General features: G+C 63.8%; 36 protein-coding genes. 29 read left to right on the top strand and 7 right to left on the bottom strand.

Annotated elements, in window-relative coordinates; translation table 11 throughout:
- Nucleotides 1–556 (top strand): hypothetical protein (locus VHE12_09685; protein HVZ81048.1); only part of this gene is annotated, 556 nt, incomplete at its 5' end.
- A gap of 149 nt (nucleotides 557–705) precedes the next feature.
- On the opposite strand, the gene VHE12_09680 is transcribed toward VHE12_09685, so the two are convergent.
- Both VHE12_09680 and VHE12_09675 read right to left on the bottom strand, forming a co-directional pair.
- Nucleotides 706–3,096, bottom strand: coding sequence for a discoidin domain-containing protein (locus VHE12_09680; protein ID HVZ81047.1), 2,391 nt, complete (start codon nucleotides 3,094–3,096; stop codon nucleotides 706–708).
- A gap of 408 nt (nucleotides 3,097–3,504) precedes the next feature.
- Nucleotides 3,505–4,125 carry a porin family protein gene (locus tag VHE12_09675; GenBank protein ID HVZ81046.1) on the bottom strand — a complete coding sequence of 207 codons (621 nt, stop codon included), beginning with the start codon at nucleotides 4,123–4,125 and terminating at the stop codon, nucleotides 3,505–3,507.
- A 173-nt stretch (nucleotides 4,126–4,298) separates the two neighbouring features.
- Between VHE12_09675 and VHE12_09670 the strand changes: the two genes are divergently transcribed.
- Nucleotides 4,299–4,880, top strand: a complete 582-nt coding sequence (locus VHE12_09670) for a hypothetical protein (protein ID HVZ81045.1) — start codon at nucleotides 4,299–4,301, stop codon at nucleotides 4,878–4,880.
- A gap of 202 nt (nucleotides 4,881–5,082) precedes the next feature.
- Nucleotides 5,083–6,981, top strand: coding sequence for an ATP-binding protein (locus VHE12_09665; GenBank protein HVZ81044.1), 1,899 nt, complete (start codon nucleotides 5,083–5,085; stop codon nucleotides 6,979–6,981).
- Between the two features lie 7 nt (nucleotides 6,982–6,988).
- Here the strand turns inward: VHE12_09665 and VHE12_09660 are convergent, their stop codons facing one another.
- Nucleotides 6,989–7,525 (bottom strand): LiaF domain-containing protein, encoded by a 537-nt coding sequence (locus VHE12_09660; GenBank protein ID HVZ81043.1) that lies wholly within the window; start codon nucleotides 7,523–7,525, stop codon nucleotides 6,989–6,991.
- Nucleotides 7,526–7,713: 188 nt separating this feature from the next.
- Here VHE12_09660 and VHE12_09655 point away from each other — a divergent pair, with 188 nt between their 5' ends.
- The 14 genes from VHE12_09655 (at nucleotide 7,714) to VHE12_09590 (ending at nucleotide 25,917) form a co-directional block, all read left to right on the top strand.
- On the top strand, nucleotides 7,714–7,971 hold the full coding sequence (locus VHE12_09655; protein HVZ81042.1) for a hypothetical protein: 258 nt from the start codon (nucleotides 7,714–7,716) through the stop codon (nucleotides 7,969–7,971).
- Nucleotides 7,972–8,188: 217 nt separating this feature from the next.
- Nucleotides 8,189–10,840 (top strand): hypothetical protein, encoded by a 2,652-nt coding sequence (locus tag VHE12_09650; protein HVZ81041.1) that lies wholly within the window; start codon nucleotides 8,189–8,191, stop codon nucleotides 10,838–10,840.
- 145 nt (nucleotides 10,841–10,985) lie between these two features.
- A complete protein-coding gene (locus tag VHE12_09645; protein ID HVZ81040.1) occupies nucleotides 10,986–12,104 on the top strand; it encodes a hypothetical protein in 1,119 nt (372 codons plus the stop codon).
- 279 nt (nucleotides 12,105–12,383) lie between these two features.
- Nucleotides 12,384–12,884, top strand: a complete 501-nt coding sequence (locus VHE12_09640; protein HVZ81039.1) for a Rieske (2Fe-2S) protein — start codon at nucleotides 12,384–12,386, stop codon at nucleotides 12,882–12,884.
- Complete coding sequence (locus VHE12_09635) at nucleotides 12,856–13,992, top strand: cytochrome bc complex cytochrome b subunit (protein HVZ81038.1); 1,137 nt, start codon at nucleotides 12,856–12,858, stop codon at nucleotides 13,990–13,992. Before VHE12_09640 ends, VHE12_09635 begins: the two co-directional genes overlap by 29 nt.
- 9 nt (nucleotides 13,993–14,001) lie before the next feature.
- On the top strand, nucleotides 14,002–15,366 hold the full coding sequence (locus tag VHE12_09630) for a cytochrome ubiquinol oxidase subunit I (protein ID HVZ81037.1): 1,365 nt from the start codon (nucleotides 14,002–14,004) through the stop codon (nucleotides 15,364–15,366).
- Nucleotides 15,367–15,535: 169 nt separating this feature from the next.
- Complete coding sequence (locus VHE12_09625; GenBank protein ID HVZ81036.1) at nucleotides 15,536–15,994, top strand: hypothetical protein; 459 nt, start codon at nucleotides 15,536–15,538, stop codon at nucleotides 15,992–15,994.
- A gap of 561 nt (nucleotides 15,995–16,555) precedes the next feature.
- Entirely contained in the window at nucleotides 16,556–17,971 is a 1,416-nt protein-coding gene (locus VHE12_09620) for a methyltransferase domain-containing protein (protein HVZ81035.1), read from the top strand.
- Entirely contained in the window at nucleotides 17,964–20,660 is a 2,697-nt protein-coding gene (locus VHE12_09615) for an ATP-binding protein (protein ID HVZ81034.1), read from the top strand. Before VHE12_09620 ends, VHE12_09615 begins: the two co-directional genes overlap by 8 nt.
- Before the next feature lie 23 nt (nucleotides 20,661–20,683).
- Complete coding sequence (locus VHE12_09610) at nucleotides 20,684–21,946, top strand: response regulator (GenBank protein ID HVZ81033.1); 1,263 nt, start codon at nucleotides 20,684–20,686, stop codon at nucleotides 21,944–21,946.
- A 7-nt stretch (nucleotides 21,947–21,953) separates the two neighbouring features.
- Nucleotides 21,954–23,285 (top strand): sigma-54 dependent transcriptional regulator, encoded by a 1,332-nt coding sequence (locus VHE12_09605; protein ID HVZ81032.1) that lies wholly within the window; start codon nucleotides 21,954–21,956, stop codon nucleotides 23,283–23,285.
- Nucleotides 23,282–23,995, top strand: a complete 714-nt coding sequence (locus VHE12_09600) for a HAMP domain-containing sensor histidine kinase (protein HVZ81031.1) — start codon at nucleotides 23,282–23,284, stop codon at nucleotides 23,993–23,995. Before VHE12_09605 ends, VHE12_09600 begins: the two co-directional genes overlap by 4 nt.
- 64 nt (nucleotides 23,996–24,059) lie before the next feature.
- Complete coding sequence (locus tag VHE12_09595; protein HVZ81030.1) at nucleotides 24,060–24,644, top strand: hypothetical protein; 585 nt, start codon at nucleotides 24,060–24,062, stop codon at nucleotides 24,642–24,644.
- 181 nt (nucleotides 24,645–24,825) lie between these two features.
- The gene (locus VHE12_09590; GenBank protein HVZ81029.1) at nucleotides 24,826–25,917 is read left to right on the top strand and encodes a hypothetical protein; all 1,092 of its coding nucleotides are present in this window, start codon (nucleotides 24,826–24,828) and stop codon (nucleotides 25,915–25,917) included.
- 9 nt (nucleotides 25,918–25,926) lie between these two features.
- On the opposite strand, the gene VHE12_09585 is transcribed toward VHE12_09590, so the two are convergent.
- The gene (locus VHE12_09585; GenBank protein HVZ81028.1) at nucleotides 25,927–26,679 is read right to left on the bottom strand and encodes a hypothetical protein; all 753 of its coding nucleotides are present in this window, start codon (nucleotides 26,677–26,679) and stop codon (nucleotides 25,927–25,929) included.
- 141 nt (nucleotides 26,680–26,820) lie between these two features.
- Between VHE12_09585 and VHE12_09580 the strand changes: the two genes are divergently transcribed.
- Nucleotides 26,821–27,699: a substrate-binding domain-containing protein gene (locus VHE12_09580; protein HVZ81027.1), complete on the top strand. Its 879-nt coding sequence runs from the start codon at nucleotides 26,821–26,823 to the stop codon at nucleotides 27,697–27,699.
- Between the two features lie 49 nt (nucleotides 27,700–27,748).
- Here the strand turns inward: VHE12_09580 and VHE12_09575 are convergent, their stop codons facing one another.
- Together VHE12_09575 and VHE12_09570 are read right to left on the bottom strand one after the other, a co-directional pair.
- A complete protein-coding gene (locus tag VHE12_09575) occupies nucleotides 27,749–28,438 on the bottom strand; it encodes an NrsF family protein (protein HVZ81026.1) in 690 nt (229 codons plus the stop codon).
- Nucleotides 28,435–28,995, bottom strand: a complete 561-nt coding sequence (locus VHE12_09570; GenBank protein HVZ81025.1) for a sigma-70 family RNA polymerase sigma factor — start codon at nucleotides 28,993–28,995, stop codon at nucleotides 28,435–28,437. The genes VHE12_09575 and VHE12_09570 overlap by 4 nt, the downstream gene beginning before the upstream one ends.
- A 168-nt stretch (nucleotides 28,996–29,163) precedes the next feature.
- Here VHE12_09570 and VHE12_09565 point away from each other — a divergent pair, with 168 nt between their 5' ends.
- Nucleotides 29,164–30,522: a hypothetical protein gene (locus VHE12_09565; protein ID HVZ81024.1), complete on the top strand. Its 1,359-nt coding sequence runs from the start codon at nucleotides 29,164–29,166 to the stop codon at nucleotides 30,520–30,522.
- Here VHE12_09565 and VHE12_09560 read toward each other — a convergent pair.
- Nucleotides 30,519–31,184 (bottom strand): peroxiredoxin, encoded by a 666-nt coding sequence (locus VHE12_09560; protein HVZ81023.1) that lies wholly within the window; start codon nucleotides 31,182–31,184, stop codon nucleotides 30,519–30,521. The two genes, VHE12_09565 and VHE12_09560, sit on opposite strands and share 4 nt — an antisense overlap.
- Before the next feature lie 281 nt (nucleotides 31,185–31,465).
- Here VHE12_09560 and VHE12_09555 point away from each other — a divergent pair, with 281 nt between their 5' ends.
- The 10 genes from VHE12_09555 to VHE12_09510 form a co-directional block, all read left to right on the top strand.
- A complete protein-coding gene (locus tag VHE12_09555) occupies nucleotides 31,466–31,921 on the top strand; it encodes a response regulator (protein ID HVZ81022.1) in 456 nt (151 codons plus the stop codon).
- A gap of 304 nt (nucleotides 31,922–32,225) precedes the next feature.
- Entirely contained in the window at nucleotides 32,226–33,104 is an 879-nt protein-coding gene (locus VHE12_09550) for an STAS domain-containing protein (protein ID HVZ81021.1), read from the top strand.
- Nucleotides 33,105–33,110: 6 nt separating this feature from the next.
- Nucleotides 33,111–33,473, top strand: a complete 363-nt coding sequence (locus VHE12_09545; protein HVZ81020.1) for an STAS domain-containing protein — start codon at nucleotides 33,111–33,113, stop codon at nucleotides 33,471–33,473.
- A 2-nt stretch (nucleotides 33,474–33,475) separates the two neighbouring features.
- A complete protein-coding gene (locus VHE12_09540) occupies nucleotides 33,476–33,880 on the top strand; it encodes an anti-sigma regulatory factor (GenBank protein HVZ81019.1) in 405 nt (134 codons plus the stop codon).
- Entirely contained in the window at nucleotides 33,865–34,503 is a 639-nt protein-coding gene (locus VHE12_09535; GenBank protein HVZ81018.1) for a SpoIIE family protein phosphatase, read from the top strand. The genes VHE12_09540 and VHE12_09535 overlap by 16 nt, the downstream gene beginning before the upstream one ends.
- On the top strand, nucleotides 34,503–35,597 hold the full coding sequence (locus VHE12_09530) for an ATP-binding protein (protein ID HVZ81017.1): 1,095 nt from the start codon (nucleotides 34,503–34,505) through the stop codon (nucleotides 35,595–35,597). The genes VHE12_09535 and VHE12_09530 overlap by 1 nt, the downstream gene beginning before the upstream one ends.
- Nucleotides 35,594–36,028, top strand: a complete 435-nt coding sequence (locus VHE12_09525; protein HVZ81016.1) for a response regulator — start codon at nucleotides 35,594–35,596, stop codon at nucleotides 36,026–36,028. Before VHE12_09530 ends, VHE12_09525 begins: the two co-directional genes overlap by 4 nt.
- Before the next feature lie 141 nt (nucleotides 36,029–36,169).
- On the top strand, nucleotides 36,170–37,966 hold the full coding sequence (locus VHE12_09520) for an endo-1,4-beta-xylanase (protein HVZ81015.1): 1,797 nt from the start codon (nucleotides 36,170–36,172) through the stop codon (nucleotides 37,964–37,966).
- A 24-nt stretch (nucleotides 37,967–37,990) separates the two neighbouring features.
- Entirely contained in the window at nucleotides 37,991–38,350 is a 360-nt protein-coding gene (locus VHE12_09515) for a PilZ domain-containing protein (protein ID HVZ81014.1), read from the top strand.
- Nucleotides 38,351–38,532: 182 nt separating this feature from the next.
- Nucleotides 38,533–40,830, top strand: a 2,298-nt coding sequence (locus VHE12_09510) for a tetratricopeptide repeat protein (GenBank protein HVZ81013.1), incomplete at its 3' end; no start/stop codon positions are given.

Raw genomic sequence — 40,830 nt, 5'->3', positions numbered from 1 at the left:
GCCGCCGACGGCCACGCCCACCCGCACCTCCACGCCGACGGACACCTTCACGGCCACGAACACCTTCACCGTGACCGATACCTTCACGCCGACGAGGACCCATACACCGGTGCCCCCGACGGCCACCCCGACCATGAGCTTCACGCCCATCCCGATCCCGACGGTCAGCATCTCGCAGACGGCGTCGTCCCTGACCTGCGCCTTGAACGGGGCGGTCACCTTCACCGTCCATGTCGCGGTGTCGGCTTGCGCGGGCGCCAACGCCAAGGTCCAGGACGTGCTCCCGGCGGGCTTGAGCTACGTCCAGGGCACGGCGACCACGCTCGCCGGCGGGACCTTCACCTGCACGGGGAAGACCCTGACCTGGGCGGCCGATTCGGTGGGGCCCTGCGATTGCACGATGACCTACGTGGCCAAGGTGGACAACGTCCTGGGCCTGGTGGGCTCGACCCTCACGAACACGGCGGTCATGACCTGCGACAACATGGCGGGATCGGCCTCGGGTTCGGTGGGGATCCAGGTCCTGGGGTCCATCCTGGGAGGTTTGGGGCTCTGATCGCGGCCTGATAGGCCACCCCTTCGTGGAAGGGGACCCCCGAATGGGGGGAGCCGGACCCTTGGATAGGGTCCGGCTTTTTTTTGCCTGGCGGCGGCCTTTGGAGGGAGGCGGGCATCCCATCCGACCGGAAGGCCCATGGCGAGCCCCTAGCGCAAGACCAGCCATTTCAACGTGGAGAGGCCGCGGGACGTTTCGACCGTCACGTAATAGAGCCCGTTGGCCAAAGGGACCCCCTGGCCGTTCTTGACGGGCAAGGGGACGTCCTGACCGGCGGGGACGGAGGCGTAGGCCAGGTCCAGCACCTTGCGCAAGCTGGTCGTGTAGACCCGCACCCGGACATCGGCGGGGGCGTCGAGCCCCAGGTGGACCGTGGCGGGGACGGACAGGGTGACGGGGTTGGGGTAGAGGATGACGGGACCGTTGGGCGGATGGGTGTCGGCGGGGGAAGCGGTGGGGGTGGAGGTCGGGGTGGCGGTCGCGGGGAGCGCCGTGGGTGTGGGGGTCGGGTAGCCCGCCTCGGTGAAGTGGAGGACCGTGAGGGAATAGGGCGCGAAGGTCACGGCCAGGGAACCGCCGGAGGCGGTCAGGGTGACGGGGCTGGGGGGAAGATCGGGGTTGGCGTGGTAGGGGACGCCGGAGGTATCCCAGGCGTAATGGGAAGGGTCATAGGTCAGGCCCTGGACCGAAGGGTCGGGCGTGAAGCCCGTGATGGAAAGGGCGGTGCTGTAGGCGTTGGAAGGGTCCTTATTGACGACCATCAGCGACAGCACGTGGTCGGGGCGGTCGGCGGCGTAGGCGGTGAGCAGGGGCCGGGAGCTATTGACCATCACCAGGGGATTGGGGACGGTGTCGGCGCTCCGGGCCCAGCCGGTGGCCGCCATTCGGTAAGCCCAGTAGGTCCCCCTTTCCTGGTACTGGTAGGGACCGCTTTCCACCTGCAAATAGCCCAGGTCGCCCCGGGTGCTGTCGGTGGTGTCGTTGTCCCCCGCGATGATCCCGAAAAAGTTGGACAATCCCCGGGGCCCGAAGGAAAGGGTGAACTGGCCCAGGCTGTCGGCCAGGAAGAGGCCGTTGGCCCATTGGTCGAGGAAGGGAATGCCCCCGGTCCCGCTGTTGTACTCGCTCATGAGGACCGGGACCTGGGGATCGACCGCCGTTCCCGCGAAATAGCCGGCGTAGGTCGAGGCGATGCCCTGGATCTGGGCGGGAAGGGACAGCACCGAAGCCGCGGGCTCGGATTGGAACGTGGGGTACCAATGGAAATCCAGCGCGTCCACGTAGGAGGCCTTGCCTTGGGCGTTGAGGATGGAAATGAAATCCTGCACCGCGGTCTTCCCGTCGTAAAGGTCCGAGGAACTGTAAGGGTTGCCGGCCACCGGCCCCGTCAGGACGATGGAAGGATCCACGGCCTTCATGGCCTCGTAATATTCGGCGTAGCGCCTGGCGTAATCCCTCGTATTGAGGGGCCCGCCCCATTCCCATTCGCCCTCGATCTCGTTGCCGACCTGCCAGTACTTGATGCCGTAACCCTGGACGATGTTGGCGTAATGCACCCAGGCGGCGGCCTCCTGGGGCGTTCCGGTGCCCAGGTTGACGGAAAGCACCGGCGGCACATAAGGGGAAAAGGACCGGGCGAAGGCCATGAAGGACTCGAAATCGAGATCCCCGGCCCAGCCATAACCGGAGGCCGGGTCCATGCTGGAAACGTAACCCTTGGTTTGGACCGAGTTGCCGGCGTTGTTCACGCTCACCTGGGTGGGACCCTGGTAAACACGGACCTCGGCGACGGCGTAGGCCGGGCCGGTCACGGTCACGCTCCCCAGGTCGGCGGTGACCGTCCCCGAAGCGGCGGTCAATAGGACCCGCAGGTACTGGCTCGTCACGGCGGTAAAAGCGACCCCCTGGGTGCCGCCCGTGCCCGCGACGCCCGCGGCCGTGGTGTCCAGCCAGTGGCTGGCCGTGTCCAAGTAGGGCGCCCATTGATCGCCCGCGGTGGGGTCCCAATATTGGACGGTGAATTGGGCGGCGTAGGGATCGCCCCAGAGGATGGTGACGGCGTCCATGGTCCGGCTCGCCCCAAGGTCCAGGTAGAACCACTGGGCATTGGGCAGGTCGGTGTCCACGTTGGACAGCCAGGTCGTGGAGCCGTTCCCGTCGGTCAGGTGGGAGGCGACGCTGAAGGCGTTGGTCGTCCCCACGTGGGGGAAGGAGGATTGGAACCCGGGCAGGTAGGCGGTGTCGTCCGGCACCCAATAGCCGTTGGCGTTGAAGCTTCCTTTCCCGTTCCAATGGGTGTCGTCCGCCGAACCGCCGGGCCAGCGCAGGAGGAAGTTCCCCGCCGCCTGGACCTTGGCCTGGGCGCCGGTGTTTTCCGCCTTCGTCCGCCAGGAGGCCACGTTGATCCCGAAGACGCTCACGGGAACGAAGGACGTGAGGGTGGCGCCCGCGTTGACCGTGAGGGTGGCCGGGACCTGGGCCCGGAGGCCCGCGGCCAGGAGGAAGATCGCGGCGATGAGGCGGCCCCGGAATAGGCCCACGGAAGCCCTCCTTGCTGGAATGGCGGTCTGGCCCTGATTGGACGCCGGGATCCTGGAAAGTGTCGGGGGCCGTCCGAACGGATGGGTTTCACGGAACGAAAGCCCGGAAGGGGCCGCCGGATGCGGGTGGAAGGGGGAGGTCCCGGGGCCCGAGCCGACCATTCCGAGGCTGATCTGGGATCGGGGCCGGCTTGGGGAGCGACACCCGGGTGAAAAAGGGCTTTTGCCTGACGGGTGCCGACGGGATCGACGCCTCACTTTCGAAAGAGCGGCCTCGGACGGTCATTCGGCCGGCCGCTTCCCCCTCTTCAGCATCCGGATCGGCCGCGGAAAGGGGGCCCATGGGGGCATAAAAAAACCCCCGGGGAAGGGTCCCGCGGGGGTCTGGAACGTCGACCGGGAGGGGGCTTAGATGAAGGAGTAACCCACCATCAAGCTGAAGCTCTCGTTCTGGAAACTGTTGGGGTCATAGTCGGCGGTGGTCACGGGGCTGAGGCCCATTTGGTAACGGCCGCTCACGGAGAATTTGTCGAAGTCGATCCCCGCGCCCACGATGAGGCTTTCCTCGGTGCCGCTGACGTAGTTCGAGGCCCATTTGGACGGGGCGCCGCCGTCGTCGGGATTGTTCTGGGCCAGCAGGTTGAAGCCGACCGATCCGCCGACGAACAGGTTCGGCTTGACCGCGATCCCGGGGAAGTAATATTTGAGCAGGAGGGGGACCTCCAGATAATCGAACTCCGCGGTGAAGGTCCCGTCGTGGGTACCCTCCTGGACGTAGAGCAATTCGGGTTGGAGGGCGAAGCTGGAGCTCAGGTTCACCTGCAGGAACGCTCCGCCGATCACGCCGGGGTGAAGGTCGTTGAAATTGACATTGACCTTGCTGGGGTCGTACCGAAGGTCCGACAGGCTGCCGCCGACCTCAAGGCCGAACCGCAGGGACGGGATGTCCTGGGCCTGGATGGGACCGGACGCGGCCAAAAATAGACCTCCCAGGAAAAGAATACCTTGCATCCATTTCGTCATTCTCATAAATCCTCCTTGGAAAAATAGGTTACGGCCCTAGGAATCTATCACCCCGGCCTCCTGCCCACAACCTGAACCGGCGAGGCCTGTCGAAAGGGCCTTCTTGGAACGGCCGCGCCGGACCTCCGCCCGCCCCCGGCCCGGCTAGAATGGGCCCCAATCCCGATGGAGCGATGCCGATGGAACCGACGACCACCGAAACCCTGGGCGAGACCAAGCTCTCGCCCATCAGCCTGGCCCTGGACGATTACGAGGACCTCTTCTCGGACTTCGACAACCGCCCCTACGCCGAACGCCTGCTCTCCGACGACCTTCTTTTCGAGCTCAAGCGCGCCAGCTTGGACCGGCTGGAGGAGGGCCTGGAGGTCCTTTTCACGATCCCCAAGGACCGGCGCAACGCCAACCTGGAAAAGACCATCAAAGAGCGCATGAAGGCCCACTTCCGCCGCCACCGGCGCCGGCTGGAGGACAAGCTCAAGCGCGACCGCCGGACGGGGACCTGGATGCTCCTGGCCGGGGTGGCGATCATGTTCCTGGCCACCGCCATCCTCTTCTATACCCCGAAGAATTTCCTCACGAGCTTCATCGTGGTGTTGTTGGAGCCGGCGGGTTGGTTCACCTTCTGGGAGGGGCTGGACTTCATCGTGTTCCGGTCCCGGGAGAGCACACCGGACCTTCGCTTCTACCGCAAGATGACCGGGGCCAAGGTGCTCTTCCAGAACCTCCCCGAGCCTCCCGCGCCGCCCCGTCCCAAGGCCTGAGGGCCCCTCGACCGGACAGAAGAAGGGCAGAAATACCGTAAAAGCCCCGCTTCTTTTCCGTTCGAGCCCGTTCCTTGATCTTCGCGGGTCCCGCCCCGCGCCGCCGCGATATACTGAAAGGGATTCACATTCGTGAACCCCCGACAGGCCCCCTGCCAGCGGCCTTTCCCAGGGACAAGATCCTGTCCTCCGAAAGGCCCCGTTGGAATCCCTCGATCAAATATTGGGCGCCGACAGCGTTTTCCACCTCATCGCCGACCACATCAAGGACTTCGCCCTTTTCCTCCTGGACCCGGAAGGGAAGGTCGCCACCTGGAACGAGACCGCCCAGCAGTTCCTCGGCTACATGGCCCCGGAGGTCATGGGGAAACCCCTATCGCTTTTTTTCATCCCCGAGGACGTAACAGCGGGGGTCGTGGCCCGGATGCTGGAGGAGGCCCGCCGCAACGGCCGCTCCGAGTTCAACGGTTGGCACCTGAGGCGGGACGGGTCCCGTTGCTGGGTGCAGTCCTTCCTGAGCCCCCTGACGAACGGCCAGGGCAAGACCCTGGGGTTCGTGAAGTTGGTGCGGGACACGACCGATCAGAAGGTCCTGAGCGAGCACCTGGTGGACGCCCAGGCCCGGTTCGAGGCCGTTTTCGAGAAGGGGCCGGACGCGGTTGTGGTGATCGAGGACGACGGGACCATCCTGGAGGGGAACCCGGCCTTCGGCGTCCTGTTGGGCCTGGATCGGGAAGGTTTCCTGGGCCGCAAGCTGCAGGATTTCTACGAGGCCACCTTTGACCTGCCGGAAGTGCGCAGGAAGGTCTGGGAGAAGGGTTCCTTCCGGGGCCTGGCCCGCCTGAGGGGGACGGGGGGAAGGACCCCGGAGGTGGAGATCGACGTGAAGGGCCAGATCCTGGAGGGCCAGAGCCTGGTGGTACTGCGGGACGTGACCGAAAGGGCCCAACTGCAGAAGCAGGCCGCCCTCAACGACAAACTGGTGACCGTGGGCACCCTGGCCGCGGGCGTGGCCCATGAGATCAACAACCCCCTGGCCTATATCCTGGGGAACCTGGAGACGGTCCGGGACCTTTTGGAGGCGCCGGACGCGGCCCTCATGAGCTGGAAGGACCTCTCGGACGCCCGGGGCCTGGTGCGGGACTGCCTCAAGGGCAGCCAGAGGATCCGCGACATCGTGCGGGGCCTGAAGAGCTTCTCCCGGAGCGGCGGGGAGGAGATGAGCGAGGTCCAACTGGCCGAACTGCTGGATTCGGCCATCAGCATGACCCTCCATGAGATCCGCTACAAGGCGAAGGTCGAACGGCACTACGAGCCGGGGCTTCCGCCGCTGGTGGCCAACGTCACCCGGCTCCAGCAGGTCTTCGTGAACCTGCTCCTCAACTCCGCCCACGCCATCGCCCCGGGGAACGTGGAGGGGAACCGCATCCAGGTCTCCTTGGCGCGGGAAGGGGACCAAGTGGCCGTCCGCGTCGCCGACAGCGGCAAGGGCATCCCGCCGGAGGTCCTGCCCCGCATCTTCGATCCCTTCTTCACCACCAAACCGGTGGGCCAGGGCACGGGGCTGGGCCTTTCCATCTCCCGCGACATCATCCGGGGATACGGCGGCGAAATCTCGGTGGAGAGCGAACCCGGGAAGGGGACCGTCTTCACCATCCGCCTGCCCATCGCCACCGATCGATCCCCCAACGCCCGTTCGATGGGCGAGAAGACCCCCGACCTTTCGGGGTTGAAGGTGCTGGTCGTGGACGATGAGGCGGCCAACGTCGCGCTCTTCACGCGCATGTTGCGCCGCCACCGACATGAGGTGGTCTCCACCACCTCGGCCCTGGAGGCGCTGGGGATATTGCGCAAAGGATTGACCCGCTTCGACGCGGTGGTCAGCGACCTGAACATGCCCGACATGAGCGGGGTGGAGTTCTACAAGCAGGTGGGACGGCTGGACGAGGCCCTGACGGCGCGGATCGTCTTCGTCAGCGGCGGGGTCTTCGACCGGGAGATGGAGGCCTTCCTGGACCGCCTGCCCAACCCCCGGCTGGAGAAGCCCTTCAAGATCGAGGACCTATTGCGGGCCATCGCCCACGTCCAAGGCCCGAAATAGGCCCCGCCTATTCCTCCACGACCAGCAGCGTTTCCCCGAAGACGGCGTTCACTTCCAGCGACAGGTGGGGTTTTCCTTCTTTATAGGAAGCCGTCTTGTAATAGAGGGTCCCGAAGGCCGTGCTGTCGCCCCCGGGGAGCTTGGCGTTGCCGAAGGCCGAGCTGGCCTTGATAAGGGCGGGGGTCCCGGCCTTTACCTTGACGGTGGAGGACCCGAAGATCGTGTTGGCCTTCAGTTCCAGGTCCTGGTCCTTCACCTCGACCCCGGTCAGGTCGATGGTCCCCTGGCCGAAGATCACGTTGTACTCCCGGTCCTTGCCCGCCTCGACCCGGCCCCCGGTGACCACCGTGCTCCCGAAGGGCGGCTTGGGGGCGGTGCAGGGCCCCCAGATCACCTTGGCCCCCAGGTAGATGAGGAAGAGCCCGAAGAGCACCCGGATGATGGGGATGTCGATCCCGAAGAAAGCCTTAAGAAGCACCGCCAGTCCGCAAAGCACCAGCACCACGCCCCAGAACATCCCCGTCGATAGGAATCCCATTTTCATGTCCTCCTCCCGTGGCCCCGGGGCCCGGCGGACCCAGCGGAAAGCCTATGGGAACAAGGATAGGTCCCGGGAAAAGGGGGAGGTATGACGGCGCTCAGGATGGCCATGTTAAATCTTCGCCCCCGTAACATTGGGCCCACGGCCGGGGAGTAAGATGGTCCTTTTCCAAGCCGGGCCAGGAGGCCGTCATGTCCAAAGCCATCAAGCGCGCTTACAAGAAATCCCAGAAGAAACTGAAGAAGGCCCAAAAGAAGCTGGCCAAGGCCCAGCAGAAGGTGAAGCAGGCCGAGGCCGAGTTCAAGAAGGCGGAGGCGGCCCTGAAAAAGTCCGCGGCCAAGAAGGCGCCCGCGAAGAAGGCCCCGGCCAAACCGAAGCCGGTGCCGAAACCGACGGATGTGGCGGTCGAACCCGATCCGATCCACGAGGGCAAACCCCTGACGCCTTGAGGGCGATCCCTGAAGAAGCACCTTTCTTGTCCCGCCCCGGGGAGGGAAGGGCAACCCTTTAACCTGGAACTCGCCGGGTTTTTCGCCTCCCCTCGAACCGGCCATTTAATTTGCGCTTTACCGTGGATTGGAAGGGGAGTTCCACTATACTTCCCGCCAACTTCATATTTCCCTCGCCTTCCGACTCCGCCCAGCGGGATGGTCTTTTCCGATGCCCTTGACCGGTCCAAACCGAATCGCCCGATCCCTTTTCCTTGGCGCCTGCGCCCTCGTCCTCCTGGCGGGCTGTTCGAGCAACTCGGGCGGTCCCGTCGCCCCCAACCAACCGACCATCTTGACCGTTTCCTCCTCCGTCAAGGACGGGGTCTCGGGGAACCTGCTGGGCGCCGCCGCCAACGAGATCTATTACCGCCTGGATGACCCCCTCCGGGCACCCGTGAAGGGGACCTTCGGGCCCTTCTCCACCGCCGGTTCCGGCGGGACCAAGAGCTTCGCCGTCACCCTCCAGGGGCGGACTTCTTTTTTATTGAGCCTCCAGCTCAATGACGCCGCCACCCACCAACCCCTCGCCCTGGGCGCCGCGCAGATCGACCTGGCCCATCTGTCGACCGCCCCGGTCATCGACCTGGGGTCCTTGATCCGTACCTGTTCCCGGGTGGACGGCGCGGCCTTGGGAACGGGCTATAGCTACGGCTTCTGGGACGGGAACCTGGCTTTGGGGGTCACGACCGCTACGGGGTTCGACATCGCCTTGGCCTCTTCCGGCGGGTTCCACCTCCAGGACGCTTCGCCCGGCGGCGCCTCACCCCGGGTCGCCTATCTGGGGAACGGCGACCTGGTGGACTTCGACCATGTTCCCGCCGCTTCGGCATTCTCGGTCTCCTCCGCGCCCCTTACCCTGGGGGACATCTATTGCGTTCAATTGGCCACCCGATCGGGCGCCCATGCCTGGCTCCAGGTGACCGATCCGGGGACCTTCCCGTCCCAAGGGCCTTCCTTCCGTTTCCGGGTGAACTCGAGCCTTCCTTATTACGCCTATGACCGCACGGCGGTGGACCTGGGCGGACTTTGCGGCGTGACGGCCACCCCCACCTCCAGCCCCACGGATAGCCCGACCTTCACGGTTACCCCGACGGCGACCGATACGGTCCCTGCCACCCCGACGAACACGGCTTCCTCGACGCCTTCGAACACGGCGACGGCTTCGACTACGGCGACTCCTACGTCATCGCCTACGCTCACCGCTACGGCCACGCCTACGCCGACAGCCGTGAATACGGCGACTTCCACCGCGACGAATACCACCACCTCGTCGGCGACGGATACAGCAACGGCCACGGCGACGAACACGGCTTCTTCGACGCCTTCGAGAACGGGGACCGCGACCCCCACGGATACGGCCGTGAACACGGCGACTTCCACCGCGACAAATACCACCACCTCGTCGGCGACGGATACTGCAACGGCCACAGCGACGAACACGGCTTCTTCAACGGCCTCAAGTACCGCCACTTCGACGGCAACGGCCACAGCGACGAATACCACCACCTCGACGGCCACGAATAGCCCGACATCGACGGCTACACTCACCGCTACGTCCACGCCTACGCCGACAGCCACGAATACGGCTTCTTCCACGGCCACGAATACCGCCACCTCGACGGCAACAGCCACAGCGACGAATACCACCACCTCGACGGCCACGAATAGCCCGACATCGACGGCTACACTTACCGCTTCGTCTACGCCTACGCCGACGGCCACAAATACCACCACCTCGACAGCGACGAATAGCGCCACTTCGACGGTCTCGAATACCGCAACGGCTACACCTTCGCCAACGGTCACCCAGACACCTACCCGGACCTGGACCCCGACCTGGACGCCGACCCCGACGCCTCTTTTCAGCCTGGCCTCGGCGGCCAACGCCTTCGGCAAGATCGGTGACGCGTCGGGCGTGATCTTCACGACGCCCAAGCAGATGCTCCTCATCGGTGGATGGGATGGCGGGACGGGGTTGTCCAACTCCATCTACAGCAGCCAGGACGGGAAGGCCTGGGCCTTCCTGGGTACGGGGAACTTCTCGGCCCGTTACGGTCATACCAGCCTGAACTTCCTGCTGGGCGGGGATACGGGAACCGACCGGGCCTGGATCTTCGCGGGCAAGACCTCCACGGGGTTGGTGAACGACATCTGGTCGGCGACCGACGGCAAGGCCTGGAGCCGAGTCGATACGGGAGGAACTTTCCCAGTGCGCTTCTTGCACTCCAGTGTGGTCTTCGATCCCGACGCGAAGGGGAAACGTATGTGGGTCATCGGCGGGATCGACGCCAAGCCCGAGGGCCTGGCGGACGTCTGGTCCTCGACCACGGGCACCACCTGGAACGAGGAGACGCCCAACGGGTTCCCGGCCCGGGGCGGCGCCTCGGCGGTCACCTTCAAGGACCCGGGAAGCGGCTCTCCGGCCATCTTCCTCATCGCGGGTGTGGAACCCTCGGGCGGCACGCTCTACAACGACGTGTGGGATTCGACCGACGGGGCCACCTGGAAGCAGATCACGCCGGCACTGGACCCCGCCTTCAAACCCCGGTTCAATGCCATGGCTTTCGTGGTGCAGAACGGAGCGCCCGAGATCTGGATCACGGGCGGGACCGACGGAACCAAGGTCTACAACGACACCTGGTTCACCAAGGACGGCCTGAACTGGAACCAAGTGACCGACTTCGCCACCAATCCGCCCCGGTTCAGTTCGGTCCCTTATTACTTCAATGGGGCCTTGTGGCTGGAAGGCGGATTCGAGAAGGCGCCATCGGGCTTCTATAACCCCTTGAACCCGGACGACGAAGCGCAGTCCTATATCTATCCCTAAGTCGTTCCGCCCCTTGCAAAATAAAAAAAGACGGGCTTAGCATGACCACTGGCCAATATGACCGGGGTCATACACTCCTTTCCGGTCTTGGCCAAAATATCCGTGCCGGTTCCTTGAAGGGTCGATCGAACGGAAAGGCCTGTCCTTGCAAGACCAATTCCCCCATCTGGATCCCATCCCGCTCCCCGCGCCCGTCTGGCTTTTCAAGGCGCTCCACCACCTGACCCTCTCCCTCCACTTCAGCTTCCTGGCCATGCTCCTGGGCGGGCTGGTGCTGGGCATCCTCTGGAACCTCATCGGCCAGGCCACCCGCAAGAAGGCCCCGCTCTTCGCCTCCGGCCTGGTGGCCAACCGCCTTCCCATCATCACGACCTACGTCATCAACCTCGGCGTCCCTCCCCTGCTCTTCGTGCAGGTCCTTTACGGCCGGGCCATCTACACCAGCACCATCCTCATTGGGGTCTACTGGATCAGCGTGGTCTTTGCTGTGATGGGGGCCTATTGGGTCCTCTACCGCATGGCCTCCCGGGCCGAGGCGGGGAAATCCTGGTGGCTCCTGGGGATCGGGGCCTTGGTACTGCTGGCCTACGTGGGCCGGGTCTATTCGATGGCCTCCACCTTGATGCTCAAACCCGAGGTCTGGCCGGGCATGTACGACGCGTCGCCCTCGGGCGTGAACCTGCCGCCCCACGATCCGACCCTTTTACCCCGCCTCTTGATGGTGCTGGTGGGGTCGCTGGGGTTCGGCTCCCTGGGCACCACCCTCTATACCGCCAAAGGCAATCTGAGCGAAGAAGTGAAGCTCTATATCCGCCAAGGGGCCGCCCAGGTGGCCTTGGCGGCTTTGTTGGTCCTTCTGGTCATCGGAACTTGGGCCTTCCGGAGCCAGCCCGATTTCGTCCAGGCCGGCCTGCGGGCCTCGGCCTTCTACGGGCCCTTCCTTTATCTCTGGCCCGCCTGCGTGGCCTTGAGCCTGCTGGCCGCCCTTTGGCTGCTGGTCTCGCCCAAGGGATGGAACTGGGGCCGCATCCTGGCCGTGACCCTTCCGCCCTTCCTCTCCATCGCCAGCTTCGAGATCCTGCGCGACGGGGTGCGGGACCTGACCCTGGCCCAGGCGGGTTTCGACGTCTGGGCGAGCCCGGTGAACACCAACTGGCTGGTGGTGGGTCTTTTCCTGGGCCTCTTGGTGATCGGCGTGGGCTTCATGGTCTGGGTGCTGGCGGTGATGCGCCGGGCCCTGCCCCGGGAAGAGCACTACGCGTAAAGGCGGACAGCTTTTCACCACGGAGATACGGAGAGCACGGAGAAAGACCGGATCGGGGGACGGAACGGCAAAGACCCAGCCCATGGAGCCACAGATGCATGGGATGCAGCCGGATGGGAAAGGCGGACGGCGGTTCACCACGGAGATACGGAGAGCACGGAGAAAGACCGGATCGGGGGACGGAACGGCAAAGACCCGGGCCTTTTTCGCGGTCTTCGCGTCTTCGCGGTGAAAAGGAAGTTCGGGTCGTTGGTACATGTTTTGGATAAGGGGTAGGGAATGGCATCCAAAAAAGGAATGGACGGCAAGGGGCCTCAGAACCCGATCGACGACGCCTTCGGGCCGACCGAGCGGCGGACCTTCCTGAAAGGCGCCATCGGCACCCTGGGCGTGATCTATGCCGGGGCGGTGGGCTATCCCATCTACCGCTACCTGGCTTCGCCGGTGGAGGAGTCCATGATGGCGGGCGCGGTCAATGAAGTGACCCTCGACAACGCGATCTCCCTGCCCAAGAACGCCGCCATGTTCTTCAAGTTCGGGAGCAGGCCGGCCATGCTCATCCACCACGACGACGACACCTGGACGGCCTTGAGCGCCGTCTGCACCCACCTGGGCTGTACGCCGTCCTACGAACCCGCCCAGAAGATCATCCTCTGCCCCTGCCATGGGGGTGTCTACAACGCCCGAACGGGCGCCAATATCTCCGGTCCGCCGCCCAAGCCGCTGACCGAGTTCAAGGTGGCCATCGCCAATGGAAAGATCACCGTCAGCCGCGCCTAAGGCCCCCAAGGGCCCGCAAGGGGCGAAGGCCCCCGGCCGCCTTTACGGGTGGTTGGACGAGCGTTTGGGCCTCACCGAACTCAAGGCCTTGGCCTTGAAGAAGCGGGTGCCCGAGCACGCCCATTCCTTCTGGTACTACTGGGGCGGCATCACCCTGTTCCTCTTCCTGGTCATGTGCGTCTCGGGGGTGCTGCTGCTCATCTATTACCGCCCGGGGGACGAGGCCTACGACTCGGTGCGCAAGATCACCTACGACATCAAGTTCGGCTGGCTCATCCGTTCCGCCCATTCCTGGGCGGCCAACCTGATGATCGCCTCGGCCTTCGTGCACATGTTCAGCGCCTATTTCATGAAGGCCTACCGGGCCCCCCGGGAATTGACCTGGTGGAGCGGCTTCGTCCTGCTCCTTTTGGCCATGGTCTTCGGCTTCTCCGGCTACCTCCTGCCCATGGACCTGTTGTCCTTTTTCGCCACCAAGGTGGGCCTTTCCATCCCGGCGGTCGTCCCGGGGGTGGGCCCTTGGATCGCCGACCTCATCCGGGGCGGGGTGGAGATCAGCTCCTACACCGTGAACCGCTTCTTCGCCCTGCACGTGGTGATCCTGCCCGCCCTCTTCGTGCCCATCCTGCTCTTCCACCTGGCGCTGGTGCAGAAGCAGGGCATGTCCATCCCCGAGAGCGAACAGGCCAAGCCCGAGAAGGACCGCAAGAGCGTGCCTTTCTTCCCGAACTTCGCCATGAAGGACCTGGGCATGTGGCTGGTGGCCCTGAACGTGCTGGGGTTCCTGGCCGCGGTCTTCCCCTGGGGCCTGGGGGAGCAGGCCGACCCCTTGAAGCCCGCCCCGATGGACATCCACCCCGAGTGGTATTTCATGAGCTCCTTCCAGGTGCTGAAGCTCTTCGGAAAATGGTTCCCCGGCGAGTTCGGGGAGTTCTTCGGCCTGGCCGTCTTCACCCTGGGGTTGGTGCTCTGGGCGGTGGTGCCCCTCTATGACACGGGCCGGGAGGCGGGGAAGAGGGCCCGCAACGCCACCTATTTCGGTCTCCTCGCCCTCGCCATCCTGGTGGTGACCACCCTCTGGGGCTACGCGGCCCTGGCGACCCTTTAAGGAGCTTCCATGAACTATCCCGTCTGGTACGTGCCCTTGATCGGGAGCGGCTGGGTCATCGGCATCATCGCCATCACCCACGTCTATATCTCCCACTTCGCGGTGGGGGGCGGGCTCTTCCTGGCCATCACCGAGCATAAGGCCCTCCGGGAGGGCCGCCACGATTGGATCACGGCCCTGAAGGGTTATTCCAAGTTCTTCCTCGTGATGACGGGCGTCTTCGGGGCCCTCACCGGGGTGGGGATCTGGTTCGCCATCGGCCTGGCCTCCCCCGAGGGCACCAGCACCCTCATCCACAACTTCGTCTTCGGATGGGCCATGGAATGGGTGGTCTTCATGGTGGAACTGACCCTCGCCGCCGTCTATTACGTCACCTGGGACCGCATCCCGGAGCGCCTGCACCTCCAGATCGGCTATGCCTACGCCATCTCCTCCTTCCTGACCCTGGTGATCATCAACGGCATCCTGACCTTCATGCTCACCCCCGGCGACGGCTGGATGTCGGTGGCGGGGACGGGGAACGAGGCGTCCAAGTTCTTCGACGCCTTCTTCAACCCCACCTATTGGCCCAGCCTGGTCCTGCGCAGCTTGGTCTGCCTGTCCCTGGCGGGGATCTACGCCCTGGTCTTCTTCAGCCGCCTGGACGGCGACCGGGAGGGGGCCCTCAAGGCCGGCATGGTCCGGTGGGCGGCCAAGTGGATCATCCCCGCCTACCTGCTCATGCCCTTCTTCTTCGCCTGGTACCTCTGGAGGGTGCCGGAGGCCCAAAGGGAACTGCTCTCCTTCGGCATCTCGACCATCGGCACGGGCGCCTTCACCCAGGTGACCCGCATGGTCCTCATCACCACCCTGACCACCGCCACCGTGGCCGGGGTCGTCTATTTCCTGGCCTTCCTCAACCCCAAGGAGTTCCGCCTGGGCTACGCCCTTTCCATCTTCTTCCTGGGCTTCATGGCCATGGGTTCCACCGAGAGCGCCCGGGAGATGCTGCGCAAGCCCTATGTGGTGGGAAGGTTCATGTATTCCAACGGCATCCGGAAATACCAGGTGGAGGGTTTCAACCAGGAAGGTTTCATGACGCGCTCGATCTGGGCGCCCGCCGGGATGCCCGGGACCGGGGAAGACCCGATGAAGCTGGGCCAGCGGATGTTCCTGGGCCAGTGCCTGCCCTGCCACACGGTGAGCGGCTACCGGGGAATGACCCGTCTTTTGGCCGGACGCGACGAGAGGTCCATCGGCAACATCCTGGAGATGCTCCACGACCACAAACCCGATTCGCCCTATGTGAAATACATGCCGCCCCTGACCGGGACCCCCCAGGAGATCGCGGCCCTCCGGACCTTCCTTTTCCACATGGTCTCGCCAAAAGAATAGTGGAGCGACGGAGCGGACCTGACCTGCTCCCAGGGCCTTCTTCCCTCGAGGGATAAGGAAAAAAACGGGATCCGCTGGGTCCATGGTCCGGAAAAAATGCCCCGCCCCGTGTAACATTCCCTTCCGCAGCCCCCTACTCAAAGACATCAAAGCTTTGAGGGGGTCCTCCATGAAGAAAGCGTCCTTGGTCGTGATGTTGTTCCTGGCCCTGGTGGCCGGATGGTCCTGTAGCGGTTCGACGGGGACCGGTCCCTACGGCGGTGGTGGGGGTGGGGGCATGACCCCGACGCCGGGAACCACGCCCGGGCCCGTGGCCTATACCCTTTCGGTGGTCAATAGCGGTTCCTACCAATATGCCATCGGTGCGACCCCCTTGAGCGCTCCCCTGACGATCGCCCAGGGACAATCGGTGGTCTGGGACAGTTCCAACGCCGGCATCCATCCCTTGAACATCGACGACGGCGCCGCTTCCTCCTGCATGGTCAGCGGGAACACCAGCTTCCCCGTGACGGTGACCTTCAACAACACGGGGACCTTCAAGTTCCATTGCGGGAACCACTCCAGTTGCGGGAACGGCTCCTGCACCAGCGCCTGCACCGGGATGCAGGGGACTTTGCAGGTGAATTGAGCCCCCGGGCCTTCCATAGGCCGGTCCTGCGGCCCGCCCCTTCCCGGGGGCGGGCCTTTTCTTTTGGGGCGGGCGGGTCCGGGGTCCCGCTCCACATTTCACTTCGAATTAACGGCCGAATGCAAAACCGGACGGAATTAGGGCGGTTTTCGGCCGATCGTGAAAAAAGCCGAAATCCGCAATTTAATCCGTTTTCCTGACCGCTTAAAATGCCAGCAATGATGTTGGCGACCCTCGAGCCGCGCATGGAGTGCCCTGAATCTTTCTTTCGGCGACCTGGCGCCCGGAAGGTATCCAAAAGGACCTTTCGAAGCGCTTTTCCGAACCTTCAAGACCTTCCATCCATGGCCTCCGAACGATCGGGCGTCGCGATCTTCCCTATCCCCAAATGTATCGTTCTTGAACGGCCCCATCGGCCGGTTTAACGCTTCGGGTCCGCCGGGCCCGAAGAGGAATTCGTTTTCCGGGCAAATGGCCCTTTTTTAGTCTGTTGGAGAAATGGTGGCCCGGGCCGGCGGGTGGCCGGTATTTTGGTGCCGGAACAAAGTTACGGAGCAGCCCATGGCGGTCGTGTTCGGGAAAGACACCTTCATCGTATGCCGCAACAGCCAAGGCACCGAGATCCGTGCCACCTCCTTGCGCCTCACCCGTTACCTGGTGGTCTTCGAGGTCTACAACCCCTACAGCATCCTGCAGTTGTCCGAGGTCCTCACCGAGTTCCGCATCTTCATGAACGAGAAGCCCGTTTATTCGGGACGGGCGGTGGTCTCCAACCTGGTCAACACCGGCATCTTCCTGGTCTGCGAGGCCAGCCTGGAGGACGCCTGGCTGGACGTGGATCTCTTCTCGCCCGTGCAGAAGGCCGAGAGCCTGGAGAGCGAGTTCGGCAAGTTCCTCAAGGAATGGGAGAAGGTCCAGGTCGTCACGCCGGACTTCAAGGTGGCCATCGCCGACATGCAGACCCTCCTGGTGGACCTGCGCCATTGGCTGGAACAGGTGGAGTTCGGCATCCGCTCCGAGCCCACGGGGGACCGCCTGCAGCGGGAGCGGGAGGTGGTCGAGCGGTTGAAGGAGCCCTTCTTCATGCGGGTGGCCGAGCTGGGCGAGCGCTTCGAGGCCATCGCCAACACCATCCCCGAGGACCTGCAACCCACCCACCGGGCCTATGGCCGCCGCCAGATCCACCCGCTCATCCTCTGCGCGCCCTTCCTCTACCGCACCTTCCAGAAGCCCCTGGGCTACGCCGGGGACTATGAGATGGTGCGCATGATCCTGCGGGACCCCCTGGAGGGGACCTCCCTTTTCGCCAAGATGATCAACTTCTATTTCTGGAACATCGCCCCGGCGGAGGCCCACCGCAACCGCATCAAGTACCTCACCGAGCGCCTGCGGGAGGAGACCCGGCGGGGGGCGGCCCTGGGCCGGAGCACCCGCATCTTCAACCTGGGCTGCGGGCCCGCCCAGGAGGTGCTGAACTTCCTCACCCAGGACGACGTGTGCGAAAGGGCGAACCTGACCCTGCTGGACTTCAACGACGAGACCCTTTCGGCCACCCAGCAGAGCATCGAGAGCGTACGGTCCCGCTTCAACCGCCGCACCCCGGTGAACCTGGTGAAGAAGTCGGTGAACCAGATCCTCAAGGAGACCATGAGGCCCGAGGAAAGGACCATGGGGAGCAACTTCGACATGATCTATTGCGCCGGGCTCTTCGATTATTTCTCCGACAAGATCTGCAAGCGCCTCATGAACCAGTTCTACGAGATGCTTGCGCCCGGCGGCCTGCTGGTGGCCACCAACGTGGATTCCTCCAACCCGGCCCGGCAGCAGATGGAATATTTCATGGAATGGCACCTGGTCTACCGCAACGCGGCCCAACTGGGCGCCCTGGCCCCGGAGAAGGCGGTCGACCACCAGGTCAAGGCCGACTCCACCGGCGTGAACATCTTCATCGAGGTCAGGAGGCCCGAGAATGGCTGAGACCTCCACCGACCTCACGCTCGACCCGGAGATCCTCGAGAACTACAAGGTCTACGACCGCCGGGTGCGCATCGACACCATCAAGCTCTTCTGCTGGCTGATCTTCACCCTCATGCCGGCGGGCTTCACCCTGGACTATTTCGTCTATCCGGACCACCTCTGGGCCTTCCTCAAGATGCGGCTGGTCTGCTCGGCCATCGTGGCGGTCCTCTGGGTGATGGTGCAGACCTCCTTCGGGCTCAAGTACTACCGGGCCCTGGGGTTCATCCTGCCCCTTTTGCCCTGTTTCTTCATCTCGCTGATGATCTGGGAGACCAACGGCGTCTCCTCCACCTATTACGCGGGCCTCAACCTGGTCATCCTGGCCATCGGCATGGTCTGCCCCTGGACCTACCAGGAGAACCTCTGGGAAGGCATGGTCATCATGGCCATGTACGTGCTGGCCTGCCTGCTCCACCCCGAGCCCATGCCCAGCTTCGGGGTGCTGTTCAACAACCTCTATTTCATCATCCTCACCCAGATCATCGTGGGGGCCTCCAGCTGGTCCCAGGGGAAGCTGCGCCTGCGGGAGTTCGCCCTGCGCTTCGAGGTGGACCGCAGCAGCCGCATGCTCAAGGAGACCAACGAGAAGCTGGTGGAGATGGACCGCATGAAGAGCCAGTTCTTCGCCAATATCAGCCATGAGCTCCGGACGCCCCTGACCCTCATGCTGGCGCCCCTGGAGGAACTGCAACGCCAGGTGCCGCCCGACCCCCAGGTGACGGAGACCCTGCGCCTGATGCGCACCAACGGGATGCGGCTCCTCAAGCTCATCAACGACCTGCTGGACCTGGTGAAGCTGGAATCGGGCCGGGTCGAGGTCAAACGGGAGCCGGTGTCCATCCCCGAGATGATCCGGGGCCTGGCCCAGTCGGTCCAGCCCGCCGCCCGGGGCCGCAAGGTCCGGCTCTCCGCCTCGGTGCCCGACGGCCTGGGCGTGGCCCTCCTGGACCGCGACAAGATGGAGAAGATCGTCCTCAACCTCCTCTTCAATTCGGTCAAGTTCACCTCCGCCGGCGGGGAAGTGGCCGTGGAGGCCACGGAGGAGGAAGGCGAACTGGTGATCCGGGTCCGGGACACGGGTGTGGGCATCTCGGAAAAGGACCTGCCCTTCATCTTCGACCGCTTCTGGCAGGCCGACGCCACGGCCCAGCGCAAGTACCAGGGGACGGGGATCGGCCTGGCCCTGGTGCGCGAATTGACCGAGGCCCAGGGCGGCAAGGTGTCGGTGGAAAGCCAAGTGGGGAAGGGGACCGTGATGACGGTGCGGGTGCCCCTGGAGCGGACGACCGAGGCCCCGGCTGAGCCCTCGGAAGGCGAGGGGGCGGGCGTCCCGGGGAGCGGGTCGGACCAATGGCTCGCCAAGCTCTATCGCCGGGCCGAGCTTTTCCCGGCCATGACCGAGGCCGCCGAGAAACCCCAGGGCTGGGAGGGGGGGTCCTCCAAGCGTCCCCGGTTGGTGCTGGCCGACGACGAGCCGGACATGCTGCGCTTCGTCAAGTCCCAGTTGGGACGGGATTACGAGATCCTGGAGGCGGTGAACGGGACGGAGGCGGTGGAGAAGACCCGCCAATACCTGCCCGAGGTGGTGGTGCTGGACATGATGATGCCCGAGAAGGACGGCATCGAGGCCTGCCGGGAGATCAAGGCCGAACCGGCGACCCGTACCATCCCGGTGCTGCTGCTGACGGCCTGGGCGGAGGAGAAGACCAAGCTGGCGGCCCTGCAGGCCGGCGCCAGCGATTTCCTCACCAAGCCCTTCTCCACCACTGAACTGCACGTGCGGGTGAAGAACCTGATCGCCTCCCACCGGACCCAATCCGAGCTCTCGCGCCAGAACCTGCGGCTGGAGTCCGCCCTGGAGCAGTTGAAGGAGACCGAGTCCTCGCTGGTGCAGAGCGAGAAGATGTCCTCCCTGGGGCGCATGAGCGCGGGCATGATCCACGAGATCAACAACCCGCTCAACTACGCCCTCTCGGCCCTGAACGTGCTCAAGGGCCTGCGGGCCAAGTGGCCCGAGGGGGAGAGGGCCAAGCTGGACGACCTGATGGCCGACATGCAGGAGGGGATGACCCGGGTCCAGCGCATCGTCAGCGACCTAAGGGATTTCACCCATCCCCACGGCCGCGCCCTGGGGCCCGTCGACCTGGAGGAGGCGCTGGCCACGGCCCTGCGGTTCCTCGGCCACGAGACCGAAAAGAACGCCCGGATCGTCCTGACAGTGCCAAAAAATCAACAAGTTTTCGCGGAGAAGAACAATTTAACCCATGTCTTTGTGAATCTGTTCCAAAATGCGCTGGACGCGATGAAGGCCAAGGACCACGGGGACGAGAAGCCGACGCTGGCCATCACGGTCGAGGAAAAGAACGGGCGGGTCCTGATCCGGGTCCGGGACAACGGGACGGGCATCGCCCCCCGGCACCTGGACAAGATCTTCGACCCCTTCTTCACCACCAAGGACGTGGGCCAGGGCATGGGGCTGGGCTTGAGCATCTGCTACCGGATCGTGAAGGACATGGGCGGCGAAATATCGGCCGCGAGCGAAGAAGGCAAGTTCACCGAGTTCACGCTGGACCTGCCGGCGCAGGCGCCATCCACGAAGGGGGCCGAGGAGGCCTCCCGGGACCTCGCCGGCCGGCAGCCATCTTGAGAGGGGCAACTTAAGGAGCGGGTATGGAGAATTTCTACGACTACAAGAAATACAAGATCCTCTACGTGGACGACGAGGAGAAATCCCTCAAGTATTTCCGGGAGATCTTCGGGGAGAAGTTCACGATCCTCACGGCCCCCAGCCCCCAGGAGGGCCTCAAGCTCCTGAACGAGAACCTGGATTCGATCGGCCTCTTCATGACCGACCAGCGCATGCCCGGCGAGAAGGGGGTCCAACTGCTGGAAAAGGCCCGCCAATCCAATCCCCGCATCATGCGGGTGCTGGTCACGGCCTATTCGGACCTGGAGACCGCCATCGACGCGGTCAATACGGGCGCCATCTACAAGTACGTGACCAAGCCCTGGGACATCCCCCAACTGGAAGTGACCTTGCGGCGCGGCCTGGAGTTCTTCATGGTCCAGTCCGAAAGGGACCAGCTGATGCGCGAGAAGATCTCCGCCCTTCATTCCATCATGATGACCGACCGCATCCTGAGCCTGGGGGTGCTGGCGGCGGGCCTGGGGCACCATATCCGTAATTCCATGGTGGCGGTGAAGACCTTCCTGGACCTGACCCCCAAGCGCATGGAGGAGGAACAGATCGACCTGAACCGCCTGCGCAATCCGGATTTCTGGAAGGATTACTACCAGAAGGTCCAGGGCCAGATGGACAAGGTCGTCTCCCTCCTGGGGGACCTGTGGGAGACCTCCAACCGGCCCCTGCCCAGCTACAACGACAAGGTCCGCCTGGACCAGGTGCTGGCGGACGCCCTCCAGGCCGCCCAGGGGGACCTGACGGCCCGGAAGGTGCAGGTGGAGAACCAAGTCCCCGGGGGGCTCCCGGAGTTGACCGTGGACAAGGCGAAGTTCCAGCGCCTCTTCGAGATGCTCCTCAAGGACGAGGCGGTGTCGCTCCCCGCGGGGTCCAAGGTCAAGATCAAGGCCTCGGTGGTCGGCCCCAAGGAAGGGCCCGCCGAGGTCCTGGTGGAACTGGAGGACAACGGACCCGGGATCCCGGAGGACGGGCTGCGGTCCCTGTTCGACCCCTTCTTCACCCGCAGCGGCAGCCCCCAGGAGTTCGGCATCTACCTGATGTCCTGTTTCTTCATCGTCTACCACCACGGCGGGCGGATCACCGTTAAGAACCGGGCGGAGGGCGGGACCCACTTCGGCCTGGCCTTCCCGGTCGCCCCGCCGACCGCGGCCGCCTTGAACGAGGAAAGGGACCTGATGGCCAAGATCCTGGTCAACGAATCGCTCTGGGAAAAGCTCCTGGCGGGGAATTGAGGGCATCATGCGCGCACACCTATTGATCGTGGACGATGAGGAGGGGGTCCGGGAATCCTTCCGGATGGCCCTCCAGGACCAATATGCCCTGACCTTCGCCGCCGACGCCCGTTCCGCCTTGAAGGAACTGAAACGCAGCGGTTTCGACCTCTGTCTTTTGGACATCATGCTCCCCGACGGGTCCGGGTTGGACCTGCTCGAACAGGTCAAACGGCGGGACCCGGACATCGAGGTCATCATGGTGACGGCGCTCCAGGGCGTCGAAACGGCCCGGACGGCCATGAAGGGCAAGGCGCGGGATTACATCACCAAGCCTTTCCGGGTGGACGACCTGTTGGAACTGATCCCCCAGGTGCTGGCACGGCGCAAGGGGACGGGGGACGCACAGACCGAGGGTCTCCTGCGGGCGGAGTGGAGGGGCGGCCTGGGCGCCGACCTGTCCGGGACGGCCCGGTCCGGCAAGGCGGTCTGGATCGTCGGTGAGCCCGGGACGGGGATCGAGGAAGCGGCCCGGGAGGTCCATCGATCCGGTCCCGGGGCCAGGGGGCCTTTCGTCCGTTTGGAATGCGGTTCGATCGGGGAAGGGGCCCTGGAGAGGGAACTGTTCGGGGTCGAGAAGAAGGGGAAGGCGTCCCAGGTCGGCAAGGTGGAGTTCGCCCAGGGCGGGTCCTTGTTCCTGGTGGACGCGGACAAGCTGCCCGAAGAACTGCAGACCCGCCTGGCCCGGGCCCTGTCCCCGCAGGCCCTGGGCCGGCCCGACGTCCGGCTGATCGCCTCGGGGCCCCAAGGACCGAAGGCCCGCACGGAAAATGGGGGGATCATCGAGGAGTTCGGCGCCCTTTTCGGCGATCCGGTGACCCTGGCCCCTTTACGGAAAAGGGCGGCCGAGGTCCCCGCCATGGTGCAGCGTTACCTGGAACGGTCCGGTTCCAAGGTCCGGGAGGCCGGGAAGGATGTGCTGGATTTCCTGGCCCGTTATCCCTGGCCCGGGAACCTGACGGAACTGGAAGGATGCCTGGAGACCATGGTCCGTTTCGCGGCCGACGGGACCTTGACCCTGGAGGACGTGCCTTTGGACATGCTGCTTAGGCAGGCGGAACTGGACCCGGCCAAGGGACCGGTCCGGCACATCCTCAAGAAGGTGAGCCGCCAGTTCGAGCGCAAATATATCCGGCGGGTCCTGGAGCGCACCCGGGGGAACCAGACCCAGGCGGCCAAGACCCTGGGGCTCCACCGCAATACCCTGATCCTCAAGCTCAAGGAACTGAAACTGGAAGCGGACTACCAGAGGATCGTGCGGACCCGCCGTGAATCCCGCGCCGGTTTCCGGCAACCGTGAGGCCCAAGGCCCGGGCCCAGAAAAGGCCCTCCCCGGAGGCCCTGGCCTTCCAGGACGCCGCCCGACTGCATGAGATCCGCAATCATTTGACGGCCTTGAGCGTTTCGGCCCAGATGTTCCCCCGCAAGAAGGACGATCCGGTCTTCCTGGGAAGTTTCGAGAAGCTCCTGACCCGGGAAACGGACCGATTGCTGGAATTGGTCCGGTGCTTCATGGATCGCACCCGTCCCGAACTGGAACCGAAGGTCCCGGTGGATTGGGGATGCCTGATGGAGCGGGTCCTGGGGCTGATGGCCCCGGTCTTCCAGGAAAAAGGAACGAAGCTCGAGACGGGCCCCCTCCCGGCGCTCAGGATCAAGGGGCGGGAATGTCAGTTGGAGAGCCTGGCCCTCAACCTGGTGCGCAATGCCCTGGAGTCGGCGGGCCGGGGCGGGACGGTCCGGATCTCGAACCGGCGGGAGGGACGGTCCCTGGAGTTCCAGGTCTGGAACGACGGGCCGTCCATTCCCCGGGAACTTTGGGAGGAGATCTTCAAGCCCTATTTCTCGACCAAGCGGGATGGGACGGGCATGGGACTGGCCATTTGCCGCTGGGTGGTGCGGAACCACGGGGGGGACCTGCGGGTCGAATCCTCCGCCGCGGGGACATCCTTCCGGGCCCGGCTTCCCCTGGGTGTGGGCCGGAAACCCAAAGGAAAGGGCCGAAAGTAAGGCCCCTTTGTAGCCATTTTTTTGGTATTTTATTCCCATCTCCTTGAGGGGGTCGTTCACGACCATGTCTCGCCGGAACTTTCCCATCCTGATCATGGCGGAGCACGGGGCTTTCCGTGAACGGTTGCGCTCGGTGGCCTGCGAACTGGGGAAGGTCTGGGAAGCGGGCGACGTCTTGTCGGCCCTGGAGACCCTGACGGTCCAACCTTTCCGGCTCCTGCTGTTGGATTGGCGGCTGATGAAGAACGAACTTCCCGCCTTTGAAAAGCTCATCGATACCCTGCAACCCGACGCCGTGCGCCTGGCCCTCTTCCAGGTCCCCCAATTGCCCCAGGTCCTGGCGGCCATGAAGTGGGGGATGATGGACGTCCTTTGGGCGGCCCAGGAGGTCCCCGATCTCCGCCGGACGATCCTGGAGGCCATGGCCCGCGAAAAAAAGGACGGGACGGCCCATCAAACCGTCACCTACCTGGCCGAGACCCTGGCGGATCACGCGGTCGGCCACCGGACCACCCTTTTCCGGGCCCGCAGGGATTTTTCCCGGGCCTTCCTCTCCCAGATCCTCAACCGCCAGGGAGTGGAACGCAACCGTCTGGCCGACGTGATGAAGGTCAGTTCCCGGACCCTCCAGCGTTATCTCGCCAACTGAACGTTCTTCCGGCCTGCCGATCCTCCTGCCAAGCCACTTTCGCCCTTTTGCCGGTTTCTTTGTGCTTTTTCCACGGCCTTTTCACGTAAAAGGCGGCCGTTCGGTAACATCGGCCCCTGCCTCCCGCTACCCAAGATCAGGGACGTCCCGTGGCGGCCCAAAACCCTTTCAGGAGACCCGCATGAGATCGAAAGCCATGGTCTTGGGAGCGATGTTGTTCGTTGGGGGGAAGGTCGGGGCTGAACCTTATTTGGCCGCTTGGAAAGGGGTCAACTGCAACGCCTGCCACGTGAACCAGACCGGCGGCTGGCTGCGGAACGATTTCGGGAAGAACTACGGGAGTTCCCTGGCCACTTTCGATTGGGAGGGGATGGAGGACGCCGTCCATGGCGCCCAAAAGGCGGTGCCGGCCCCCCTCATCGTGGGGCTCGACATCCATGAGGGTTATCAGGCGACCTTCTATCCTTCGCCGGTCACCAACCTGCACGGATTCCAGAGCGGACGCCAAGCCCTGGAGATCGGGGTTCGCGCCGACCGGGACCTGACCGGGGTGGTGGCCTATCGTTTCGACGACAACCAGACCCGCGAGCTCTACGGGCTCCTGTCCAACCTTCCCGAAGGCGGCTACGTGAAGTTCGGGAAATTCACCACGCCTTACGGGCTGGAACTGGCCGACGACAACAGCCTGGTGCGATCGGGCATCGGCCTGACCTTCGACAACCTTCCTTCCGAGGGGATCGAGGCGGGCATCTATCCCGGCCCGGGCTTCGCCAATCTCTCGGTCTTCAACGGCAACAACCTGGCGCAGTCCGAGCACGGCTTCTCGGGCAAGGCGGGCCTATGCGGCCGGGGTTACGCTTTGGGCGCCTCGTTCTGGGGTCAGGACCTGGACATGGCCCAGAAGCTGATGCGTTACGGCGCCTTCGGTTGGGGGAGCCTGGGACCCTTGGCGCTCCTGGCCGAATATGACCAGGGCTATACGGGGACGGGCGTGGGGAGCCAGGACGACTTCAAGGCCTACCATGTGAGCCTGGAGGGGGACCTGGGATTCGACTGTTATCTTCGGTTCGCGACCGAATGGCTGGATGGCAAGGCCTCCACCTTCGCCCAGGCGGGGTACCGGCATGTGGTCAGTTTCCGCTGTTACCCCGTGCATGACATGAAGTTCCAGTTGGACCTGACCCGCTTGGCCCCCGATCCCTCCGGCACCCAATACGCGAACTACGGGGCCGTGGAGGACATGGCCCTGGCCGACGCTTTCTTTTTCTATTGAGGGGGAAGGTCAGAAGGCCCGGGCCACCAGGACCTGGGTCTCTCCCGCCGGATGGTCGTTGAAGGATTCCCCGAACTCGACGAGCCACTCGCCCTCCTGGAAGGCCACCTGGGGCGTGAAGGTCCAGGACGAGTCCTGGAAAGGCGCGGTGACCGCGTAAAGGTCGGCTTCCATCTGGATGGTAAAGGGGCCGCCCAGGGAAAGGCCGCAGGCGTTATCGGCCTGCCACACGGACAGGGATTGGGGGTCGATCCCGCCCTGATAGGCGTAATTGCCCTGCACGAAGAATTTCCCCCAACGATAGCCCCCCAACAGCTTCAGGGTGAAACTGCTCCCCAGGTAACGGTAAGGGCCCAGGGGACGGGCATAGGCCCCCCCGGCCTGGAAGGCCAAGGAGCCGGCGGTCTCGCTGTCCCAGCTCCCTGAGTGGAAGGGTTCATAGCGTAGGTAAAGGCCGGTCGGCCCCAGGGCCAGGGGATATTTCCCCAGGGGCGTGTAGGTCAGGAGGTCGGGGAAATCCACCTCCAAGCCCAGTTCCTTGTCCAAGGCGAACAGTCCTTCCCCATAAAGATAGACCCAGTGGTAGGGAGAAAAGTCATTATCGAAGGTGGTCCAGAGATAAAAAGCGTTCTCGATGGAGGAGGAATCGGTCCCGATGGCGCGGATGAGCCCGGGGGTGTTCTCCTGGGCGTAGGGCCTGGACGGTAGGGAGGTCAGCAGGACGGCCAGGAGGGCGATCGGGAGGATCGAGAAAGGTCTCAAGCGTCATTTCCTTGGATGTGGGATGGCCTTCCGCCCACAAACTTTATCGCCGAAAGGGGTCGGGGGCAACCTGAGGGGGCCTTTTTACGTTCCGGAAAGCCGATATACTTGGAGAGCGCAGGCCATTCGACCGAGGTGATCATGCGGCGTCATTTCCGTTTCCTCTTTTTAACGCCTTTCTTCTTCCTCCTGGCTTGGGGCCACGAGGGGCCCCGGGTCTTGGTCCGGGTGGTCGGCGGGGAACACCCTTCGATCCTCCTGGATCGTATCAAGTCCGCGCTGGGTTCCCAGAACGCTTCCTTGGCGGAGGGGTCCCAGCAAGCCCAGGCGGTGGTCTTCGCCGGCGAGGTCCGGGAGGAAGTCCGCGCGATGGAAAAAGGGATCCCGGTCCTGTCCCTTCACCGGCCCCTTCCCGGCGGTCCCCAGGATTTCCTGATCGCCTATGATCCCCGAAAAGAGGGCGAGGCCCAAGCGAAAGGGGTCCTCGCCCGTGCTCCCCAAGGTCTTTATCTTTTGGCCGGAACGGCGGGAAAGGACTGGTTCCGTCAGGAGTTCCGGGAAGGCCAACGGGGGGCCCTGAAGGCGGCGGTCGCCCGGGGGGATATCCGTCTCAGCACCCGGTCCCGGGACCTTTCCAAGGCGGCGGCGGTCCTGACCTTCGGGGGCGCGGATGCGCAGGATTGGGCCGGGAAGATCGCCCAAGCGGGGCAAAAGGACCGGATCGTCCTGGGGACGGTGGGCCAGGATCTGGGGACCTGCCGCGCCATCGCCTCCGGCCGGCCCTGGGTGAGCGTTTACGAATCCCCCGTCAAATTGGCCGAGGAAGCGGCCTACCTGGCGGTCAAGGCCGCCCGGAAGGCCAAGACCTTCGATTGCCAATTCGTGGAAGTCCCCCATGGAAAAGGGACGGTCCGGACGGTCCTTTTGACCCCGAAGGTTGTGGATGCCTCGAATTTGGAAAGAACGGTCATCCAAGATGGGGTTTGGACCAGGGAAGAGGTCTTCGGAGGGGTGAAGTGAGTATCGGGCCGTTCCCCGCAATGACAACTTAGGCCTGAGGACAAAAAGCCTATTTCCGCCACCTCGAGAACCAATAGCTCCCCAGCCAGATAGGCACGAAGATCAGGGCCAGCATGGGCAGGAGATGATCCACCAGGATGTGGCAGGTCTGCCAGCGGGCGCAATGCATCTGGATGGTCCCCGTTCCTAATAGGAAAGAAGAGGCCCCCAGCCAGGTCCCCGTCCAACCCGGATGAAAGGAAGCGTTCCCCGAGGCCAGGAACCCCAGCAGGACCCAGGAAGGGATGGCGACCAACACCACCGTGCGGGCGCAGAACCACCCGTCGGACCAGTTGGTGGTCCAGACCTCGGCCAGGCTGTCCTGCCCGAAGAACAGGAAGGGAAGGGCGAAGAGGACCAGGACCAGCAGGAGCGTGACGGTCTTGGCGATCGGCCCCGGTTCCCGGCCGGGAAGGCTGGAAGCGATGCCCATCCAGGCGCAGACCCCCGAAAGCAGGAAGGCCAGGGCGAGGAAACCGCCGGAGGCGGGCTCCTGGAGCCGGTCCACGATCTCGAATTGGGGTCCGATCAGGCTCAGGACGAAGGCCGAGACCCCCGCCGCGAAGACCAGCCAGACCAGCCACTGGACCCACAGGGAAGGGACCGGGCGCCGGGGGCGGTTCCCGGCCACGAGTTTTTCCACCAGGAGCCTTTGGGCCTGGGAGAGGGAAGCCTGGTTGTGGGAGGATGGACGCGTCATTTTTTCTTTTTGTCCTCGGCGATCAAACGTTTCCTTAAAAGCCCGTAACCCCGGTGCGCCCGGACCCTCAGCGCGATCTTCGTGATCCCCAGGCGCCTGGCGGCCTCTTCCACGCTCAGGCCCTGGAACTTCAGCAATTCGACGGCCTGCCGGTTGTCCTCCGGGAGCGCCTGCAGGGCCTCCTGGAGCCGGTCGTCCAGGCCCCCTTCGGCGAAGTCCTGGGCCGCCACCTCGGGCAGTTCCTCCATGGGGATCTCCCGCACCTTGATCCGCCGGTTCTTCTGGAGCGCCGACCAGATGGCGTTGCGCACCACCGTGAAGAACCAGGGCGGGAAGGGAAGCTCGGGCCGGTAGGTGTGCTTGGCCTTATGGAAGGTCAAGAGCACCTCTTGGACCACATCCTCCACGTGTTGCTGGTCGAAGACCCTCTTCCGGACGAAGTTCAGGACCAAGGGGCCCATTTCGGTCAGGAGGCGTTCGTAGGCCGCCTGGTCGCCCTTCTGGGTGAGCCGCATCATCTCGGTCCAGGAAGGCCAGGGGTCTTTTTGGAAGTCCAAAGGCCTTCTCCTTGCTCCCTATATAGTGGGCCTATGCGGCTTTTGTTACCGTGAAACCTTGTCACGGCCCCTTATCCCGGGATCGACGGCCGGGTCATTATAAGCCACTCCTTTTGGAAGGCGTTGGGCGGCACTTCCTAAGGGTTTATAGTGATTTGGGCGGCGGGGATGCCCCAGCGCGGCCCTTTTTCGAACGTTCCGGATACCACCCAGGAAACCATGTACCTTCTTTTTTCGGGCGCCAGCCTCAAGATCGCGCGGAACCTCATCCGGGTCACGGGGACCCATGGGACCTGGGAGACCCTGCGCCGGCAGAGCACCTCCAAAGCCACGCCCCGTTCTTTCTGGAAAGAGGTGCTGGGCCTGAGCGTTTGCAACCTCGCCCAGACCATGTTGGAGGGTTCGGCGGACCGGGAACTGGACCCGGAGGACCGCCAGGACATCCTGGAGGATTTCGTGATGGAGATCCTTCGGCAGGAAAAATGGTTCCCGGACCAGGACGGGGCCGAAAGGATGGAGCTTTGCCTGGAAGTGCTCCAGGTCGCCGAAAGGTTGACGCCCCACTTCAGCCGGACCCGTGTGGCCCAGGGTTTGAAGCCGCGTCCGGAGGCGGTCCGGGATGTCCTTTCGGCGCTGGAGCTCGGCTCCGAACAGGGTCTGCTGGACGCCTTGAACCGGTCGGTCGAGGAGCAGCATCAAAGGTTCCTGGCTTATCTGAAGGACCTTCTCGAGCCTTTGCCCCTGGAGGAGGATGGACCGGCCGGGCCGGAGGTCCTTTCCGGAGAGGGACCGGCTCCGGTGACAGAACCGACGCCGGTCCCGGAAGAGGACCGTCCGGATCTTCTCCTTTCGGCTCCGCTCCCGGAAGAAGTCCCTGCCGGGCAGGAAGAACCGGTCCAACCCGAAGAACTGTCCCCGATCCCGGAGGCGATCCCTGGGATGGAGCCCGCTCCGTCCACCCTGTCCGTCGATCTGGATGCGTTGACGGAGACACCTTGGACCGGGTTGCCGGTCGTGGGGGAGAGTCCTGCCCCGTCCTTCGAGGGGTCGGCGACGGGGATGGAGCCGTTCCCGCAGGGGGAACCGGCCCAGGAACCCTTGACCCCACAGGTCCCGGAGGATCCCGGGGAGAGCACCGAAACTTCGGCGGGGACCGATCCCGGACCGGTCCTGGAACCGGCCGTGGAAACCGTGATCCCCCCATCCCCCTTGGACCTCTCGGTCCAGCCGATCCTCCGGCCCAGGACCTCCATCAGCCGGTCGGTGGACCCCCAAAAATTGGCGAAGGTCCTGGAATACCTCATGTCCACGGGGGATATGCCGTTACCCCCCGCGCCAGCGGCGCCCGGGGCCGACGCGGCCCCGACGGGGAGCCTTGAAAGCCCGCCGGAAACGGGGACGGCCATGGAAGGGCATGGGGATATAGGAATGGATGCGGGAGAGGTGGAGCCGAACGACGGGAGGGAGGGCCTCCCCGGTCCCCCCTCCCCCTTATCCGGGGAAGAGGGATCTCCGGAAACCCCTTAATCCGGCGGGCCGTCCCTGGAAAGGGCCATGTCGGGCTGGGGAGTGAGGCGCAGGTAAGGCCGGACCTTCCGATACCCCATGGGGAACCTTCGGCGGATCTCCTCTTCGTCCGTCAGGGTCGGGAGGATGACCACGTCCTCACCCCGCTTCCAGTTGACGGGCGTGGCCACCAGATGCTGATCCGTCAATTGGAGGGAATCGAGGACCCGAAGGAGCTCGTCGAAGTCCCGGCCGGTGGAGGCCGGATAGGTCAGGTGGGCCCGGAGCCTTTTTTCGGGATCGATGAAGAAGACGGTCCGGACCGTGGCGCTGGCCAGGACCTCGGGATGGATCATGTCATAAAGTTCGGCGACCTTGCGTTCCTTGTCCGCCAGGATGGGGAACCGGACCTGGGCCCCCTGGGTCTGCTCGATGTCCTGGATCCATTCCCGGTGCCGGACCAGGGGATCGACCGAAAGGGCCAGGAGCTTGGTCTTCCGCTTTGTGAATTCATCCTCCATCCGGGCGGCCATCCCCAGTTCGGTGGTACAGACGGGGGTGAAGTCCGCGGGATGGGAGAAAAAGACCACCCAGGAGTCCCCCGCCCAATCATAGAATCGGATGGGGCCTTGGGTGGATTCTTGCTTGAAGTCGGGGACCTTGTCCCCTAGATGCAATTTCATGGCATCCTCCTTGATCGCCTAAGTGTGTTCCTTGGATCCCTCCTTGAACTTGAGTGGACCTTCTTGGACCTTTAACCTAAGGACGGAGCTTCCGAAAAGTCCACCGGGGGCGGGATGGAAAACGATTTTGGAAAGCCGACATCATCGGCTTTTTCCGGGGATGGTTGACGATTACCCGGCGATCGCCCGTTGCCCAAAAAACTACGTTCCGCAAAAGGCGGGAAGGTTTAAAATAGGTCCGATGGTTCGACGGACAAGTCTCCGATCCCTAGGGGGGCCTCATGATCCATAGAACGAAGGTGGCGGGTCGTATCCTGGAAGTGCTCCAGATCGAGGATAACAAGGCCGATACGGCGCTTCTGAAACAGGTCCTGAAGGGCGCCGGGTTCCCGGTGCATTTGAGCAGTGTGGAGAACGGGGAGGAGGCCATGTCCTTCCTCCGTCAACAAGCCCCTTATTCCCAAAGCCCCCTGCCGAACGTCATCCTGCTGGACCTTCAACTGCCCAGGAAGGATGGATTGACGGTCCTGACGGAGATACGCCGGGAACCGGAATGGGCCCGCCTGCCGATCATCATCTTCACCAGTTCGGAGAGCGACCTGGACAAGGAATGGTCCGGGCGATTGCGGGCCGACCATTTCCTGGTGAAACCCCTGGAACTGGACCATTACGGACCGCTCCTGAAGGTCCTGCGGGAATATTGGCTCAAGTCCTTCCGGGAAAGACCCCTGGCCTGATCCGGGGGTCCGCCGGTCCCGGCCCAACACCCTTTTCCTTCCCCGCGCAAGCCCCCTCCCGCCTTTTTTAGGAACCGTTTACCTTTTTGTCGCCTTTCCTCCCCTGAAGAATTCCACCGCGAAGTAAGGCATTTCGCCCCGGCGAAATGCCGGACCCTGCTTGCATTCATTTTTTTCAGGTCCTTAGACTCGAACTAGGCCCATCCGTGCGGGCCGCCGTTGGATCTTGTTCGGCCCCCAGGGGCAAGGAGGACCTATGGAAAAGGACAAAGCCAAGAGCGTCGCGCAGGGGACGGGTGCGGTCATGCCCGGGGCCCTGCCCGAAGCGACCGCGGTCCTGCTGAGGGAACTGGTGGCGCACCTTCGGCAGAACCGCACCCAACTCCGCGAGGAGTGGGTCCGCCGCATCATCGAAGCGAAGCTCCTGATGGCCATGACCAAGGAGGAGATCTTCGCGGAGGCCACCTCGGTCTATGACAACTACGTGGAGGTGCTGGAGTCCGGTTCGGTCGAGGCCCTCCAGGCCTATGCCCGCAACCTCTCGGAACGCATCATTCCCCGGGGCGTGGAGACCCAGGAGGTCCTGGGGATCGTGCTTCTGTTGCGCGACGTGCTGGCCCGGTCCCTTTTCGGGAAATACCAGGCCGACCTGGGATTGCTGAACCGGGTCCTGGACGCCTACGAACCCGCCGCCAACCGCATCGCCAATACGGTGGGCGTGGGGTTCGTCCAGGAACGGGAGCGCATCATCCGGCAGCAGCAGGAGGCCATCCGGGAGCTGTCCACCCCGGTCCTCCAGGTGCGCGAGAGGCTCCTCATCCTTCCGATCATCGGCGTCATCGATTCCCAAAGGGCCCGCCAGGTCACCGAGCAGTTGCTGCGGGGGATCCGGTCCAACCGCGCCAAGGTGGTGGTCATCGACATCACGGGTGTGCCGGCGGTGGACGCCACGGTGGCCAACCACCTGGTGCAGACGGTGGACGCTTCCCGCCTGATGGGGGCCAGCGTGATCGTGACGGGCCTTTCCTCCGAGATCGCGCAGACCCTGGTCACCATCGGGGTGGACCTGGGCAAGATCAACGCGGTCGGGGACCTGCAGGGCGGCATCGAGGAGGCCGAACGCCTGCTGGGCTACAAGGTCATCATCACCGAGAGCACGCCCACCGACCAGAAGCCGGCCTGAGGCCTCATGCGCGTCCCGATCCATAAGCAAGGGGGTTACCTGATCGCCGCCATCCAGGCGGCCCTGACCGACGCGGACCTGCTCCAACTGCAGGACGACCTGTCCAGCAAGGTGGGGCAGTTCCGGTCCCGGGGGGCCATCGTGGACGTCACGGCGCTGGACGTGATGGATTCCTTCGCGGTGCGGACCCTGCGCTCCATCGCCCACATGCTGCGGCTCCGCGGGGCGGAGACGGTGATCGTGGGGATCCAGCCTGAGGTGGCCTTCGCCATGGTCCAGTTGGGCCTGACCCTGGAGGACGTGGCCACCGCCCTGGACCTGGAGGAGGGCCTGGCCTACCTGGAGTCGCTTTCCGGGGGCGGCAAGTGACCATGGTCCGGGATATTGCCGTTCCCATCGCCTCGGACGTGGACATCGTCAGCGCCCGGGAACAGGGACGGGCCCTGGCGGAACGGATCGGCTTTTCCCAGGTCGAGCGGACCGTCATCGCCACGGCGATCTCGGAGATCGCCCGGAACATCGTGGAACACGCCAAGAAGGGGAACATGGTCCTTTCCCCCTGCCAACACGGGTCCCGGGTCGGGATCCAGATCATCGCCACCGATGAGGGGCCCGGCATCCCCGACGTGTCCCGGGCCATGCAGGACGAGTATTCCACCGGGAAAGGGTTGGGCCTGGGGCTTCCCGGCTCGAAACGTTTGATGGACGAGTTCGAGGTGCAGTCGAACGTGGGAAAGGGAACGGTGGTGACCATGCGCAAATGGCTTCCCCTATGACCGAGGGCGTCTGCGGGTCGGTGGAATGGGGGGTGGCGGTCCAGGCCATGCCCGGGGAGAAGGAATCGGGCGATACCTTCGTCGTGAAGGGATTCCCCGGAGGGGTCCTGGCGGCGGTCGTGGACGGCCTGGGCCATGGATCGGAAGCGGCCCTCGCGGGACGGACGGTCGCCGCAGCCCTGTCGGATTTCTCCCAGGATTCGGTCATCACCATCTTCCGCCGCTGCCACGAATCCGCCCAGAAGACCCGCGGGGTGGTGATGAGCCTGGCCTCCTTCCGGGAATCGGATTCCACCGTGACCTGGGCCGGCGTGGGGAACGTGGAAGGGGTGCTCTTCCGGGCGGACCCGAACGCCAGCCCCCCCGCCGAATACCTGTTGTTGCGTTCCGGGGGGGTCGGGTTCAATTTGCCCGAGTTGAGGGCCACGGTCATCCCGGTCTTCCCGGGGGACACGCTGGTCCTGGCCACCGACGGGCTGCGGAGCAATTTCTCGTTGGCGGTGCTCCAGAACTTCAATGAAAAGCCCCGGACCATCGCCGAAAGGGTCCTGGCCCTGAACCGCAAAGGGACCGATGACGCCCTGGTCCTTGTGGCCCGCCTCAAGGGCGGGAGCCCCCCGTGATGGCGCTCTCTTGGCAGGAAAAGTATTTCCAGGCGCTGTCCCGGTTCCTGGAGACCCGGGAAGAAGGGGGGCTGCGGGAAGCCTATGAGCTCGGCCGGCGGGCCCTCTCCGAGGGGACCGGGCTTTTGGACCTCGTCACTTTCCACCACGACGCGGCCGCCCGTTTGGCCCCCGGGCGGGGCGGCGGGGCTGGGGCCCAACCGGCGGCCGCCTTCCACCGGGAAGCGCTCTCGCCCTTCGAGATGATCCAACGGGGTTACCGGGAGACGGTCCAGATGCTCCGCGCCAGGGCGGAGGAACTGCGGGAATCGAACGGGAAGTTGAACGAATTGAACGCGTCGTTGGAGGAACGGGTGGCCGAGGGCGTGAGGACGGCCGAACGGCGGGCGAAGGAATTGGCCCGGGTGAACGGCGAATTGCAGCAGTTCGTCCTGGTGGCTTCCCATGACCTCCGGGAACCGCTCCGGATGATCGTCGGGTTCGTCCAACTGCTGGAGAAGCGGTTCCCGGAGAAACTGGACGAGACCTCGCGGGAGTACATCCATTTCGCGGTGGACGGGGCCCATCGGATCCAGCAACTGATCGAGGATCTGCTGGCTTATACGCGCATCGGAGGGACCCAACTGACCCCCAAGGGGACGGACCTGGGCGAGGCGCTGGGCGAGGCCTTGCTGAACCTGAAATTGTCCCTGGAGGAAACGGGGGCGGAGGTGAGGGTCGATCCCCTGCCGTTCGTCATGGCCGACCGGAGCCTGATGGTGTTGATCTTCCAGAACCTGATCGGCAACGCCGTCAAGTTCCGGGGAACGGAAAAACCACGGGTGCGGGTCTATTCCTGGGAGGAGGGCGGGAAATGGGTGATCGCGGTCCGGGACAACGGGATCGGGATCGATCCCCGGTATTCGGAGAAGATCTTCGAGGTCTTCCAACGCCTGCATAGCCGGGATGAATACCCGGGGACGGGGATCGGACTGGCCCTGTGCCGGAAGGTCATCGAACAGCATGGGGGGCGGATATGGGTGGGGTCCTCCCCGGGAAAGGGTTCGGTCTTTTACTTCACCTTGCCGAAGGACATGGAAAGGAGCGCGTCATGACGGTATTGGAAAGATGGTGGGTGAAGACCCCCGAGGTCCTCTTGGTGGAGGACAACCTGGGGGATGTGGCCTTGCTCAAGGAGATCCTGAAGATGATGGCCCGTCCCATCCATTTGAAGGTCGTACGGAACGGGTTGGACGCGCTCTCTTTCTTGGGCCGGGAAGGGATCTTCTCGGGGCAACCGGAACCCGACATGATCCTCTTGGACCTGAACCTCCCCAAGCTGGACGGGCGGGAATTGCTGGTGCGCATCAAGGGGGACGGCCGGTGGAGCCACATCCCCGTCATGGTCCTGACCTCTTCCATGGAGGCCAGGGATATCCGGGAAGTGTTCCGCTTGAAGGCCGAATATTTCATCCCGAAGCCGATGGACCTGGAGCACTGCGTGGTGCTGGTCAAACGGATCGAGGATCTTTTCAAGGGAACGTAAAAGAAAACGCTTCCAAAAGGTCCGGGTCTTGGCCCGGGAGGGGATGACCGACAGGGCCGCCGGTGGCCATCAAAAATACGTCGACTTGTCAGGGGAAAATCCCTATAAAAGGGAGTCTCCATTCCTGATCGAGGGCATCCCATGAAAAGCAAGCTCCTGCCGTTCCTGGTCCCGTTCCTTTTCCTCGTCCTGGCCGTTCCGCTCCGGTCCCAAGAGGTCCCGTCGGGTGGGGAATCGCTCTTCGCCAAGCCCGCCCTGGAGGCCATCCAACTCAACGGGGAAAAAGGGAAACTGGAAAGGGTCGCGGTCACCGGGCAGGCCTTCCACGAAGCCCTCCAGCTGACCACCCTGGAGGCCACGCAGGATCCCTGGGGGGTCCAGGTCGACGCTCCGGTGGATTTCCCGGTCCACCAGGGCGATGTGGTCCTGGCCCAGTTCTGGATGAAATCCGACGCGAGCCACGTGGAAAGCGGCGAGGCCCAGAGCGAATTCGTGTTCGAACGCTTGGGCGATCCCTGGACCAAGTCGGTCAGTTTCAACCTCTCGGTCGGGCCCCAATGGCGCCTTTTCAACATCCCCTTCACCGTGGTCGAGGACCTGGAAAAAGGGAAGTCCCACATCTGTTTCCGGATGGGTTATCGCCCCCAATCCTTCGAGTTGGCGGGATTCAAGCTCCTCAACTATGGGAAGAAGGTCGCCCTTTCGGCCTTGCCGCAGACCCAGTTGGTCTATGGCGGGATGGAGGCGGATGCCCCTTGGCGCAAGGCCGCCCAAGAAAGGATCGAGCGGATCCGCAAGGGCGACCTGAGGGTCGTCGTGAAGGACGCGAAGGGCCGGCCGGTCCCCGGCGCCCAGGTGCGGGTCGAGATGGAACGGAATGATTTCGGTTTCGGCACCGCGGTGGTGGCCCAAAAGCTGGCCCTGGCGACCCCCGAGAACGATCGTTATCAGAAAGAGGTCGAACGGCTCTTCAACCGGGTGGTCTTCGAGAACGACCTCAAATGGGGGCCTTGGGAGGACGGCGCCTCCAACAGCGGCTACTGGCGCCGGGACTACGTGAAGGGGGCCATGGCCTGGCTCTCCAAGCGGGACTTCGACGTGCGGGGCCATAACATGGTCTGGGGAACCTGGCGTTACCTGCCCCCCGAGGTCAAGGCCCTTTCTTCGGACAAGAAGGCCTTGGAGGCGAAGATCGAGGAGCGCATCGCCGATGTGGGCGGCGCCATGAAGGGTCAACTGGTGGAGTGGGACGTGGTCAATGAACCGGTCCCGGAACATGAATTGACCGACATCCTGGGACGCTCGGCCATGGTCACTTGGTACCAGGCGGCCCGCAGGGCCGATCCCAAGGCGGTCCTTTTCGTGAACGACTATCCCGGTCCGGATACCATCGGGCACCTGGAATCCTACGATCAGACGATCGCCTTCCTGCTCCAGGAGGGAGCCCCCCTGGGGGGCGTGGGACTTCAAGGACATGTGGGATCCTCGCCCTGGTCCATCCCGGCCCTCTTGTCCACCTTGGACAAACTGGGAGCGCACGGATTGCCGGTGGAGATCACCGAGTACGATACGGACATCGCGGACGAAGAGTTGGACGCCAGGTTCCTGGGCGACTTTTTGACGGCGGTCTTCAGCCACCCTTCGGTGAACGCCTTCCTGATGTGGGGGTTCTGGGACGGGGCCCATTGGCACCACAAGGCTCCCTTGTTCAAGGAGGATTGGACCGAGAAGCCGGCGGGTAAGGTCTACGAGGACCTGGTCCTCCATCGGTGGTGGACCCGGGAAGCGGGCAAGACCGATGGACAGGGGGACTATCAGGTCCGGGGTTTCCTGGGCGATTACAAGATCGTGGTCCTGGACGGAAGGACCGAAGTGACCCAACGGGTCCACTTGGTGAAACAGGGCGCCCGCGTTGAATTCACCTTGAAGCGTCCCTAAAAGGGCGCGCGCATCGGGAGTTCCATGTCCGACCATCGATCCTTTCTTGAAAAACGCGTCCATTCCCGCGTGGCGGTGAAGATCCCCGTCCAGTTCCACCCGGTCACCGACCCTAAGGAATTGAAAAAGCTCCGGGGGTCCACCGGCCTGGCCCGGGACCTCAGCCTGGAAGGGATGTACCTGAAAACGCCGGGAAAGGCGCAAAAAGGGGACATCCTCCGGCTCGATATTTCCCTTCCCATGAAACCCCGCCGACAACTCTTCGCTTTTGCCGAGGTGGTTTGGGTCCGCGAAACGGGAGCTGGCCTGAAGTTGTTATTGATGCCTTCGGAAGACCGGACGGCACTTCAGGAATTCCTGGATAAAGATCCTGCCCAACATTAACGCTCTCTTCCTTCCGGGGCCCACCTTCTTTTCTTCTTGGCCTCTCCCCTAAAACGTTAAAAAAGGCCAATTTCTTGAGAAAGCCTGGGGCCGATGTTATAGTGAAACCACATTTTTTCATGACATTTTGAGGTTTTATGAGCTCTGCTCCGGCCGGTGGGGACAAGAAAAATATAGTCAAAATGGCCTATATCTATTTCCAGGAAGGTCGCTGGGATAAGGCCGTCGAAGAATATAAGAAACTGATCGCCCTGGACCCTGAGGACATCAATACCCACAACATGTTGGGTGACGTTTACGTGAAAAAGGGCGCCGCCCGCGAAGCCTTCGAGGAATACAACAAGGTTTCCTCCGATTTCACGTCCCGCGGCCAGACGGACAAGGCCGCCATCGTCAACAAGAAGATCGCCGCCCTCGATCCGGCCCTCCTGACCCCTGAAGCCCAAAAGAAACAGAACCTCATCAAGCAGACGCTCAAGGCCGAAGTGGCGATGGAAGAAGGGGACATGGAGACGGCCATCGAGGCCTTGAACGAGGTCCTTAAGCTCGACTCCGAGAACCTGGGCGCCTTCTACAAGCTGGGCGAGCTTTTCGAAAAGAAGGGCCAGGTCCAGGAGGCCGTCAAGCAATACCAGATGCTGGGGAATGCCTTCCTGAAGAACCGTCTCTATAAAAAGGCCCAGGAGCTTTTCGCCAAGGTCGTGGCCCTGGATCCGTCCTCCACCGAAGCCCACGCCAACCTGGCCTCCCTTTATGTCAAACAAGGGTCCGAGGGTGACGCCAAGAAGGAATACCTGAACGCCGCCGAACAGGCCCTGTCCACCGGGGACCTGGAGAACGCGAACCAATACGCGGCGAAAGCCGTGGAGCTGAAAAGCATCGAGGCCCACTATGTGCTGGGGGTCGTGCTTTATCGCCGGCAGCAACTGTCCGAGGCCAAAACGGAATTCGAGAGCCTCCTGCGCTTCAAGATCAACCATGTCGGCGCCCTGATCCACCTGGGCAAGATCCTTTTGGAGCAGAATTCCACGGACAAGGCGGCGGAGAACATCCAGAAGGCCCTGAAGATCGAAAAGGACAATTCCATGGCCCAGGAGGCCTGGGTCGAGGTCTGCCTCAAGAAAGGGAACAAGGCCGAAGCCGCCGCGACCCTGAAGACCCTCCTGGAAAGATACATCGCCAAGGACCAGCAGGCCAAGATCATCGAAACGGCCCGCTCGCTCATTTCGTTGGACGAGACCAATACGGCCGCTTACCGGCAATTGGCGGAAGCGTTGGAGAAAACAGGGGACAAGAAGGCCGCCGCCGACGCCCTCTTCAAGCTGGTCCTTTATTTCGAGAAGGCGGATAAAAAGGACCAGGTGGGGGATGTGGTCCGCAAGGTTTTGGAGCTCGACCCCTCGAATTCGGAAGCCCAAAAACGCCTGATCGGGTCGGTGGTCGCCCAGGCGCCGGCCCCCGCGCCCGCCCCGGCGAAACCGTCCCCGGCCGTCCCCCAGCCGCCGGCCGGGGTGATCGACCTGGAACAGGAGATCGTCAAACCGCCCCTGGCCCCGGTCCCCACCAAACCGGCCCCGGTCCCGGCCGCGGCCCCACCGGTGGAAAAACCGAAGGCCGCCGCGGTGGAATTGGATCCGCAGGACGAGCTGACGGACCAGCTTTCCATCGCCGAGAACTACATCAAGCAAGGAATGGTCGAGGAGGCCATCGAGATCTACCAGCAATTGTCGGAAGCCCATCCGGACCATCCGGAGATCCGGGCCAAGTTGAACCAGGCCTACACCGCCTACGTGAAAACAGGGGAAGGGGTCATCGACGCCCTGGAGGCGGAGAAGAAGGCCAAGGAAGAGGAAGAGAAGCGGCTGAGGGCCGAGATGGAAAAAAAGGCGCGGGAGGAAGCGGAAAAGCAGGCCCGGGCCGAGATCGAAAAGAAGGCGCGGGAGGAAGCGGAGAAGAAGGCCCGCGAGGAGATCGAGCGGAAAGCGCGCGAGGAAGCCGAGAAGCGCATCCGGGAGGAAACGGAGAAAAAGATCCGCGAAGAGACCGAACGCAAGATCCGCGAGGAGAGCGACCGGAAGGCCAAGGAAGCCGCCGACCGCCAATCCCAGGAAGAGGTCCTGCGGAAGGCCAAGGAAGAGATCGAACGCAAGGTCCGGGAAGAGTTCGAGCAAAAGGCACGGAGCGAGGCCGAACGGAAGTCCAAAGAGGAAACGGACCGGAAAAAGGCCTCCGCCGCCCAGGATACGGCCACTTCCCGTACGCCCCCGCCCTCCAAAGGGGACGCGCTGGAGGACAACAAGGACGAGTTCATGACCATCGCGGTGGCCGATATCTACGTGCGCCAGCAGATGTACGAAGAGGCCGTCAAGATCTACCGCCGGATCCTTCAAATGGACCCCGACAACCTCGAGGCCCGCAAGAAACTGGGGGATGCGGAGAACCTGCTCAAGGCCAAGACGGGCGCCCCGTCCACGACAGCC

This window comes from bacterium (assembly GCA_035549195.1).
Lineage (GTDB): Bacteria > Oederibacteriota > Muellerivitia > Muellerivitales > Muellerivitaceae > DASZRK01.
Note: the sequence above shows the minus strand (reverse complement) of the source record. Positions and strands in the feature narration are given on the sequence as shown.

Excerpts from the sequence above, each read along its gene's own strand:
- VHE12_09675 (HVZ81046.1), bottom strand. The coding sequence starts at position 4,125 with ATGAGAATGACGAAATGGATGCAAGGTATTCTTTTCCTGGGAGGTCTA.
- VHE12_09670 (HVZ81045.1), top strand. The coding sequence starts at position 4,299 with ATGGAACCGACGACCACCGAAACCCTGGGCGAGACCAAGCTCTCGCCC.
- VHE12_09660 (HVZ81043.1), bottom strand. The coding sequence starts at position 7,525 with ATGAAAATGGGATTCCTATCGACGGGGATGTTCTGGGGCGTGGTGCTG.
- VHE12_09655 (HVZ81042.1), top strand. The coding sequence starts at position 7,714 with ATGTCCAAAGCCATCAAGCGCGCTTACAAGAAATCCCAGAAGAAACTG.
- VHE12_09640 (HVZ81039.1), top strand. The coding sequence starts at position 12,384 with ATGGCATCCAAAAAAGGAATGGACGGCAAGGGGCCTCAGAACCCGATC.
- VHE12_09635 (HVZ81038.1), top strand. The coding sequence starts at position 12,856 with ATGGAAAGATCACCGTCAGCCGCGCCTAAGGCCCCCAAGGGCCCGCAA.
- VHE12_09630 (HVZ81037.1), top strand. The coding sequence starts at position 14,002 with ATGAACTATCCCGTCTGGTACGTGCCCTTGATCGGGAGCGGCTGGGTC.
- VHE12_09625 (HVZ81036.1), top strand. The coding sequence starts at position 15,536 with ATGAAGAAAGCGTCCTTGGTCGTGATGTTGTTCCTGGCCCTGGTGGCC.
- VHE12_09620 (HVZ81035.1), top strand. The coding sequence starts at position 16,556 with ATGGCGGTCGTGTTCGGGAAAGACACCTTCATCGTATGCCGCAACAGC.
- VHE12_09615 (HVZ81034.1), top strand. The coding sequence starts at position 17,964 with ATGGCTGAGACCTCCACCGACCTCACGCTCGACCCGGAGATCCTCGAG.
- VHE12_09610 (HVZ81033.1), top strand. The coding sequence starts at position 20,684 with ATGGAGAATTTCTACGACTACAAGAAATACAAGATCCTCTACGTGGAC.
- VHE12_09605 (HVZ81032.1), top strand. The coding sequence starts at position 21,954 with ATGCGCGCACACCTATTGATCGTGGACGATGAGGAGGGGGTCCGGGAA.
- VHE12_09595 (HVZ81030.1), top strand. The coding sequence starts at position 24,060 with ATGTCTCGCCGGAACTTTCCCATCCTGATCATGGCGGAGCACGGGGCT.
- VHE12_09590 (HVZ81029.1), top strand. The coding sequence starts at position 24,826 with ATGAGATCGAAAGCCATGGTCTTGGGAGCGATGTTGTTCGTTGGGGGG.
- VHE12_09580 (HVZ81027.1), top strand. The coding sequence starts at position 26,821 with ATGCGGCGTCATTTCCGTTTCCTCTTTTTAACGCCTTTCTTCTTCCTC.
- VHE12_09575 (HVZ81026.1), bottom strand. The coding sequence starts at position 28,438 with ATGACGCGTCCATCCTCCCACAACCAGGCTTCCCTCTCCCAGGCCCAA.
- VHE12_09565 (HVZ81024.1), top strand. The coding sequence starts at position 29,164 with ATGCCCCAGCGCGGCCCTTTTTCGAACGTTCCGGATACCACCCAGGAA.
- VHE12_09560 (HVZ81023.1), bottom strand. The coding sequence starts at position 31,184 with ATGAAATTGCATCTAGGGGACAAGGTCCCCGACTTCAAGCAAGAATCC.
- VHE12_09555 (HVZ81022.1), top strand. The coding sequence starts at position 31,466 with ATGATCCATAGAACGAAGGTGGCGGGTCGTATCCTGGAAGTGCTCCAG.
- VHE12_09550 (HVZ81021.1), top strand. The coding sequence starts at position 32,226 with ATGCCCGGGGCCCTGCCCGAAGCGACCGCGGTCCTGCTGAGGGAACTG.
- VHE12_09545 (HVZ81020.1), top strand. The coding sequence starts at position 33,111 with ATGCGCGTCCCGATCCATAAGCAAGGGGGTTACCTGATCGCCGCCATC.
- VHE12_09540 (HVZ81019.1), top strand. The coding sequence starts at position 33,476 with ATGGTCCGGGATATTGCCGTTCCCATCGCCTCGGACGTGGACATCGTC.
- VHE12_09535 (HVZ81018.1), top strand. The coding sequence starts at position 33,865 with ATGGCTTCCCCTATGACCGAGGGCGTCTGCGGGTCGGTGGAATGGGGG.
- VHE12_09530 (HVZ81017.1), top strand. The coding sequence starts at position 34,503 with ATGGCGCTCTCTTGGCAGGAAAAGTATTTCCAGGCGCTGTCCCGGTTC.
- VHE12_09525 (HVZ81016.1), top strand. The coding sequence starts at position 35,594 with ATGACGGTATTGGAAAGATGGTGGGTGAAGACCCCCGAGGTCCTCTTG.
- VHE12_09520 (HVZ81015.1), top strand. The coding sequence starts at position 36,170 with ATGAAAAGCAAGCTCCTGCCGTTCCTGGTCCCGTTCCTTTTCCTCGTC.
- VHE12_09515 (HVZ81014.1), top strand. The coding sequence starts at position 37,991 with ATGTCCGACCATCGATCCTTTCTTGAAAAACGCGTCCATTCCCGCGTG.